At 75.0% G+C, this 57,671-nt stretch carries 49 protein-coding genes (2 of these 49 running past the window's edge); 26 read left to right on the forward strand and 23 right to left on the reverse strand.

Translation table 11 applies throughout. The annotated features are described in order from the left end of the window. The 18 genes from ACPXCS_RS18055 to ACPXCS_RS18140 all read left to right on the forward strand — a co-directional run. A protein-coding gene (locus ACPXCS_RS18055) for an ATP-grasp domain-containing protein (protein ID WP_425945078.1) crosses the window boundary here: on the forward strand, positions 1 to 182 show its final stretch. 1,108 nt of this gene lie to the left of the window's left edge; 182 of the gene's 1,290 nt are visible here — the last part of the coding sequence; its start codon lies beyond the left edge, outside the window; the stop codon is at positions 180 to 182. After that, positions 182 to 739 (forward strand): pyridoxamine 5'-phosphate oxidase family protein, encoded by a 558-nt coding sequence (locus tag ACPXCS_RS18060; protein ID WP_425945079.1) that lies wholly within the window; start codon positions 182 to 184, stop codon positions 737 to 739. Before ACPXCS_RS18055 ends, ACPXCS_RS18060 begins: the two co-directional genes overlap by 1 nt. Before the next feature lie 235 nt (positions 740 to 974). Continuing rightward, complete coding sequence (locus ACPXCS_RS18065) at positions 975 to 1,658, forward strand: sensor histidine kinase (protein ID WP_425945080.1); 684 nt, start codon at positions 975 to 977, stop codon at positions 1,656 to 1,658. A 55-nt stretch (positions 1,659 to 1,713) separates the two neighbouring features. After that, a complete protein-coding gene (locus tag ACPXCS_RS18070) occupies positions 1,714 to 2,388 on the forward strand; it encodes a response regulator (protein WP_425945081.1) in 675 nt (224 codons plus the stop codon). After that, a complete protein-coding gene (locus ACPXCS_RS18075; RefSeq protein ID WP_425945082.1) occupies positions 2,388 to 3,353 on the forward strand; it encodes a hypothetical protein in 966 nt (321 codons plus the stop codon). The genes ACPXCS_RS18070 and ACPXCS_RS18075 overlap by 1 nt, the downstream gene beginning before the upstream one ends. A gap of 49 nt (positions 3,354 to 3,402) precedes the next feature. Then, positions 3,403 to 4,629 (forward strand): MFS transporter, encoded by a 1,227-nt coding sequence (locus tag ACPXCS_RS18080; protein ID WP_425945083.1) that lies wholly within the window; start codon positions 3,403 to 3,405, stop codon positions 4,627 to 4,629. 65 nt (positions 4,630 to 4,694) lie between these two features. After that, positions 4,695 to 7,340, forward strand: coding sequence for a YCF48-related protein (locus ACPXCS_RS18085; protein WP_425945084.1), 2,646 nt, complete (start codon positions 4,695 to 4,697; stop codon positions 7,338 to 7,340). Positions 7,341 to 7,384: 44 nt separating this feature from the next. After that, on the forward strand, positions 7,385 to 7,999 hold the full coding sequence (locus ACPXCS_RS18090; protein ID WP_425945085.1) for an RraA family protein: 615 nt from the start codon (positions 7,385 to 7,387) through the stop codon (positions 7,997 to 7,999). Positions 8,000 to 8,226: 227 nt separating this feature from the next. Next, on the forward strand, positions 8,227 to 9,813 hold the full coding sequence (locus tag ACPXCS_RS18095; protein WP_425945086.1) for an amino acid adenylation domain-containing protein: 1,587 nt from the start codon (positions 8,227 to 8,229) through the stop codon (positions 9,811 to 9,813). Continuing rightward, on the forward strand, positions 9,810 to 11,219 hold the full coding sequence (locus tag ACPXCS_RS18100) for a citrate/2-methylcitrate synthase (RefSeq protein ID WP_425945087.1): 1,410 nt from the start codon (positions 9,810 to 9,812) through the stop codon (positions 11,217 to 11,219). Before ACPXCS_RS18095 ends, ACPXCS_RS18100 begins: the two co-directional genes overlap by 4 nt. Next, entirely contained in the window at positions 11,216 to 13,774 is a 2,559-nt protein-coding gene (gene acnA, locus ACPXCS_RS18105; RefSeq protein ID WP_425945088.1) for an aconitate hydratase AcnA, read from the forward strand. The genes ACPXCS_RS18100 and acnA overlap by 4 nt, the downstream gene beginning before the upstream one ends. Further along, on the forward strand, positions 13,771 to 15,153 hold the full coding sequence (locus ACPXCS_RS18110; RefSeq protein WP_425945089.1) for a DUF6025 family protein: 1,383 nt from the start codon (positions 13,771 to 13,773) through the stop codon (positions 15,151 to 15,153). The genes acnA and ACPXCS_RS18110 overlap by 4 nt, the downstream gene beginning before the upstream one ends. After that, complete coding sequence (locus tag ACPXCS_RS18115; protein WP_425945090.1) at positions 15,150 to 16,166, forward strand: mandelate racemase/muconate lactonizing enzyme family protein; 1,017 nt, start codon at positions 15,150 to 15,152, stop codon at positions 16,164 to 16,166. The genes ACPXCS_RS18110 and ACPXCS_RS18115 overlap by 4 nt, the downstream gene beginning before the upstream one ends. 1 nt (position 16,167) lies before the next feature. After that, positions 16,168 to 17,127, forward strand: a complete 960-nt coding sequence (locus ACPXCS_RS18120; RefSeq protein WP_425945091.1) for a D-2-hydroxyacid dehydrogenase family protein — start codon at positions 16,168 to 16,170, stop codon at positions 17,125 to 17,127. 54 nt (positions 17,128 to 17,181) lie between these two features. After that, positions 17,182 to 18,537 (forward strand): LLM class flavin-dependent oxidoreductase, encoded by a 1,356-nt coding sequence (locus tag ACPXCS_RS18125; RefSeq protein ID WP_425945092.1) that lies wholly within the window; start codon positions 17,182 to 17,184, stop codon positions 18,535 to 18,537. Beyond that, complete coding sequence (locus ACPXCS_RS18130) at positions 18,534 to 19,046, forward strand: flavin reductase family protein (RefSeq protein ID WP_425945093.1); 513 nt, start codon at positions 18,534 to 18,536, stop codon at positions 19,044 to 19,046. Before ACPXCS_RS18125 ends, ACPXCS_RS18130 begins: the two co-directional genes overlap by 4 nt. 3 nt (positions 19,047 to 19,049) lie before the next feature. Beyond that, on the forward strand, positions 19,050 to 20,282 hold the full coding sequence (locus ACPXCS_RS18135; RefSeq protein ID WP_425945094.1) for an ATP-grasp domain-containing protein: 1,233 nt from the start codon (positions 19,050 to 19,052) through the stop codon (positions 20,280 to 20,282). Positions 20,283 to 20,310: 28 nt separating this feature from the next. Beyond that, positions 20,311 to 21,567 carry an ATP-grasp domain-containing protein gene (locus ACPXCS_RS18140; RefSeq protein WP_425945095.1) on the forward strand — a complete coding sequence of 419 codons (1,257 nt, stop codon included), beginning with the start codon at positions 20,311 to 20,313 and terminating at the stop codon, positions 21,565 to 21,567. A 24-nt stretch (positions 21,568 to 21,591) separates the two neighbouring features. On the opposite strand, the gene uppS is transcribed toward ACPXCS_RS18140, so the two are convergent. The 5 genes from uppS to ACPXCS_RS18165 form a co-directional block, all read right to left on the reverse strand. Then, positions 21,592 to 23,343 carry a polyprenyl diphosphate synthase gene (gene uppS / locus ACPXCS_RS18145; RefSeq protein ID WP_425945096.1) on the reverse strand — a complete coding sequence of 584 codons (1,752 nt, stop codon included), beginning with the start codon at positions 23,341 to 23,343 and terminating at the stop codon, positions 21,592 to 21,594. 125 nt (positions 23,344 to 23,468) lie between these two features. Next, positions 23,469 to 23,612 (reverse strand): hypothetical protein, encoded by a 144-nt coding sequence (locus ACPXCS_RS18150; RefSeq protein WP_425945097.1) that lies wholly within the window; start codon positions 23,610 to 23,612, stop codon positions 23,469 to 23,471. An 11-nt stretch (positions 23,613 to 23,623) separates the two neighbouring features. After that, complete coding sequence (locus ACPXCS_RS18155) at positions 23,624 to 24,388, reverse strand: cytochrome c oxidase assembly protein (RefSeq protein WP_425945098.1); 765 nt, start codon at positions 24,386 to 24,388, stop codon at positions 23,624 to 23,626. After that, positions 24,385 to 24,882: a DUF2243 domain-containing protein gene (locus ACPXCS_RS18160; RefSeq protein WP_425945099.1), complete on the reverse strand. Its 498-nt coding sequence runs from the start codon at positions 24,880 to 24,882 to the stop codon at positions 24,385 to 24,387. Before ACPXCS_RS18160 ends, ACPXCS_RS18155 begins: the two co-directional genes overlap by 4 nt. A gap of 204 nt (positions 24,883 to 25,086) precedes the next feature. Then, on the reverse strand, positions 25,087 to 25,800 hold the full coding sequence (locus ACPXCS_RS18165) for an ANTAR domain-containing protein (RefSeq protein ID WP_425945100.1): 714 nt from the start codon (positions 25,798 to 25,800) through the stop codon (positions 25,087 to 25,089). A 185-nt stretch (positions 25,801 to 25,985) separates the two neighbouring features. On the opposite strand from ACPXCS_RS18165, the gene ACPXCS_RS18170 reads away from it, so the two are divergent. Both ACPXCS_RS18170 and ACPXCS_RS18175 read left to right on the forward strand, forming a co-directional pair. Then, positions 25,986 to 26,342, forward strand: coding sequence for an STAS domain-containing protein (locus tag ACPXCS_RS18170; protein WP_425945101.1), 357 nt, complete (start codon positions 25,986 to 25,988; stop codon positions 26,340 to 26,342). Then, positions 26,339 to 27,292, forward strand: coding sequence for an anti-sigma factor RsbA family regulatory protein (locus tag ACPXCS_RS18175; RefSeq protein ID WP_425945102.1), 954 nt, complete (start codon positions 26,339 to 26,341; stop codon positions 27,290 to 27,292). The genes ACPXCS_RS18170 and ACPXCS_RS18175 overlap by 4 nt, the downstream gene beginning before the upstream one ends. 18 nt (positions 27,293 to 27,310) lie before the next feature. Here the strand turns inward: ACPXCS_RS18175 and ACPXCS_RS18180 are convergent, their stop codons facing one another. The 8 genes from ACPXCS_RS18180 to ACPXCS_RS18215 form a co-directional block, all read right to left on the reverse strand. Further along, positions 27,311 to 28,348: a rod shape-determining protein gene (locus ACPXCS_RS18180; protein ID WP_425945103.1), complete on the reverse strand. Its 1,038-nt coding sequence runs from the start codon at positions 28,346 to 28,348 to the stop codon at positions 27,311 to 27,313. Positions 28,349 to 28,516: 168 nt separating this feature from the next. Then, positions 28,517 to 32,938, reverse strand: coding sequence for an SAV_2336 N-terminal domain-related protein (locus ACPXCS_RS18185; protein WP_425945104.1), 4,422 nt, complete (start codon positions 32,936 to 32,938; stop codon positions 28,517 to 28,519). Continuing rightward, positions 32,928 to 33,935 carry an AAA family ATPase gene (locus ACPXCS_RS18190; RefSeq protein WP_425945105.1) on the reverse strand — a complete coding sequence of 336 codons (1,008 nt, stop codon included), beginning with the start codon at positions 33,933 to 33,935 and terminating at the stop codon, positions 32,928 to 32,930. Before ACPXCS_RS18190 ends, ACPXCS_RS18185 begins: the two co-directional genes overlap by 11 nt. 77 nt (positions 33,936 to 34,012) lie before the next feature. Continuing rightward, on the reverse strand, positions 34,013 to 35,701 hold the full coding sequence (locus tag ACPXCS_RS18195; protein WP_425945106.1) for a trypsin-like peptidase domain-containing protein: 1,689 nt from the start codon (positions 35,699 to 35,701) through the stop codon (positions 34,013 to 34,015). After that, positions 35,698 to 36,036, reverse strand: coding sequence for a CU044_2847 family protein (locus ACPXCS_RS18200; protein ID WP_425945107.1), 339 nt, complete (start codon positions 36,034 to 36,036; stop codon positions 35,698 to 35,700). Before ACPXCS_RS18200 ends, ACPXCS_RS18195 begins: the two co-directional genes overlap by 4 nt. An 80-nt stretch (positions 36,037 to 36,116) precedes the next feature. Beyond that, a complete protein-coding gene (locus ACPXCS_RS18205; RefSeq protein ID WP_425945108.1) occupies positions 36,117 to 37,457 on the reverse strand; it encodes a carboxyl transferase domain-containing protein in 1,341 nt (446 codons plus the stop codon). Beyond that, complete coding sequence (locus ACPXCS_RS18210) at positions 37,450 to 38,898, reverse strand: acyl-CoA synthetase (protein ID WP_425945109.1); 1,449 nt, start codon at positions 38,896 to 38,898, stop codon at positions 37,450 to 37,452. Before ACPXCS_RS18210 ends, ACPXCS_RS18205 begins: the two co-directional genes overlap by 8 nt. A gap of 72 nt (positions 38,899 to 38,970) precedes the next feature. After that, entirely contained in the window at positions 38,971 to 40,266 is a 1,296-nt protein-coding gene (locus tag ACPXCS_RS18215) for an SLC13 family permease (RefSeq protein WP_425945110.1), read from the reverse strand. A 195-nt stretch (positions 40,267 to 40,461) separates the two neighbouring features. Here ACPXCS_RS18215 and ACPXCS_RS18220 point away from each other — a divergent pair, with 195 nt between their 5' ends. The 3 genes from ACPXCS_RS18220 (at position 40,462) to ACPXCS_RS18230 (ending at position 43,955) form a co-directional block, all read left to right on the forward strand. After that, a complete protein-coding gene (locus tag ACPXCS_RS18220) occupies positions 40,462 to 41,166 on the forward strand; it encodes a FadR/GntR family transcriptional regulator (protein ID WP_425945111.1) in 705 nt (234 codons plus the stop codon). A gap of 621 nt (positions 41,167 to 41,787) precedes the next feature. Then, the gene (locus ACPXCS_RS18225) at positions 41,788 to 42,966 is read left to right on the forward strand and encodes a serine hydrolase domain-containing protein (protein ID WP_425945112.1); all 1,179 of its coding nucleotides are present in this window, start codon (positions 41,788 to 41,790) and stop codon (positions 42,964 to 42,966) included. Between the two features lie 110 nt (positions 42,967 to 43,076). Further along, positions 43,077 to 43,955 carry an ATP-grasp domain-containing protein gene (locus ACPXCS_RS18230; RefSeq protein WP_425945113.1) on the forward strand — a complete coding sequence of 293 codons (879 nt, stop codon included), beginning with the start codon at positions 43,077 to 43,079 and terminating at the stop codon, positions 43,953 to 43,955. 36 nt (positions 43,956 to 43,991) lie between these two features. Here the strand turns inward: ACPXCS_RS18230 and ACPXCS_RS18235 are convergent, their stop codons facing one another. From ACPXCS_RS18235 to ACPXCS_RS18280, 10 genes are all read right to left on the reverse strand, one after another. Next, complete coding sequence (locus tag ACPXCS_RS18235; protein WP_425945114.1) at positions 43,992 to 44,600, reverse strand: hypothetical protein; 609 nt, start codon at positions 44,598 to 44,600, stop codon at positions 43,992 to 43,994. After that, positions 44,566 to 45,393 carry an FkbM family methyltransferase gene (locus ACPXCS_RS18240; RefSeq protein ID WP_425945115.1) on the reverse strand — a complete coding sequence of 276 codons (828 nt, stop codon included), beginning with the start codon at positions 45,391 to 45,393 and terminating at the stop codon, positions 44,566 to 44,568. Before ACPXCS_RS18240 ends, ACPXCS_RS18235 begins: the two co-directional genes overlap by 35 nt. Beyond that, the gene (locus ACPXCS_RS18245) at positions 45,390 to 45,611 is read right to left on the reverse strand and encodes a Trm112 family protein (protein WP_425945116.1); all 222 of its coding nucleotides are present in this window, start codon (positions 45,609 to 45,611) and stop codon (positions 45,390 to 45,392) included. The genes ACPXCS_RS18240 and ACPXCS_RS18245 overlap by 4 nt, the downstream gene beginning before the upstream one ends. Further along, positions 45,608 to 46,525: a hypothetical protein gene (locus ACPXCS_RS18250; RefSeq protein WP_425945117.1), complete on the reverse strand. Its 918-nt coding sequence runs from the start codon at positions 46,523 to 46,525 to the stop codon at positions 45,608 to 45,610. Before ACPXCS_RS18250 ends, ACPXCS_RS18245 begins: the two co-directional genes overlap by 4 nt. A 3-nt stretch (positions 46,526 to 46,528) precedes the next feature. After that, positions 46,529 to 47,272 (reverse strand): class I SAM-dependent methyltransferase, encoded by a 744-nt coding sequence (locus tag ACPXCS_RS18255; protein WP_425945118.1) that lies wholly within the window; start codon positions 47,270 to 47,272, stop codon positions 46,529 to 46,531. Further along, positions 47,269 to 48,516 (reverse strand): condensation protein, encoded by a 1,248-nt coding sequence (locus tag ACPXCS_RS18260; RefSeq protein ID WP_425945119.1) that lies wholly within the window; start codon positions 48,514 to 48,516, stop codon positions 47,269 to 47,271. Before ACPXCS_RS18260 ends, ACPXCS_RS18255 begins: the two co-directional genes overlap by 4 nt. Continuing rightward, a complete protein-coding gene (locus ACPXCS_RS18265) occupies positions 48,513 to 52,685 on the reverse strand; it encodes an alpha-(1->3)-arabinofuranosyltransferase domain-containing protein (RefSeq protein ID WP_425945387.1) in 4,173 nt (1,390 codons plus the stop codon). Before ACPXCS_RS18265 ends, ACPXCS_RS18260 begins: the two co-directional genes overlap by 4 nt. Further along, positions 52,682 to 53,461 carry a class I SAM-dependent methyltransferase gene (locus tag ACPXCS_RS18270; protein ID WP_425945120.1) on the reverse strand — a complete coding sequence of 260 codons (780 nt, stop codon included), beginning with the start codon at positions 53,459 to 53,461 and terminating at the stop codon, positions 52,682 to 52,684. The genes ACPXCS_RS18265 and ACPXCS_RS18270 overlap by 4 nt, the downstream gene beginning before the upstream one ends. Positions 53,462 to 53,499: 38 nt before the next feature. Next, entirely contained in the window at positions 53,500 to 54,651 is a 1,152-nt protein-coding gene (locus tag ACPXCS_RS18275; RefSeq protein ID WP_425945121.1) for a glycosyltransferase family 4 protein, read from the reverse strand. Positions 54,652 to 54,867: 216 nt separating this feature from the next. Beyond that, a complete protein-coding gene (locus ACPXCS_RS18280; RefSeq protein ID WP_425945122.1) occupies positions 54,868 to 55,863 on the reverse strand; it encodes a DUF3068 domain-containing protein in 996 nt (331 codons plus the stop codon). Positions 55,864 to 56,077: 214 nt separating this feature from the next. On the opposite strand from ACPXCS_RS18280, the gene ACPXCS_RS18285 reads away from it, so the two are divergent. The 3 genes from ACPXCS_RS18285 to ACPXCS_RS18295 form a co-directional block, all read left to right on the forward strand. Continuing rightward, a complete protein-coding gene (locus ACPXCS_RS18285; RefSeq protein WP_010042314.1) occupies positions 56,078 to 56,230 on the forward strand; it encodes a hypothetical protein in 153 nt (50 codons plus the stop codon). A gap of 3 nt (positions 56,231 to 56,233) precedes the next feature. Further along, positions 56,234 to 57,478 carry a helix-turn-helix domain-containing protein gene (locus ACPXCS_RS18290; protein WP_425945123.1) on the forward strand — a complete coding sequence of 415 codons (1,245 nt, stop codon included), beginning with the start codon at positions 56,234 to 56,236 and terminating at the stop codon, positions 57,476 to 57,478. Positions 57,479 to 57,604: 126 nt separating this feature from the next. Further along, on the forward strand, positions 57,605 to 57,671 hold the 5' end (the start) of the coding sequence (locus tag ACPXCS_RS18295; protein ID WP_425945125.1) for an IclR family transcriptional regulator. The gene runs 707 nt beyond the window's last position; only the first 67 of its 774 coding nucleotides appear in the window; the start codon lies at positions 57,605 to 57,607; its stop codon lies off the right edge, out of view.

The raw sequence follows: 57,671 nt of genomic DNA on the forward strand, positions 1-57,671 counted from the left end.
TCATCGTGCGCGGCGAGTCGGCCGGTGAGGCGCGCGCCCGGGCCCGTGAACTGGCCGCCCGGATCACCATCAGGACCCGGCCCGACGCGGCGGCGGCCGCACCCCGCGCCATCGCGGCCGTGGCCCCCCGGCCCGAGCGGCTGCTCGGCGCCGTACCGCCGGGCGCGGAGCGGAGGAGCTGATGGGCAAGCTCTACGAGCAACTGACCCCCGCGCTGCGCGACTTCATCGCCCGGTCCCCGATGTACGTCGTGGCCACCGCGCCGCTGTCGCCCGACGGGCACGTCAACGTCTCCCCCAAGGGAGGCATGGACACGTTCACCGTGCTGGACGACACGACGGTGGCCTACCTGGACCTCATCGGCTCCGGGGCCGAGACCATCGCGCACGTCCGGGAGAGCGGCCGCATCACCCTGATGTTCTGCTCGTTCACCCGCCGTCCCAAGACCCTGCGGCTGTACGGCACCGCCCGCTGCGTCTTCCCCGGCGCCCCCGAGTGGGACGCGCTGATCGGCCGTTTCGGCACGCATCCGATCCCGCGCTCGGTCATCGTCGCCTCGCTGACCCGCATCACCGACTCGTGCGGTTTCACCGTGCCGGAGATGGAGCTGGTCCGCGAACGCGACCTCCAGGACCAGTGGGGCCTGCGCAAGTCGGAGGGCGAACTCGAGGACTACATGCGGCTGAAGAACAGCACCAGCATCGACGGCCTGCCGGCCCGCCCGCACCGGGAGCCGTAGACCGGCGGCCAGGGGTCCACGCCCCGTGCCGTCCGGCCGGGCGCGCACGGCGCGGGGACCCCTTCGCGGCCGGGCGGTCACCGGCGCCCCCGGCGCCCCGCGGACGACCGCCACTGGAGAGGGGATGGAGACCCGGTCGAGCACTGCGGTCCGGGAAGCGACATTCGGCTCGTACCGGGCGGGCGTGGCGCGCAGCCGGTGGCGCCGCGTGCTGCCCGTTGCTTGTATGCCCGGCGTGACTTCTGCCGATTTTGCCAACGCCCGCACGACACGAGACCGAGCCGTACTGCCCCTCGCGCTGACGGAGTTCGCCGACGCGGAGGTCCGGCGGCACGAGCGGCGCAACGCCCTGCACACCGCGCGGGGCCTGCTGGAGATCGCCCGCCACGCCAGGCAGGGGCCGGACCCGTTCGCCGCCCCGCCGGACGTTCCGCTCGCCCGGGCCGGCGAGGTGGTGCGGCAGGTGGGCAACCCCGTGGTCCGCGCCCAGCTGCTCGGGAAACTGCTCGCCGCCTCGGAACGCGGGATACGGCTGCGGATCAGCCCGGACTCCTTCCTGCCCCGGGAGATCGACGCGGCGGCCGAGGTGGTCGCCGTCGTCGGCAACCTCATCGACAACGCCTTCGACGCGGTCACGGAGTCGGGCCGCGCCACACCCACGGTGGAGGTGACGCTCCGTCACAACAAGGGTGTCATCGAACTGAGCGTGAGCGACAACGGGACGGGCGTCGACCCGCGGCTGCGCCGGCGGATCTTCGACCGCGGCGTGTCCAGCAAGCGGTCGTCGCCCGCGCGGCCGCGCGGGATCGGTCTCTCGCTCGTGCGGGCCATCACCGAGGAACGGCGCGGTTCGATCACCGTCGGCGACCGGGAAGGGGGTGGCGCCGTCTTCACCGTACGCGTGGGCCGCCGCGTGTAGGACGCGAAAGCGTGCCGGCGTGTGAGCGCCGGGCGTATCAGTGACCGGGGGAAAAATGTTCAACGTACTTGTCGTGGACGACGATTTCTACGTGGCGAGGATCAACGCCCATTACGTGTCCGAGGTACCCGGATTCCGGGTGGCCGGCATCGTGCACAGCGCCGCTCCGGCCTTCGCGGCCATCGAGCGCGGCGGTATCGACCTGATCCTCCTCGACCAGTTCCTGCCGAACGAGAGCGGACTGTCCCTGACCCGTCGGCTCCGGCAGCAGGGCCACGGCGTCGACATCATCATGGTCACGGCCGACCGCCGCCCCGCGTCGGTCCACGAGGCCCTGCGCTCCGGCGCCCTCTACTACCTCGCCAAGCCGTTCACCAGCGACGGTCTGCGCAGCAAGCTGGAGGCGTACGCCCAGCTGCGCGGCACCATCGCCGACGGCAAGGAGATGGACCAGGCCCGCATCGACCGGACGTTCGGCGCCCTGCGCACCCACGAGGCCGAACACCCCATGCCCAAGGGCTACTCGGAACGCACCGCCGAGCTGGTCTCGCGCATCGTCGCCGACCACGAGGACGAGCAGATCTCCGCACAGGAGGTGTCCGAACTGGCCCGGATCAGCCGCTCGACCGCCCAGCGCTACCTCAAGTACCTCGCCGCCCAGGGCAAGCTGCAGCTCACGCTCCGGTACGGCGACAGCGGACGGCCCCAGCACCTGTACTCCGGGCTCTGATGGCGGCGGCCGGGGGTCTCGGGCCCTGGTTCCAGCAGTGCGTCGTGGTTCCGGGGCGGCTCCCGCTCCTCTGCTTCCTCGTCGGGCTGCTCACCGCCTTCGTGGGGATCCGGTTCAGCGTCCGGCTGGTCCGGGCCCGGGTGCGCTGGTGGCCGGGGAACATCCGGCTCGGCGGCATCCACGTCCACCACGCCGTCTTCGGTGTGGTCCTCATGGCGGGTGCGGGCGTGACCGCACTGGCCGTCCCGGACGGCCGGCCTCTGTGGCGCACGGCCGCCGCGCTCGCGTTCGGCGTCGGAACGGGCCTGGTCCTGGACGAGTTCGCGCTGATCCTGCACCTGGAGGACGTCTACTGGACCGAACGGGGCCGCACCTCGGTGGACGCCGTCTTCGCCGCCGTCGTCCTCAGCGGCATGATGCTCATCGGCCTGCGCCCGCCCGGCTTCCACCGCTGGGGCGTCCCCGGCCCCGGCCGGGACGCCCCGGTGTTCGCCGCCGAGGTGGCGCTCGCGCTCCTGCTCGCCGTGGTCACGCTGCTCAAGGGCAAGACCTGGACCGGTCTCGTGGGGCTGTTCTGCCCGCCGCTGCTCGTCGTCGGCGCGCTGCGGCTCGGCCGGCCCCGGGCGCCCTGGGCCCGCTGGCGGTACGGGCCGCGGAACCCGGGCCGGCAGCGCCGCGCCGAGGCGCGCGAGCGCCGGCTGCGGGTGCCCCTGATGGCCGCCAAGGTCCGGCTCCAGGAACTGCTCGCCGGGCGGCACGACCTGCCGGACCGCCACCGCCGTGCGCCGGCGCCCCGCTCCCGCGCCCCGCGCTGCACGGACCGGGCCGTGCGGCCCTGCCCGGGGGTGCGCGACGGGGACGGGAACCGGCCGGGCGAGGGCCGTCGGATTTATGAGAAGAACAGGCTTTCCGCGGTCAAGTCGGTTTGCGCCCACAACGGTGGTGCGTCCACCCCCATGACCTAGCCTCCCCAACGAGTCCTCACTGGAGGCCGACGTGACAGGAAGACGATCCGTGCTGACCCGTATCCTCCCCCCGCCCGGTCCGGCCCGGATGCTCACCTTCATCACCATGCTGATGAGCCTGGGGCAGGGGCTGTGGATGGCCATCAACGCGATCTACGCGGTGACCGTGATCCGGCTGACGCCCAGTGAGCTCGGCGTCAGCGTGGGCATCGCGGCCGGCCTGGTGCTGGTCTCCAGCATCCCGCTCGGCCACCTCGCCGACCGCGCCGGGCCGCGCGCGGTCCAGCTGTGGTCGTTCCTCGCGCTTTCGCCGCTGACCGCCGCTCTGGTGCTGGTCCAGGGGTTCTGGTCGTACCTGCTCGTCACCTGCGTCCAGGGCCTCTTCTACCGGGCCGGCAACAACGCCCGGAAGGCGATGATCGCCGCCAACGTCCCGCAGGGCGAGCGGGCCCGCGTCATGGCCTACATCCGGGCCGCGCTCAACGTGACCATGTCGATCGGCGCGTGCATCTCCGGCCTCGTCCTGGCCTGGGGGGAACGCGCCGGCTACCAGGGCGCCGTCCTCTTCACCGCCGTCTGCTTCCTCGCCACCGGTCTGCTCACCCTCAAGGAGGCGCCGGTGCCGCCGGTGCCCGCCTCGGCCGGCGCCGCCTTCGCCGTCCTGCGCGACAGGCCCTTCCTGGCCTTCACCGCCCTGGACGGGCTGCTCGTCACGCACGCCCTGCTGCTCGACATCGTGCTGCCGCTGTGGGTCATCAGCCACACGGACGCCCCGCGCTGGATGAGCGCGGTCATCCTGCTCGTCAACACCACCTTCGTGGTGGCCTTCCAGACCAGGGCCGCCCGCGGCACCGACGACCCCAGGTCCGCGTCCCGGGCGAGTCTGCAGGGCGCGGGCTGCGTGGCGGCCGCCTGCCTGGTGTTCGCGACGACCGGTTCGAGCGGGGCGCTGACCGCCTGCGTCCTGCTGATCGCCGGTGCCCTGCTGCACGCGCTGGGAGAGATCCGGCAGGCGGCGGGCAGCTGGACCATCGCGTTCGACCTCGCCCCCGACCACGCCCAGGGCCAGTACCAGGGCACGTACAAGATGGGCGGCGACATCGGCAAGATGTTCGCCCCCGCCGCCTTCACCTGGCTGATCATCGGCCACGGCGCCGTCGGCTGGATCGTCCTGGCCGTGTCGTACACCGTGCTGGGCGCCGCCATGCCCGCGGTCGTCGCCCGCGGGGTGCGCAGCCGGGCCGCCACCGCGCAGAAGGCCGCCGCCACAGCCTGAACCCGTGGCCTGCCGGCCGCCCCGGCAGGCCCCTCCCACGCTTCCCACCCCGCGAGGTGTCACCCATGACCTGCACCATTGCTCCCCGGAGCGTCAACCTCCAGGGCGTCTGCCTGGTGGACGAGACCCACGGCTGGGCCGTCGGCGACGGCGGCATGATCCTCGCCACCACGGACGGCGGCCGGCGCTGGCACGCCCAGGGCGGCACCGACAAGGACCTGCGCGCGGTCTGCTTCGCCGACCCCCGGCGCGGCTGGACAGCGGGCCGCGACGGCGTCCTTCTGCACACCACGGACGGCGGCCGGACCTGGGAGCGCAGGGACACCGGCACGGACCGGAACCTGTACGGCATCTCCTTCGACCCCGCCGGGCGCACCGGCTGGGCCGTCGGCGACAGCGGCACCATCCTCACCAGCTCCGACGGCGGGGTGAGCTGGCAGCGCCAGTTCTCCGACGGCACCCACTTCACCCGGTGCTTCACACTCGACGAGAAGACCGCCTGGATCATCGGCAAGCGGGGCGCCATCCACGCCACCACCGACGCCGGAGCCACCTGGGTCGTCCAGCGCAGCCACGCCGACGTCGACCTGCGGGGCATCTACGCGGTGTCGCCCGAACGGTGCTGGGCCGTCGGCCGCACGGGCACCGTGCTGCGCTCCGAGGACGGCGGCACCACCTGGGTGCGGGCTGACAGCGGCACCGGCCTCGACCTGTACGGGCTCTGGGCGGCGCCGGACGGCCGCGAGGTCAGGACCTCCGGCGACGACGGCGTCGTCCTCGCCTCCCACGACGGCGGCCGCACCTGGTCCCCGCAGTCCAGCGGCACGGCCAAGGACGTGGTGTCCCTCGCCTTCATGCCGGACACCCGGCACGGCTGGATGGTCGGCGACTGCGGCCTCGTCCTCGCCACCGAAGACGGCGGCGAGACCTGGACCCCGCAGCTCAGCGGCATCCACAAGGACCTCGTCGCGGTGCACGGCGCGGGCGCCGCCCGCTGGGCCGTCGGCCGGGACGGTCTCCTCGCGGTCACCACGGACGGCGGCGCCACCTGGCAGGTGGGCGACACCGGCACCGGCGCGCAGCTGTGGGACGTCTCCTTCCGCCCCGACGCGCGGCGCGGCCGGGCCGTCGGGGACGCCGGCCTCCTGCTGGCCACCGAGGACGGCGGTGCGACCTGGCGGCGGCAGGACTCGGGCGTCGACGTGCCGCTGCTGAGCGTGCAGGTGGCGGGGGAGCGGGGCTGGGCGGTCGGCGCGCAGGGCACGATCCTGGCCACCGAGGACGGCGGCGCGACCTGGCGGCGGCAGGACTCGGGCGTCGACGTGCCGCTGCTGAGCGTGCAGGTCGAGGGGGAACGGGGCTGGGCGGTCGGCGGAGAGGGCACCATCCTCGCCACCGACGACGGCGGCGCCACCTGGCGGGGCCAGGACTCCGGGACCCGTACCACCCTCACCCGCGTCCACGCCGGCCCGCAGGGCTCGGCCCGGGCCGTCGGCCGCTCCGGCACCGTCCTCGCCACCGAGGACGGCGGCGCCACCTGGCACCCCCGGGACAGCGGCACCCGAGTGAGCCTGTGGGGTGTCGCGTTCACGGCGTCGGGGGAGCGCGGCTGGGCGGTCGGCGACGCCGGCACCGTGCTCGCGACGCAGGACGGCGGCCTCACCTGGCAGGCGCGGGACAGCGGCATCGCCGACAACCTGAAGGCCGTGTGGGCGCAGCCCGACGGCGGGCAGGTGTGTGCCGCGGGCGACGGCGGCTCCCTCATCGCCAGCACCGACCGGGGCGACACCTGGTCCTCCTCCGTCGCCAGCACGGGACGCAACCTGTACGGCGCGCACCTCCTCCCCGGCGGCCGTGACGGCTGGGTGGTCGGCGACGGCGGCACCGTCCTGGCGATGCGGGCCGGACAGCGCTGGGCCCAGCAGCACAGCGGCACGGCCGCGAACCTGTACTCCGTCTCCCCGGCCGGCCACACCACCGCCTGGGCCGCCGGCCGGGCCGGCACCATCCTGGTCACCCGTGACGCCGGCCGGTCCTGGCAGCGGCAGTCCAGCGGCAGCACCAAGGACCTCCTGGAGGTCCACATCCGCCCCGACGCGCTCACCGGCTGGGCCGTCGGCGACGGCGCCACCGTCCTCGGCACCCGGGACGGCGGCGTCACCTGGACCCACCAGCCGCTCCCGGTCACCGACTGCGCCCTGTGGGCGGTGGACTTCGCCGACGACCGCACCGGCTGGGCCGTGGGCACCCGGGGCAGCGTCTTCGCCACCCGGGACGGCGGCGCGACCTGGCAGGCGCAGGACAGCGGCGGCCCCGACGACCTGATCGACGTGCACGCCGTGGACCCCGCCACGGCCTGGGCCGTCGGGCACCGGGGCACCGTCCTGCACACCCGCGACGGGGGCCGCACCTGGGAGCGCCGGGAGAGCCCCACCCGGCAGAACTTCACCGCCGTGCACTTCACACCCGACGGCAGGACCGGTCGCGTGGTCGGCCGGAGCGACACCGTCATGACCTCGTACGACGGCGGCACGACCTGGCGGACCGGCACCACGGGCACCGGTATGTCCCTGTGGAACGTGCGGGCCCTCACCGAACGGGACGCATGGATCGCCGGCGACGAAGGGACCGTACTGTCGACCTCCGACGGAGGCGCCACCTGGGACCAGCACTTCTACAGCCCGGAGAAGGACGTGACGCCGGGCCGCTGACCGATCGGCGACCGGGACACCTCGACACCGAGACAGAGGAAGCAATGGACAACGCATTCAAGGACGTTCCCCCCACCACCCTCGCCGACCTGCTCGGCCGCGCCCAGGTCATGGACACCGGTATCCGGCCGCTGTGGAACTCGCCGCGCGTCGCAGGCCCCGCCTACACCGTGCGGTGCGAGCCCGGCGACAACCTGATGCTGCACGCCGCGATCTACCGGGCCGAACCGGGCTCGGTCGTCGTCGTGGAGTCGGGCGACGTGGACTACGCGCTCGCCGGTGGCAACGTGTGCGCCGTCGCCCAGCGGCGGGGTGTCGCGGCCTTCGTCGTCGACGGTGTCATCCGCGACCTCGGCGAGGTGCGCGAGGCCGGCTTCCCCGTCTTCTCCCGCGGTGTCATCCCGATCCCCGGCACCAAGAAGAAGATCGGCGCGCTCGGTGAGCCGGCCCGCGTCGGCGGTGTGCTCGTCCACCCGGGCGACATCGTGGTCGCCGACGAGGAGGGCGTCGTCGTCACCCCCGCCGCCCGCCAGGAGGAGATCCTTAACGCGGCCCGCGCGAAGCTGGCCAAGGAGGCCGGGGAATCCCTCGACGCGTGGGAGGCCAACCACCGCGCCCGGATCGACAAGGCGCTGAGCGAGGGCGGCTTCACCGGCTGACCGGCCCGTTCTTCGGCATCGCGGCAGCGGTGCGCTCCGGAGCGACCCTCCGGAGCGCACCGCTGTTCCGTGTGCCCGGACACGGCGGCACCCCCTTGCGCCGCAAATGAGCAGAACGCATTTTTCTCCGGCCACGGGTGTTTAGGGATTCAGCGCGCACAAACGAGCCACGGGGAAGCGGCGTGGCTAGCGTCGGTCGGGTCCAGTCACCGATGAGTTGGATCGACATGACCACAGCACTGCATGCGCGCCTGGGTGCCGGCCTCCTCCACCACGCGCGCATCCTGCCCGAAGGCATCGCTCTGACCATCGGCAGCCGCGACTACAGCTACGAGGAGGCGGCGACCACCGCCCGACGGTGGGCCGCCCGGCTGGTCGAGGCGGCCGGCGGCCGGCCCGGCCGCGTGGGCGTCTTCGCCCAGCGCAGCGAGGCCTCCTACCTGGGCGTCGCCGCCGCGCTGTGCGCCGGCGCCGCCTTCGTGCCGCTGAACCCCAGGTTCCCGGCCGAGCGCACCCGGGCCATGCTGGAGCGGGCCGACGTCGACGCGCTGATCGTCGACTCCACCGCGCTGCCCGCCCTGCCCGGGCTGCTGCGCGGCCTGCCCCGCAGCCCCGTCGTCCTGCTGCCCGACGTCGTGCGCAGCCAGGCCGGCGACCTCGGGGACGTACGGGTCCTGGACGCCATGGACCTGGCCGTGGCCGCGCCGCTGGAGACACCGCCGGAGGTGGCGCCCGACGACATCGCCTATCTGCTGTTCACCTCGGGCAGCACCGGTGCCCCGAAGGGCGTGCCGGTCACCCACGCCAACGTCCGCGCGTTCCTCGCCGCCAACCAGGAGCGCTACCGGCTCACGCCCGACGACCGGCTCACGCAGACCTTCGACCAGACCTTCGACCTGTCGGTCTTCGACCTGTTCATGGCCTGGGAGCACGGCGCGCGCGTCTGCGCGATGGAACCCATCGAGATCCTGGCGCCCTTCAGGTACCTGGAGCGCAACGGCATCACGGTGTGGTTCTCCGTGCCGTCGGTCGCCGCCATGCTGCGCAAACGCGGGGCGCTGCGGCCCGGCACCATGCCCACGCTGCGCTGGAGCCTGTTCTGCGGTGAGGCGCTGCCCCGCGCCACCGCCGAGGCCTGGCAGGCGGCGGCCCCGGGCTCGGCCGTGGAGAACCTCTACGGCCCCACCGAACTCACCATCGCCTGCACCGCGCACCGCTGGGACCCGGCCACCAGCCCCGCGGCCTGCGTGCACGACAACGTCCCGATCGGCCGCCCCTACCCGGGCCTGCACACCCTGGTCGTGGACGAGGAGCTGACCCCGGTGCCGGACGGGGAGACGGGCGAACTGTGCGTGGCCGGACCGCAGACCACCCCCGGCTACTGGCAGGCCCCCTCGATCACCGCGCAGCGCTGGTTCGCCCACCGGGGCCGCACCTACTACCGCACCGGGGACCTGGTGCGGCTCCGCAACGGCGAGTACGTCTGCCTCGGCCGCAACGACCAGCAGGTCAAGGTCGGCGGCCACCGCGTCGAACTGGGCGAGATCGAGGCCGTGCTGCGCCGCGCCGGTGCCGTCGAGGCCGTCGCGGTGCTGTGGCCCGACACGGACACCGTCGGCGCCGTGGTCACGGGTGCCGTGGACCCCGCCGCGCTGACCGCGGCCTGCGACGCCGCGCTGCCCGCCTACATGGTGCCGCGCTCGGTCCACGTCGTCGGCGAGCTGCCGGTCAACGGCAACGGCAAGATCGACCGCCGGGCGGTGCTCCGACGACTCGACGAACGCCTGACCTCCATCGAAGAAGGGGAATCGTGAGCAGCGTCGACCAGCTCATAGCCCGCGCCCTCGGCATCACCGAGGACCGCGTCACGGACGGGCTCGCCTACCAGTCGATCAGGGAGTGGGACTCGCTCGGCCATGTCTCGCTGCTGGTCGCCGTCGAGCAGGAGTACGGCGTCGAGATCGACGACGAGCTGACGCTCGGACTCCGGTCCGTGGCGGCCGTCCGCGCCTTCGCCGCCACCCGCTCCCCCGGGGCGGTCCGCGAGGACGCGGGGGTCCCCGCGGCGGCCCCCGGGCGGCCCGAGGGCCCCACCGTGCACCGCGGCCTGGAGAACGTCGTGTTCGACCGGACCGCCGTCACCCACATCGACGGCGCCGAGGGCGTCCTCGAATACCGCGGCTACAGCATCCACGACCTGGCCGAGCAGTCCTCGTTCGAGGAGGTCGCCCATCTGCTGGTGCACGGTGAACTCCCGGACGCCGCCGCCCTGGAGAGCTTCGGCAAGCAACTGCGCGCCGCCCGCACCCTGCCCGCCCCCGTCCTCGGCCTGATCCGCTCCCTGGCGCACGCCCACCCGATGGAGGCCCTGCGCACCTGCGTCTCCGCGCTGGGCGCCTTCGGGCCGCAGCGGGCCCCGGGCACCGACGAGAGCTACGCCGAGGCCCTGGAGACCGGCATCTCGCTGATCGCCAGGATCCCGATGATCGTCGCCGCCCACCACGCCTTCCGCTCCGGCCGCGAACCGCTGCAGCCGCCGCAGGACGCCTCCCACGCCGAGGCGTTCCTCACCGTGCTGCTCGGCGAGCGGCCCTCACCGGCCGCGGTGCGCTTCATCGACAAGGGCTTCATCGTCCACGCCGACCACAGCTCCAACGCCTCGGCGTTCACCGCCCGCGTCGCCATCGGCTGCCGCGCCGGCATGACCTCCGCGATCACCGCCGCCGTCGCCGCCTTCGCGGGCTCGGTCCACGGGGGTGCCGCCGAGCGCGTCGTCGGCCTCATCGACCAGGTCGGCTCCGCGGCGAACGCGCGGGCGCACGTCGAGGCGCTGCAGAGCCGCGGTGAGCCCGTGATGGGCTTCGGGCACCGCGTCTACCGCACCGAGGACCCGCGGGTGCGCCATCTGCGGTCGACGGTCGTCGAGTTGAGCGAGGAACGGGGCGACACCACCGGACTCGACATCCTCGACGCCGTGGCCACCGCGATGGGCCCGTACGGCCGGCACGGCGTCGCCCCCAACGTCGACCTCTACGCGGGGCTCGCCTACCGGCTGCTCGGCCTGCCGGACGACCTGGCCGTGCCGCTGTTCGTCGTCGGCCGCACCCCCGGCTGGGTCGCCCAGGCACTGGAGCAGCAGTCCAACAACGTGCTGATCCGGCCGCTGCTGACCTACGTGGGGCCGCACGGGCGCACCTACCGGAAGGCCTGCGACCGATGACCCCCACCCCCTCGGCCGCACCGGCCGCCGGGTCGTCCGCCGAGCCCTCGCTGCCCGCGTTCGCCGCGGAGCGCGGGTTCGACCTCGGCGCCGTCCCGTTCACGGGCCGCGTCCTGATCGAATCCCTGCTGCGCGGTGGCGACCCGGCGCAGGCCGAGGTGCTCGGCAAGCGCCTGGCGCTCGGCGAGCAGCCCGGCCTGGAGATGCCGTTCCGGCCCGCCCGCATCCTCGTGCAGGACTACACGGGCATCCCGCTGCTGGTCGACCTGGCCGCACTGCGCGACCGGGTCGACGAGCCCGGCCGGGTCAATCCCGCGCTGCCCATCGACGTGGTCGTGGACCACTCCGTGCAGACCGACTGGGCCGGGCGTGCGGACGCGCGCGGCCTCAACGAGGCGCTGGAGATGTCCCGCAACCAGGAGCGCTACTCGTTCCTCAAGTGGGCCGAGGGCGCGTTCGACGGGCTGCGGGTCATCCCGCCCGGCCAGGGCATCGTCCACCAGGTCAACCTGGAGCGGCTCGCCACCGTCGTCACCACGGGCCCGGACGGCACCGCGTACCCCGACACCGTCCTCGGCACCGACAGCCACACCACGATGGTGGGCGGCCTCGGCGTGCTCGGCTGGGGCGTGGGGGGCCTGGAGGCGGAGGCGCAGATGCTGGGCCTCGCCCAGTCGCTCACGCTCCCCCCGATCGTCGGCGTCCGCCTCACCGGCGCGGTCAGCCCCGGCACCTCGCCCGTCGACGTGGTGCTCGCCCTGACCCGCCGGCTGCGCGCCGAGAACGTGCGCGCCATGATGCTGGAGTTCACCGGCCCCGGCGTCGCCGGGCTCACGGCGCCCGACCGGTGCACCATCGCCAACATGGCGCCCGAGTACGGCGCCATGACCGCGTTCTTCCCCGTCGACGACGAGACCCTGGACTACCTGCGGCGCACCGGCCGCACCGACGCCGACGTGGCCCGGGTGCGGGAGTACTGCCTGCGCCAGCGGCTGCTGCGCGGTGACGACACCCCCGTCTTCGGGCGGACCGTCGACTTCGACCTGGGCGAGGTCGGCCCGGGGCTCGCCGGCCCCAGCAGGCCCGACCAGCGGATCGGCCTCGGCGAACTGCCCGACTCCTTCGCGGAACTGCACGGGGGCGAGCCGCGCACCGGCGACACCGTCTCCGACGGGGACCTGGTCATCGCGGCCATCACGTCCTGCACCAGCACCTCCAACCCGAAGGCGATGCTGGCCGCCGGGCTGCTCGCCCGCCGGGCCGTGGAGCGCGGGCTGACCGTGCCCGCACACGTCAAGACGAGCCTCGCCCCGGGCTCCCGCGCGGTCACCCGCTATCTGGCCGAGTCCGGCCTGCTCGGCGACCTGGAGCAACTGGGCTTCCACGTCGTCGGATACGGCTGCATGACCTGCAACGGCGGCAGCGGCCCGCTCAACCCCGGCGTCGGCGAGGACGTCGACCGCCTGGGTCTGACCGTGGCCGCCGTGCTCAGCGGCAACCGCAACTTCGAGGCCCGCGTCCACGCCCAGGTCCGCGCGGGCTATCTCGCCTCCCCGGCCCTCGTGGTCGCGCTGGCCCTGGTCGGCACCGTCCGCGCCGACCTGGAGAACGAGCCGCTCGGCACGGACACCGAGGGCAACCCCGTACACCTGCGCGACCTGTGGCCGCACCAGGGCGAACTGCGGGAACTGGAGGAGCGGTTCATCAGGCCCGGGATGTTCACGCACGAGCAGGCGCCGGCCCCGGCCTGGGACGCGATCGGCGCCCCGGACGGCGAGGTCTTCGCCTGGGACCCGCAGTCCACGTACATCCGGCCCCCCGCCTACGCCGACCCGGCGCCCGGGCTGCGCTCCCTGTCCGGGGCCCGCGCCCTGGTCGCCCTCGGCCACGACATCAGCACCGACCACATCTCCCCGGTCGGCGCCATCCCCGCGGACTCGCCCGCGGGGCGCCACCTCCTCGAACGCGGCGTGCGCGACTTCAACTCCTACGGTGCGCGGCGCGGCAACCACGAGGTGATGGCCCGCGGCACCTTCAGCAACCCCCGGCTGCACAACCTCCTGCTGGGCGACGACGGCGACAGCGGCGGGCTGACCCTGCACCTGCCGAGCGGTGAACGGCTGCCCGTCTTCGACGCCGCCCGGCGCTACGCCGAGTCCGGCACCCCGCTGATCGTGCTGGCCGGCCGCAGCTACGGCATGGGCTCCTCCCGGGACTGGGCCGCCAAGGGACCCTGGCTGCTGGGCGTGCGGGCGGTCCTCGCGGAGAGCTACGAGCGCATCCACCGCACCAACCTGTGCGCCATGGGCATCCTGCCGCTGCTGCTGCCCGCCGGGCAGGGCTGGGCCGGCCTCGGCCTGACCGGTCACGAGGAGTTCGCCCTGGACCTGGACCGGGCCCGGCAGACGGGGGAGGTCCCGGTCACCGCCGGCGAGCGGGCGTTCACGGCACGCGCCGACGTGCAGTCGGAGGGCGAGTGGGACGTCCTGCTGGCCGGCGGCACGCTGCCGTACCTGCTGGGACGGCTGCGCGCTCAGGAGGCCGCGTCCGGATGAGCACCCACATCCTCGACCGGCTCGGACTGCGCCGGGCCGCCGAGTCCGACGCCCTCGGCGCGGGGGCGAAGACCTTCGTCCCGGTGCACCTGGGCACCACCGACGTGACCGTGGGCGCGCTGCTGGACGCCCTGCGCGCCGACCCCGCCCTGGTGCCGCCGCGCACCGGCCACCTGGGCAACTGGGAGGACATCGCGGCCGGCCGCTCCGGACCGATGGACTTCAACACCGCGATCTGCGGCGGCGGTCACGGCTACCCGCTCATCTACGGCTTCACCCGCACCGAGGCCGCCACCGAGGGCGGCGACGAGGCGTACCAGCCCGGTTCGCTCATCGAGCGGGGCAAGCGGCACGTCCTGCCCCTGCACACCTGGGACGGCACCCGCTTCGTGCGCCGGGACCGCGACCGACCCCTGTTCTGCCCCCTGGTGCAGGCCGAGGTGGACGGGCAGCTGATCCCGCTCGTCGAGCTGCACTGGCGGCGGATGCTCGCCCTGCCCGGCTACCGCTTCCGGCAGTGGGCCGCCGTCCTCACCGACCGGGCCCCGCTGGTCACCGACATGCTCACCCTGCTGCTGGAGCAGGCCGCCGCACAGGGCCGCAACCAGGCGTTCGCCGAACTGATCAGCCAGGCCGTACGGCTGGACGGCGAGGTCCGCCGCTGCGACCTGCGGCCGGACGGCGGCGGCTACGTCCTCGACGGCCACCGCTACCCGTCGGCCCGGGCGCTCGCCGAGGCGGTCATGCTCACGGTGCGGGCGCTGGTGGAACCGGCGGACTTCTTCGCCCGCATGCGCGATCTGCCCCCGGTCCTGCCGGTGATGTCGCTCCAGCTCACCAACGTGCTGTTCGCCCTGCTGGACGCGCACCACCCGGACGCCCCGGCCGGCCCGCCCGAGCGGCCCTTCGTCACCCACCTGCACTGGGGCGCCCGGGCCATGGCCGGCTGCCCGCCCCGGCGCGGCGGCTACCTCTCCCGGCGCTCCACCGTGCGCTCCCTGCGGGCCATCACCGACCCGCTGACCCGGCACTTCGAGGAGGCCGCCCCGGTGGCCTTCGTGCTGCTGCCCGCGCAGGCCTTCATGCTCTGCCCGCCGAGCACGGCACCGGCCGACGCGGAGGCGCTCACGGAACTGTTCGGCGCGGTACGGGCGGCGGGTGGGGGAGCCGTCGCCCACGACACCGCGCTGAGCTGGCTGGACTCCCACCGCGACCGGCTGTCGCCGTACCTGCGGGGCCGCTTCCGCAGCGGTGGCGGCGTGCCGGCCGACGGCACCCCGCGTGACGCCGCCGAACCCGTGGAACCGGCGGGTTTCCGGGACCTGACCTTCCGTGAGGCCTGTGCGACGGTCGCGGCGTTCGAGGAGGTGCTGGGGTGAGACTCGCCCACCGCGAGGTCGTCATCGCGCTCCGGGAGCCGTTCGTCAGCAACACCGGCGTCACCACCGAGGTGCGTCAGAGCGTCGTCGAGCTGACCTGGGAAGGACTGCGCGGGCACGGCACCGCGCGCGGTGCCGCACCGGACGAACTCGCCGCCTGCGCACCGCTGCTCACCGACGCCACCCCCCTCGGGCTGCGCGGTGTGCTGGACCGGCTCGGGCCGGTGAGCCCGGCCACCCGGTCCGCCGTCGACATGGCCCTGCACGACCTGCTCGGCAAGGCCACCGGCCAGCCCCTGCACCGGCTCCTCGGCCTCGGTGGGATGCCCCTGCAGCCCACGGCGCTCTCCCTCGGCGCCTGCCCCGACGACGAACTCGTCCGGCGGGCCCGCGCCCTGGCCGACTGGCCGGTGCTCAAGCTCAAGCTCACCCCCGAGGACGACGGCACACGCGCCGGGGTGCTCCGCTCGGTCTACGGCGGACGCATCCGCGTCGACGGCAACGGCTCCTGGAGCCGCGAGCAAGCCCTGCGCGTCGCCGAGGAACTGCACCGGCACGACGTCGAACTCCTGGAGCAGCCGGTGCCCCCCGGCGCCCTCGACGACCTGCGCCATGTGCACGAACGCTCCCCCGTGCCCGTCTTCGCCGACGAGGACTGCGGCGGGCCCGCGGACGTGCTGCGGCTGCGCGGCGCGGTCAGCGGCGTCAACATCAAGCTCGCCACGTGCGGTGGCCTGGCCGCCGCGCACGAGATGCTCGTCCTCGCCCGCGCCTGCGGTCTGCGGACCATGCTCGGCTGCAAGGTGGAGAGCGCCCTCGGCACCACCGCCATGGCACAGCTCGCCCCGCTCGCCGACCACCTCGACCTGGACGGGCCGGTCGCCCTGCTGGACGACCCGTTCACCGGTGTGCGCATCGACCGCGGTGTCCTCACCCTGCCCACGGCGCCCGGCATCGGCGCCACCCCTGCCCACGCCACCCCCTTCACTCACGCCGTCCACGGAGAGGACTGACATGCGGCTGCGCTGCGCCGTGCTCGACGACTTCCAGAACGTCGCCACCACCGTGGCCGACTGGAGCCCCGTCCAGGACCGGGTGGAGGTCGTCCCCTTCACCGAGCACTTCGCCTCCGAGGACGAACTGGCCTCCGCCCTCGCGGACTTCGACATCGCGGTGACCCTGCGGGAGCGCGTGCCCTTCCCCGCCTCCCTCCTGGACCGCCTGCCCCGCCTGAGATTGCTCGTGGCCTCCGGTATGCGCAACTCGGTCATCGACCACGCCGCCGCCGAACGCAACGGCGTCACCGTCTGCGGCACCCGCAGCTCCTCCACCCCGCCGGTCGAGCTGACCTGGGCGCTGCTGCTCGGCCTCGCCCGCGGCATCGTCACCGAGAACAACGCCCTGCGCGACGGCGGTCCCTGGCAGTCGACCGTCGGCGCGGACCTGCACGGCCGGCGTCTCGGACTGCTCGGCCTGGGCAAGATCGGCAGCCGGGTCGCCCAGGTCGGTCTGGCCTTCGGCATGGAGGTGACGGCCTGGAGCGAGAACCTCACCGAGGAGCGCGCCGAGGAGGCCGGCGTCCACCTCGCCTCCTCCAAGGAGGAGCTGCTGCGCCGGAGCGACTTCGTCTCCGTGCACCTCGTGCTCGGCGACCGCACCCGCGGTCTGCTCGGCGCCGCGGAACTGGCCCTGCTCAAACCCACGGCCTACCTGGTCAACACCTCCCGCGCCGCCATCGTCGACCAGGACGCCCTGCTCGCCGCCCTGCACGAGGGACGCATCGCCGGAGCCGGCCTGGACGTCTTCGACGTCGAGCCGCTGCCCGCCGGCCACCCCCTGCGCAGCGCGCCCCGGCTCCTGGCGACCCCCCACCTCGGCTACGTCACCCGGAGCAACTACCGCACGTACTACGGCCAGGCCGTCGAGGACATCGAGGCCTACCTGGCCGGCGACCCGGTGCGCCGCCTCGGCTGACGCTCGCGGGCCCCGCGTCCGAACCCGCCCGCCCCACAGCAAGGGAGAACACCGGTGACCAGCCACCAGCGCCGCATGATGAGACTCGGCGCCTTCCTGCCGGCGCCCGGCCACCACATAGCCGCCTGGCGCCACCCCGAGGCCCGCCCGGACGGCGGCCTCGACTTCGACTACTACCGCTCGCTCGTGCAGACCGCCGAGCGCGGCAAGTTCGACATGGTCTTCCTCTCCGACGGCGCCGGCGTGCGCACCAAGTACAAGGACGCCGACGAGCTCAGCCGGCAGGGCCGCATGGTCCACTTCGAGCCGCTCACCCTGCTGTCGGCGCTCGCCGTCCACACCACCCACATCGGCCTCACGGCCACCTCGTCGACCACGTACAACGAACCCTTCACCGTGGCACGGCAGTTCGCCTCGCTCGACCACCTGAGCGCGGGCCGCTCCGGCTGGAACGTCGTCACCTCGGCGACCGACGCCGAGGCGCGCAACTACAACCTGGACCAGCAGCCCGAGCACGCGGCCCGCTACCACCGCGCCCGCGAGTTCATGGAGGTCGTCACCGGCCTGTGGGACAGCTGGGAGGACGACGCCTTCCTCTACGACAAGGAGTCCGGGCGCTACTTCGACCCGGAGAAGCTGCACATCCTCGGCCACCGGGGCGAGCACTTCTCGGTGCGGGGCCCCCTCAACGTGGCCCGCCCGCCGCAGGGCCGGCCGGTCATCGTGCAGGCCGGCTCCTCACCGGACGGCCAGGACTTCGCCGCCCGCTGGGCCGAGGTCGTCTTCACCGTGCAGCAGACCCTCGACCAGGCGCGGGTCCACTACCGCGGCCTGAAGAAGCAGGCCGCCGACCACGGCCGCGACCCGGACCACGTCAAGATCCTGCCCGGCGCCTTCATCGTCGTCGGCCGGACCCTGGCCGAGGCGGAGGACCGGTACGCGACCCTGCAGTCGCTGGTCGACCCCGTCGTGGGCCTCGGCATGCTGTCGTACCAGCTCGGCATGGTCGACATCTCCGGGTACCCGCTGGACGGGCCGCTGCCGGAGCTGCCCGCCACGCAGGGCAGTACCGGCAAGCAGCAGATGATCTACGAGCAGGCCAGGCGGCAGGGCCTCACCATCCGCGAGCTGTACCTCTCGGTCGCCGCGGGCCGCGGCCACCGGTTCCTGCTGGGCACCCCCGAGACCGTCGCGGACCAGCTGGAGGAGTGGTTCGTCGGCGAGGCCGCCGACGGCTTCAACATCATGCCGGACTACCACCCCGGCGGCCTCGACGCGATCGTCGACCTGCTGGTGCCCGAGCTGCAGCGCCGCGGACTCCTGCGCACCGAGTACGAGGGCACCACGCTCCGCGAGAACCTGGGCCTGCCACGGCCGGGGTTCCGGACCCTCGCCGGGGCCGGACGGTGAGCGGCACCGACCCCGTCACCGTCGACGGGGCGGAGCTGCGCTCGGTGCTGCGCGCGCACGCCGCCGGGGTCGCCGTGCTGACCGCGGCCGACGCCGACGGGCCGCTGGGCGTGACCGTGACCTCCTTCACCTCGGTCAGTGCCGCACCGGCCCTGGTCTCCGTCACGCTCGCCGAGACCTCCGGCACCTGGAGCCGGATCAAGCACTGCGACCGGTTCGGCATCCAGCTGCTCGGCGGCCACCAGGCGGACCTGGCCCTGCGGTTCGCCCGGCCCGGCGACCGGTTCGCACCACCGCTGGCGTGGCGGCCCGCCCCGTGCGGGGTCCCGCTGCTCGACGACTGCCTGAGCTGGCTGATCTGCACGCGGTACCGGCAGCTCCGGCTGGGCGACCACCACCTGCTGGTGGGCGCCGTCGAACGCGTACGGCACGGGGCGCCCGAGGACAGCCTGGTGCATCTGCACGGAGACCTGCGGCCCGTGACCGCCCCCATCCGAGCGAGGACGTGAACCATGCCCAGAACCCTGCTGCTCTCCCGGCAGCCCCTGGCCACCCGCCCGCTGCACGAGTGGCTGGACGGCACGGCGGACGAGGTCGTCCTGCTGACCACGCCCCGGGCGGTGGCGGGCGCCGAGGACGTGCTCGCCGAGCACTTCCCGATGCACCGTCTGGTGGACGGCTACCACAGCTGGTCCGCCGAGCGGGCGGCCGAGGAGGCCGCCCGGACGTACGGGGTCGACCTCGTCGCCAGCACCAGCGAGAGCGACGTGCTCAGGGCGGCCAGGCTACGGGCCCGCCTGGGCCTGCCGGGCCAGGACGTCGCCTCGGCCACCGCGTACCGGGACAAGCTCGTCATGAAGCAGCTCGCCGGGGCGGCCGGCATCGGCGTGCCCGCCTTCGCCGCCGTGGACAGCCCCGCGGACCTGCTGGACTTCATCGAGGACCAGGGCTTCCCGGTCGTGGTGAAGCCGCGTCTGGGCGCGGGCGCCGAGGGCGTGTCGATCCTGCGCGAACCGGCGGACGTCACGGCGTTCCTGGACCGCGAGGGCACCTCGCAGGTGCCCTACCTGCCGGCCCAGTGGATGGTCGAGAGCTTCGTCACGGGGGAGTTCTTCCACGTCGACGGCATCATGTGCGACGGCCGGATCGTGCACGCCTGGCCCGGCCGGTACACCGGCGGCCTCGCCGAGCGCATCCACGACGAACTGCCCATCGGCAGCGTGCTGCTGGCACCCGACGACCCCCGCACGGCCGTGCTGCGGAGCATGGCGCAGGACGTCGCCGCCGCCCTGCCGCCCGCTCCGCATCCCCTCGCCTTCCACCTGGAGGCGTGGACAGGGCCGGACGGCGTGCCCGTGCTGTGCGAGATCGCCAGCCGCGCCGGCGGATCCCTGGTCGGAGAGCAGTACGCGCGTGCCTTCGGCGTCCACCTGGCGCGCGAAGGGCTCCGGGCGCAGTGCGGCCTGCCGCTGACCCTGACGACCCAGCCCGCGGCCCCCTCGGTCGCCGTCGGTTTCGTCCTCGTACCGCCCGGCCACGGCACCTTCGTGCCGCCGGGCGAGCCGTGCCCCGTGCCGGGGACGGAGATGACGCTGCTGCGCGCACCCGGGGCGCGGTGCGACGGCGTCGAGCACGTCGGGGACGGGGCGGCCGCCTTCGTCGTCGAGGCCGGGACCGCCGACGCGGTCCGCAAGCTGCTGGCCGAGGCCATGCGCTGGTGGCACGAGAACACGGCCTGGCAGTAGTCATCCACGAGAAGAGAGCGAGACGACCTTGTCCGAGCACGTCCTGATCGTCGGCCCCGGCCGCGACTTCCCCGCTCGCATCCGCGCCCTCAGGCCCGGCACCCCCACGACGGTGATCTGTCAGCTGGACTACATCGGCAAGGTCCGTGCCCCCGGCGAGAACGCCCGGGTCGTCGGCGTGCGCGGTGACGCCCCCGACCAGGAGTGGATCGACCTGGCCGCCGCCGTCCACGCACGCCACCCCTTCACCCGCATCGGCACCTTCGGCGAACGCGACCAGGACCACTACGCGGTCATCGCAGAGGCCCTCGGCCTGTCCGCCCACAGCCCGGCCACGGTCTCCCTCGTCCACGACAAGGAGGCCATGCGCAGCCGGCTGCGCGAGGCGGGCGTCGACACCACGGCCAGCACCCGCGCCGCCGACCTCGGCGAACTGCGCGCCTTCGTCGCCGAGCACGGCCTGCCCTGCGTGGTGAAGCCGGTCTCCAGCTCGGGCAGCGCCGGGGTCACGAAGGTGACGCACGACAGCGAACTCGCCGAGGCGTTCGACCGGGCCGGCGGCAGCTACCTCGGACTGCGGAACACGGGCGTCCTGGTGGAGGAGTTCCTCGACGGCCCGCAGTACAGCGTGGAGGCCTTCTCCGAACTGGGCGAGCACGAGATGGTGACCATCACCCGCAAGTACTCCGACCCGGACACCTTCGTGGAACTCGGCCACGTGTCACCCGCGCCGCTCGCCCCCGAGGTGCGCGAGCAGGTCCACACGTACGTGGCCGGCGTCCTCGACGCCCTGGGCATCGAGTTCGGCCCCACGCACACGGAGGTCGTGCTCGGCGCGCGGGGCCCGCGTCTGATCGAGACCCATGTCCGGATGGGCGGCGACCAGATCCCGGCGCTGACGCTCGACGTGACCGGCGTCGACGTGGACGACTGCACCGCCCGTCAGACCCTGGGCGAGAAGGTCCTGCCGGACATCCGCGCCACCCTCGCCGAGGACCGGCCGGCACGCTGCTCGGCGATCTGGTTCGCCGCCCTCGACGCCCGCGGTGTCGTCGACGGCGTCAGCGGCCTGGACGAGGCACGGGCCGTGCCCGGCGTCACCGAGGTGACCGTCGGGGCGCGCCCGGGCGCGCAGGTCGACGGGCTGCGGACGTCGGAGTCCCGGGTGGCCTGCGCGCGTGCCCTCGCGGACACCGCCGAGGAGGCGGTCACCGCCGCGCGGGAGGCCGTGGAGCGCCTGTCGTTCCGGCTGCAGGTGCCCGTCCGGCGGGGCGGGACGGTGTGACGGAGGGCGGGTCGGCGCAGGCGGCTACAGGGACAAGGGGCTCTGGTTCGTCGCGCCGAGGCGGCGCTGGCGGTGGGTGTAGGCCGTGACGGCCGCCCAGAGGTCGCGGCGGTCGGTGTCGGGCCACAGGCCGGGCGTGAAGTGCAGTTCCGCGTAGGCCGCGTGCCAGGGCAGGAAGTTGGAGGTGCGCTGCTCGTTGCCGGTGCGCCACAGCAGGTCCACGTCCGGCATGTCCGGGTGGGGCAGGTGGCGGGCGAAGTCCGCGTCGGTGATCCGGTCCGGATCGAGATGACCGGCCCGCACCCGGCGGGCCAGGGCGGCGGCGGTGCGGGTGATCTCGTCCCGGCCGCCGTAGTCGATGCACATCGTCAGCGTCAGGCCCGTGCGGTCGCGCGTGGTGCGCTCCCGCAGCTGGAGCAGGTCGGCCAGGTCGGCGGGCAGCCGGCCGGCACGGCCGTGCCAGCGCATGTGGACGTCGAGGTCCTGGAAGGGGTTCTCGGCCACCTCGTCGCGCAGCAGCCCGAGGATCGCGTCGACCTCCTCGGTGTCCCGGCTCCAGTTCTCGGTGGAGAAGGTGTAGAGCGTCAGATGCCGCAGGCCGATCTCCAGGGCGCCGTGGACCACTTCGCGTACGGCGTCGGCGCCGGCCCGGTGGCCCTCGTGCCGGGGCAGCCCGCGCTGCTGCGCCCAGCGGCCGTTGCCGTCCATGATCACCGCGACGTGGGTGGGCAGCTGGGCCGCCGGGACGGCGGGAGGCCGGTCACCGCTGGGGTGGGGCGGCGGGCGGCGGAAGGCCGGGGCGGTGGCCGGCCGGGCCGGGGCCGGGGGCTGCCGCGGCACGTCGAGCGGCTGGGGCGGCGGCAGCGTGAGCGGGGTCAGCGACCAGGCCAGGGCCGCACGGGTGCGGGCCGGGACGAGGATGCGGGCCCGGGTGCGCAGCGCCGGGCGGGGCCGGCCGCGCAGCACGGCCGGGCCCGCCGCGTCGACGGCGTCGAGCTGGGCGTGCAGCAGGGCGGCCATGGTGTGCAGGACGGTCGCGGGGCCGGGGTGCATGCCGCGGGTGAGGGTCTCCTGGCCGACCCACCGGCGGGCCAGGCCCGTCAGTTCGGCCACCAGGGCCGCCACGGCGGGGCTCCAGCGGCAGTGGGTCAGGTCGTCCGAGGCACCCGGGTGCCGGTCGAGGGCCTCCTGGGGCAGCAGCAGGTCGCCCTGGGCCAGGTCGGCGGACAGGTCGCTGAGGATGTCCGTGAGCCGGACGCCGTCGAGGAACTCCTCGTAGGCCTCGCGGGTGTCCAGGCGCAGGGCCACGGGGACGCCGGCGCCGTCGAGGATCGCGCGGACCTGGGCGAACCAGGGCAGCAGGTTCTCCCGGCCCCAGGCCCGCCACGCCGCCCAGTCGGGGAAGCGCCGGCCCTCGGTGTCGTCCCGCACCTGGATCATGGCCTCGTCCAGCTCCGACAGGTCCAGGCGCCAGCGGGCCGCGGTGTCCACCAGGGCGTGGCGGATCGGGTCCGGGCTGGTCCCGGTGGGCAGTTCACGGTGCAGGGCGGTGATCCACGCCTCCACGCGCGCGGCCCGTTCGGCGGCCGGGGCGGTGCGGTCGTCGCCGAGGTCGTCCAGGGCGTTGGCCGCCGCCCACAGGGCGTACAGCGCCGGGCGCAGGGGGGCGGGGACCAGCTGGATGAGGGCGTACTCCGCGGGGTCCTCGGTCCTCGTCCGGCGTCGGCACAGTCGGTAGGCCGCCCGCAGGGCCGGGTCGTCAGGCGCATCACTCACACCGAGGACATTACGTCCCGGCCCTACGGCGGTCCGAGCACCCCGGGCGGGGCCGCGCCGCGCGGTGTCCGTCGGCGGGGCGGCGGACCGCCCGCCCGGCGGGTGCTCGTCGTCCTGCCCGGGTGTCATCCGCCGGCCGTGTCGTCGTCCTCCGGTTCCGTGTCGTCGCGGTCGCCCTCCGCCTGGGACGGGGTCGGGGTGGGCGTCGGGGGCGTGGTCTGCTCGTCCTCGCGGTCGCCCTCGGCCTGGGACGGTGTCTGGTCGCTCATCGTGTCTCTCCTCACGCCGGTGCCGGTCGCCGGGTACCCCGCTGCGGCCGGAGTGACCGGCCCTGTGCGCGGTACCACTGGGACGCCAGCAGCAGGGCCAGGGCGATCTCCACCGCGTCACCGCCGTAGTACATGAGCTGCGAAGCGAGGTGCAGGTCGGCGGGGGCGTGGGCGGTGCCGGGCGGGCCCGTCGCCCACAGGCTCTTCGCCAGCACGGCGTGGGCCGCTGCGGCCGCCAGCAGGGTGCCGCCGCGCACCGCGGGACCCGGCCGGTGGCGGACCGGGTCCACGGCGAGCAGGGCGAAGGTGAAGAGCAGACCGGCGAGGAACAGGTGCAGCAGGAGCAGGGGGCTGTGGTGCCAGGACGGTGGCAGCGGGCCCCGGTAGAGGAGCCACAGGCCGCCGATGTCCACGGCCGCGGCCACCGGCGGGAAGACCAGGGCCGCGACCGGGCGGGAGCGGGTCAGACGGACCAGGGCGCGGCGGGCGGGCAGGGGCAGCGTGCGCAGGGCCAGGGTCACCGGCCGGGCCAGGACGAGCGGGAGCGGGGCCGCCATGCCGGCCGTGACATGGGCGGCGGTGTGCGCGGTGAACGGGGGCAGCCACGCCTCCCACGGCACCGCGAACGCGGCCACCAGCAGCGCCCCGCCCAGCCAGCACCCCGCGTCCCGGCTCACCGGCCAGCGGTCCCCGCGCCGCCGCAGCCGGGCGGCCGAGGCCGTGTACAGCAGGCAGCACACGAGGACGGCCACCGGCAGGACAGCGGGCGCCGTCACCCTGCGGCCCCGCGCACGACGCGCCGGGCCCGGCGCCACAGCAGCAGACCGGCCAGCAGGACCAGGGCGGCGACGACGTTCCAGGTCCAGTCGTACGGCCGCGGATCGACCTCGTAGCGGATCTGGTGCAGGCGCAGCAGCTTGTGCTGGACCGTGCCGTCGTAGAGCTGGAAGCCGCCCAGGCCCAGGCAGACGCCGGACCACCAGGCGGGGCGCAGCGGGCCGCCCCTGCGGCGCAGGTCGGCGTAGAGGAACAGGCCCGCCACCATGGCCAGCCACCCCCCGGCGTGGAACAGGCCGTCGGAGACCAGTCCCATGTCGGGGGTGGACCTGTCGTAGAAGTGGTGCCAGTGCAGCAGCTGGTGGAAGACGACCTCGTCGACGAACGCGGCGACGCCGACTCCCGACAGCGCCCCACCGGCCAGCGAACGGCGGTACGTCACCCGTCCTCGTCCGAGGGAACTGCCTCGGTGCCTGAGGGGTTCGCGACCCATGGGGTTCTCCTCGCCGGAGGGCGGAGCGGGCTGCTGCTGGGTACCCGAGCGCCTCTCGCGGGAAACCGGACGGGCGGCTGCCGGCACTCACGGAGCACGGAACCGGCCACGCCCGCCCGGAAGGCCTGAGCCTTGGCGTCGCCCCGGAGGCCTCAGCCCTGGCACCGCCGAACTGTCCTGGCACCGCCCGCCCGGAGGGAGGCCTCAGCTCCGGCCGTGCCTGGCGAGAGCCCGTTGCAGTGCCGTCCGTACCTCGGCGGCCAGTGCCGGGCCGTCCGCCCCGGCACTGGCCGTCACCGCCGCCGCCACGTCCCGCAGCTTCGTGTTCGACAGCTGGGACGTCTCCCGCAGGATGTGCCAGGCCTGGTCGGACGTGCAGCCGTGCGTGGCCATCAGGATGCCGCGGGCCTGGTCGATGACCGGCCGGGACGCGATGGCCTGGCGCAGCTGCTCCACCTCCTCCTGCAGCACGTGCAGGCGCTCCGCGCGCTCCAGGGCGACCACGGAGGCCGCCGGAGCCGCGTCGGTGGTGTCGGGGGCGGCCGACGGGTGGGGCGCCTGGAGGGCGTCCGGGGCGGTCAGCGGATCGGCGGTGTCGAGGCCCGCCAGCTCCAGGATGCGGCGCGGCTGGCCGTTCCAGTTCGTCACCGTCACGGTCGCCGACCGGCTGCGGCGGAATTCCCCCAGCACGTCCAGGAACTGCAGCCCGGCCGTGTCCATGAAGTGCACGTCGGCCATGTCCAGATCGACCCGGGTGATGCCGGCCGGCAGCTCGGCCAGCGTCCGGGCCAGGGTGTCCCCGCAGCCGTGGACGAGCTCGCCGCGTGGGGCGAGCTCGGCACGGTCCGCGTCGACGCGGCCACGGATGACCAGGGTGTTCAGCCCTCCTGTGAGATGTGGTGATGCCGCAGAGGTCATGTCACCGCCTTGTCGGTCCTCGTCGGTCGGGTCCGTCTCGCCGGACTGCACCACGCCACTCGCCCCCGTCGACGCCGGTGTGAGGTGCGCTTGCCCGCCGTACGGCTTACTACACGCGGTTCGGGGGAATGAGCCCGGCTCGTACGGGTACGAGCGCTGAGGTGCAGGAGCGTGGGGAGAGGGCCGTGAACACTCGGTATCAGGGGCCGGCCGCCGGGGCCCGCGGTCCGTCGCCGGGCCTGGCGGTGTACCCGCTGGCCGGCGGGCGGGGAGTCCGTGCGGCGGGGGAGGTCGGTCTGACCACGCGGGCGATCTGGGAAGGTGTACTCGAGCAGGCCGTTCGTGAGGGCGAGGACGTGTACCACCTGGAGCTGTCCGACGTGACGTTCGTCGACGTGGCGGGCGCCGGTGCGCTCGCGGCCGCCGCCGACCGGATGCGGGACGGGCGGCGGTTCGTGGTGCGCCGGCCCCCGGCGGCGCTGCGGCGCACGCTGGACCTGCTGTGGCCCGACCAGGAGGGGATCGAGGTGACCGTGTCATGACCACTGAGGTGGCGGACGCCTTCGGGCCCCTCGACCCCTTCGTGCATCCCGCGTTCTTCTACCGGGACGAGCAGGAGTACCTCGACGTCACGGTGCCCTTCGTCCGGGACGGCCTGGCGGCCGGCGAGCCGGTCGCGGTCGCGGTGCCCGGCAAGAACCTCGCCCTCGTGCGCGACGCCCTCGGCGACGACGCCGCCGCGGTGCGGCTGCTCGACATGGAGGAGGCCGGGCGCAACCCGGGGCGGATCATCCCCGGCGTCCTGCGCGCCTTCGCCGACACCCAGCCGGCCGGCCGCCGGGTGCGGATCATCGGCGAGCCGATCTGGGCCGGGCGCTCCGAGACGGAGTACCCCGCCTGCGCCCAGCACGAGGCGCTCATCAACGCCGCCTTCCGCGGCAGCACGGCCACCATCCTGTGCCCGTACGACACCGGCGGGCTCCCCGAGCACATGCTCGCCGACGCCCACGCGACCCACCCCGTCGTCATCCCCGCGGGCGCGCGGACGGCGCGGGACAGCGCCGCCTACGCGCCCGGGGACGTCGTCGACCGCTACAACCAGCCCTTCGACCCCGTCGCCCACGCGCTGACCTTCGCCTTCGACGCCGAGTCGCTGCCCGAGGCCCGGCACCTCGCCGTCGGGGAGGCCTCCCGGTTCGGCCTCACCGGCGTCAAGCGCGACGACCTCGCCCTCGCCATGGCCGAGCTGACCACCAACAGCGTGGTGCACGGCGGCGGCACCGGCGTGCTGCGGGTGTGGAGCGAGGACGGGTACGTGGTGTGCGAGGTGCGGGACGAGGGACGGCTCACCGACATCCTGGCCGGGCGCCGGCCCGTACCGCGCGACCAGCGCGGCGGCCGCGGGATGCTGCTGGTCAACCTGATCGCCGACCTGGTGCGGGTGCACCGGGGCGACCGCGGCACGACCGTCCGCTGCTGGTTCGCCCTCTAGACCGGCCGGCCCCGGCGCTCAGCTGCCCAGCGGGTCGAGCGCCAGCGGCTCGATCCGGCCCTCCAGCATGGCGCCCAGGCCCTGCACGGCGCACACGTCCGGGCGCTCCGCGATGTGCACGGGCATCTGGGTGGCCTGCCGCAGCATCTGGTCCAGCCCCGGCAGCAGGGCGCTGCCGCCGACCATCATGATCCCCCGGTCGGCCAGGTCGGCGACCAGGTCCGGCGGGCAGGCCCGCAGCACCTTGCCGATGCCGTCCAGGATGGCGGTGAGCGGCGTCTGGATGGCGTCCCGCACCGCAGCCGTGTCGACCTGCACGGAGCGGGCCAGGCCCGTGGCGACGTCCCGCCCGTGGATCTCCGTGGAGGCCGGGCCGTGCGGGGTGAGGCCGTTGCCCGACAGGGCGAGCTGCAGCGGCCGTACCGACTGGCTCGGCAGCATCAGCTCGTGCTCGTGGCGCAGGTGCTGCACGATCGCCTGGTCGACGGCCTCGCCGCCCACCGGGATGCGCTCGGCGGTGACGATCGCCCCGAGGGAGAGCACCGCCACCTGGGTGGCCGCCGCCCCGCACACCATGATCATGGTCGCCTCGGGCTGTTCCACGGGCAGTCCGCAGCCGACCGCCGCCGCGATCAGCGTGTCCACCAGTTCCACGCGCCGGGCCCCGAGGCCGACGAGCGTCTCGATCGCGGCGCGCTGGGCGAGCGGGTCGGCGTCGTGCGGGGTGCAGGCCGCGGCCCGCAGGATCGGCTTGCGGCGCAGGCTGCGGCGCATCTTGTCGCCGAGCAGGTGGCGCAGCATGCGCTGGGCCATCTCGATGTCGACGACGGTGCCGCCGGAGACCGGCCGGACGACCCGGATGTAATCCGGGGTGCGGCCCGTCATCTGCTCCGCGAGCTCACCGACCGCGATCAGCGCCCCGGTGCGGGTGTTCACGGCCGCGGCGGACGGCTGGTCGACGACGAGCCCGGCGCCCTTGACGTAGACCCGGGTGCGGGCCGCCCCCAGGTCGACGGCGAAATGGCAGCGGCGCAACTGCTCCAGACTGGCGGTCATGGCAGGTCCTCCCGAGAGCACAGACCGTGGGGGGCCGCCAGGTGGCGGGCCTCGCAGACGTGGGGCCGCCGGGCGGCGGGCCTCCCTCGCATCGTGCGCGCGGGCGCCCCGGGCCGCCTTCCGGAGGGGGCCGGGCGGGGCACGCCCGAACGGGGGTTCCCGGCGGCACTACAGGGAGCGGGCGGCCTGAAGGAGCGGCGCCAGGGAGGTCACGGTCGTCTCGCAGCCCGCCTCTTCGAGCAGCCGTCCGGCGGTGGTGTTGCGGGCGAGCCCGACGAAGCGCAGGCCCGCCTGCTGGGCGGCGGTCAGCTCGGCGACCGTGGAGCCGATGAGCACGCCGGTCCCCGCGCCGCCGGAGGACGCGTGCACCGCGCGCAGCAGGCAGTCGGGGTGCGGGGTCAGCAGGGCGAGGTCGGCGCGGCGGGCGTGGATGCCGGACAGGGGCAGGCCGTACGGGTCGAGGTAGCGGTGGACGGCCGGGGCGCCGGCGTCCGAGACCACGCTGACGCGGCGGCCGGAGTCGTGCAGGGCGCGCACCAGCGGCACCGAGTGGTGCGTGGTGGGCGCGTCCGGGACCGCGCGCAGTTCGAGCGCGTCGAGACGGTCGCGCAGCAGCGGGCCCAGCGGGTCCCGCGCGAAGGCCCGCAGCACGTCCAGCGGATGCGTGAACGTGTCCCGCACCGCGGCCGGCGGGGCGTCCCGGGGGTCGCGGTACTCGGCGACCAGGGCGAGCAGGTCGAGTACGGCCGCGCCCGCCGCCTGCGCCGAGAACAGCCGGGCCACGGGGCCGTCGAAGCCGAGCAGCACGGACTCGGCCTCGCCGAGCAGGGCGGACAGCGGGCGCCCGGCGGGGGCCGGGCCCTGCGGTCCGGGCAGGGCCGTGCCCTCCGGGGCCAGCTGCACCGACGCCGCCACCGACAGGCCCGGTACCGGCCAGTGGCGCAGCCGGGCGTTGACCGCCCGCTGGGCCGCGCCCGCCCGGCGCAGCGGGTGGCGGCGGGTGATCCGGGCCGCCTCCTCCAGCAGATGGCCGAGCAGCGGCTCGGAGACCCGGGTGACCTCGGCGCGGACGAAGGCGACCGGGTCCTCCACGTGCCAGGACAGCTCGACCGCGGCCGCGAAGGCACCCTTGCCTGAGCTCGGCAGGGAGACCCGGTGGTGGGACTGGTGGGTGGTCAGGTCCACCTTGTAGTACGTCACGGACCGCGTGGGCCGGTCGCCGTGCGGCTGCGCCGGGTCGAGGAGGGTGAGCGGCCCGTCGGGCCGGGTGTGGACGACGGCCGTGCGGCCGGGGGCCGGTATCCCCAGCCGGCGCAGGTCGTGCGTGATGAAGGGCCCCTCCACCAGGTCGCGGCGCTCGGGCTCGGGCGCCACGGGCGGGGTGAGCGGGCAGTACCAGGCGACGGGCGGGGTGCCGGTGGCGCCGTCCCGGTACAGGGGCTGCAGGCGCTGGGGGCCCAGGGCGGCGGAGCTGGCGGCGAACTGCGCGTACACGGCCGGGGAGACGACCAGCTGGATGCCGGCCGGCACGGGCGGCGCCGCCGGTGGCGGGGCCGGCCCGTCCCAGAAGGTGACGGTCAGCGGCGGCGGGTCGACCAGCCCGGTGAGGACCTCGGCCAGGCCGCGCAGGACGGCGACCAGCACGGGCAGGACGTAGGTGCCGGGCTCGGTGTGGACGACGTAGCCGTCGGGGCGGACCCGTACGTCGAACTGGTGGGGGGCCAGGGCGCCGCGGGAGAGCATCTCGTGCACCGCGTACTCGAGGGTGATGCGGGCCTCGGGGTGTCCGGTGAGGTCGTCGGCCGCGAAGACGATGGTGGGCGCGGCGGCCCGTTCGGCGCGCTCCCGGGCCGCCCGGAGCTCCTGCCGCAGGGCGTGCAGCCGCTCCCGTACGGCCGCCGCGGCGGGGCCGGGGACGCCGTCCAGGGGCTCGCCGTACCAGAGGTCGAGGGCGCGCCCGGGGTCGCTGCCCGAGATCTCCTCGCAGTGCGTGACGTCGACGTACAGGTCCGGCGCGTGCAGGGCGTAGGAGCGCCCGAAGGAGACGAGACGGTCGGGGGGCAGCACCCGCCGGACCTCCGCCGCAAGCTCCTGGAGCCGGGCGGCGGCCTCGTGCTCCGGCGGCGGCTCCTCCCACAGGCCCCCGGCCAGCCTGGTGTGGGACAGGCGCCGCCCGGGGCGCAGCAGCAGCATGCACAGCAGCGCCAGCGCCGTCGGGGAGGGAGGCGCGATCTCCTCGGCGCCGTCGCCGACGCGCGGCGGGCCGAGCAGCGTGAAGGACCGCGCCGCGGGCCAGGGGCCCGTCGCCGCCAGCCGGTCCGCGTACGCGGCGGCCTCGGGCATCCGGCGCTGCTCGACGAGGCCGACCAGGTCCCGGTGCTCGGGCGGTACCCGCAGGCCCGCCGCCAGTTGCTTCAGCAACCAGCGGAACTCCGCCAGGTCCGACGCGGCGTCCTTGCCCCGGGACTCCTCGCCCAGGGCGAAACGGCTGAGCAGCACGGTGCCGTCGGGCCGCAGCAGCAGGCCCCCCGGTCCCCGCTCGCCCCGTACCAGGCCGTGGGCGTGCAGGGCGGCCAGGCCGGCCATGCCCTGGCCGGCCAGGCGGGTGAAGGTGCGGAAGTCGATGCCCGGCAGCACCTCCGACACCGTCAGCCCCTCCACGTACTCCGTCACCAGGTACGGGGTGTCGCCCTCCACCCCGAAGTCGAGCACCCGCACCACGTGCGGATCGTCCAGCCCGGCCAGCGCCTCCGCCTCGCGCAGGAACCGCTCGTGCGGGGCGCTCTGCGCGCGGTGACGGCGCACGATCACCTGCCGGTCCGTGCGGACGTCCACGGCACGCGAGATCCGCCCGTTCCCGCCGCGCCGGCCGGTCAGGCGGTACCGCCCGGCGAACAGCGCCTCGCCGCCCAGCCGGCGCACCGTGTCCGCGCTGACGGTCGCGAACGCCGGGCCCGCGCCGTCCTGCCCGCCGTCCGTCCGCACCCGGAACTCCCCGGCCGCGAGCCCCGCCCGTTCGTCGATCAGGCCGCCGATCTCCGCGAGGAACTCCCGGGTCCGGCCGCGGGCGGTGCGGGGCAGGGAGCGCAGCAGCAACTCCCGTACGCCCGGGCGGAAGGCGTAGGAACCGGGCGGGCCGGGGACGGCGGTGAGCATGCCGCTGAGGATCACCTCGGCGAGGTGCTGGGGGCGCGGGGCGCGGTCCACGGCGCGCTGGACGAGGCGCATCACCGGCACCGAGGGGACCGCGAGCGCGAGGTGCCCGGCGAGCCGGAAGGCCTCCGGGGACGCGGTCGCGCGAAAGCGCAGCACCAGGTCCTCGGGGGAGGAGCCGGCGAGGTCCGGGGCCGGTTCCGCGGGCGGCGCGGGAGCGGGCGGCAGCCAGGCCGCCGCGCCCGGGGCGCGGGCGCCGCCGGGACCGGCGACCAGGGCCGCCCAGTGGGCGAGCCAGCGGGCGCCCGGCTCCAGCACCGGCACGGGCAGGGCCCGCCGCGGGGCCGGGGCGGCGGCCTCGTACGGGGTGAAGGACAGGACCGCCGAGGGCGCCGCGGCGGCCGGGGACGTCAGCAGGCCCGGCTCGGCGGGCAGCGCGGTCGAGGCCCACAGATGCTCCGGCAGGGGCTGCACCACGGCCAGGGGCAGGCGGTGCGCCCAGCGGCGCAGGGTGCGGTACCAGCGCTCGCCGGCCTCGCCCGGGCGCCACTGCGGGCCCATGCAGTCGCTCACCACGAGGGTGACGGTCCGGCCGTCGTCCGCGTCGGGGACCTGGCGGGCCCGGCCGTCGGGCGTGGCCGGGTGCAGGGTGACCGTGCGGAAGATGCCCGACTGGGCGAGGGCCGTGTGCAGTTCGCTCACCAGGGGGCGCCAGACCGGCATGGTGGGGCCCGTGTCGTGCACCAGGTTCAGGCGCAGCCAGCGGTCGGGGGCCGGGCGCAGCACCGGGAACCACACGTCGGGGTGGGCGCCGAGCCGGGCGATCCGGTCGGCCGTGGCCCGTTCGTCCAGCACCCGCGCGTACGGGGAGGGCACCGTGCGCTTCAGCGGGCGCAGGGCGCGTTGCAGCGCGAGGGGGTGGGGGAGCATCGGGGGCGCGGGGGCCAGCAGGGGGGTTCCGCCGCCGCCCCGGGGGCCGTCCGGGGAGCGCGGGGCGGGCAGCGTCAGCGGCACGCGCTCGGCCACCCGGCCGGCCGGCCGCTGCCGTGGCGGGAGGAGCGGCGCGCCCTCGGGCGGGGTGTCGTCAGCGGGCGCGGGCGCGGGCGGGGCGGGCGCGGGTGCGGTCACCCCGCCGGCCGTGGCCGCGGGGGCCTCGGACCGCGCCGTCCCCTCCGGCGCCGCGTCCTGCCGCCCGGCGCCCAACCGGTCGGCCAGCCACACCAGTTCGGCGATCTCCCGCGGCGTCGGCTCACCACCCGCCGCACCCAGAACGGCCGCGAGCCGGGCGACGGGAGAGGGCCCGCCCCCACCGAGCCGCCGTGACATGGACGCGCCACCGGGCGCCGGGGCGGGGGTGGCGTCGGGGCTCGGGGGCGGTGTCGATCCGGCGTGCCGTGCTGCCGTCTGCTCACGCGGCGGGTCGGCGTCAGAAGCCATCGCCGTCCGCCGCCGCGCTGAGGTAGGGCATCAGCTGCTCGGCCAGGTCGTCACGGGAGTCGGCCTCCAGGCCGGCGACCCCGGTGAGGTAGAGGGCGTTCAGCAGCTGGTCGGTGGCGAGTTCGCCCCCGGAGGCCCGCTCCAGGAAGCGGGTGATCAGCCGGTCCGCTTCGCCGTCGGGGGTGTCGAGGTGGGCGCGGACGATCTCGGTGAGCTGGTCGCGGCCGGGTCGGCGCAGCCTCAGCCGGACGCAGCGCCGCAGGAAGGCCGGCGGGAACTCCCGCTCGCCGTTGCTGGTCAGGACGACGAACGGGAACGCGCGGCAGCGGACCCGGCCGCGCCGGACGGTGACGGCCGCGTCCGTGCCGTCGGCGAGGACCTCGGCGGCCCCGCCGCCCGAGTGCCGTGCGGCGCGCACCAGTTCGGGGATCTCGTACTGGCCCTCCTCCAGGACGTTCAGCAGGTCGTTCGGCAGGTCGAGGTCGCTCTTGTCGATCTCGTCGACGAGCAGCGCGCGCGGCCGGTCGTAGGGCAGCAGGGCCGTGCCGAGCGGGCCGAGCCGCAGGTGGTCCTCGACGCCGCCGGGCCCCTCCCGGCCCTCCCGGGCCGCGTACAGCCGGGACAGCGGGTCGTACTGGTAGAGGCCGTCGGCGAGGGTGCTGCGGCTGGTGATGTTCCAGCGCAGCACCGGGCCCAGCCGCAGCTCGCGGGCGACCGCGTACGCCAGCGAGGACTTGCCGGTGCCGGGCGGTCCGGTGACCAGCAACGGCCGGCGCAGCACCAGCGCGGCGTTGACGAGCCGGACGGTCTCCGGGGTGGCGACGTACGACTTCGCCCGGTGCACCCGGTCGGGGGAGACGGCCGAGGCGTCGTCGCCGTCGTGCGGCGGCGGCAGCGCGGGGCCGCCGTCGAAGGCGCGCCAGGGCGGCGGGGCCGGCAGGTCGTCGATGCCGTCGTGCGGCTCGTGGGCGCCGGTGTAGACGGACCAGTGCGGCATGGGGGGTGTTCTCCGCTTTCCGATTCGTGCAGCTGTTCCTCGAAGGTGTCGGGCCGCCGTCCGGCGACCCGGGCGGGTCAGGCCACCGGCGACTCCGCGTGCGCGGCGGCGACGGCGTGCGGGTCGGTGAAGACCCGCGGGTCGTCCCACAGCAACTGGATGCCGTGCGCCCAGTGGTCCTCCTCCGCGTGCGCCTCCTCGCGCAACGCCAGGATGTGCCGCGGCAGTTCGGCGGGCGGCACGGCCGCCACGCACGCGTCGAGCGCGTCCAGGAACGCCTTGCCCGTGCAGCCGTCCGTCCCGGCGCACTCCTCCTGCCCGGAGCCGCAGCCGCCCCGCGACCAGACGATCACCGGGGCCGGCGCGGTGAGCGAGACGTCGAACTGCGACCGGGTCCGGCCGGCCGCCGGGGCGGTGCCGAACCCGGCGAGACAGGCGTCGGGCCGCCGCAGCCGCATCCGCAACCGCCCGGGCTCCTCCGGGCCGCCGCACTCCACGCGGTGCAGCCGGGCGCCCGGGAAGGCGTCGAGCCGCTTCCAGGCGCGGGTCAGCACGTGCCGGGTGCTGGCCTTGCGCCGGGCGTGGTCGGTGACGACCAGCGGGTAGAGGCAGCCCAGCGGGGTGGTGTCGTCCGGGGCGCTCTCCCAGCGGTCGACGGGCCAGTCCAGCCAGTCCCGGGGCAGCGCGAACGCCACCAGTTCGTCGGCGCCGGGCGTCAGGTACCGGAACGCCGCCTCGATGCGGTCCTGGACGTACGCGGGCAGCCGGTGCTGCTCGACCGTGCCGGAGTCGACCGGGTGGCGCCGCCCCTCGCTGTACGCGGACACCTCGACCCGGACCAGGCCGTCCCCCGCCCCGCTGTGGGCCAGTTCGACCAGGATCGGGGACCAGTCGGGCGCGGCGGGGGCCACGGCCGGGGTGTGCAGCAGCGCTTCGAGCCGGTCGGCGAACCGGGCGACGGTCCGTGCGGCGCCCGGGCCGTCGAGCTCGCACAGCACGAACAGGGCGGCCGACCACAGGGAGTCGAACCCCTCCTCGGGCGGCGGCGGGTCGAACGGGCCGGCCGCCGCGCTGTACAGCCGCACCGGGTCGCAGTCGGCACCGGCCCGGGCCGCCTTCTCCACCAGGGCGCGCAGCCGGGCCCGTTCGGCGGAGGTGTGGTCGGAGGTCGGGACCAGGCCCCGCAGGTCCGGCCAGTAGCGGGCCATGACCTGGGTGGGCATCATCCGGCCGGTGCGCACCTGACGGGCGTCGGCCGCGGCCGTGACCATGCCGATGACCTCGCCGGTGTCGGCCAGGGTGACCGCGGCCCCGCTGAAGCCGGGGGCCAGGGGCTGGCCGCCGGCGTGCCAGGCCTCCAGCTGGAGCCACTCCCGTCTGATCAACTGCGGCGCGGTGACCCGGTATTCGGCGAGCGTGCCCTCGTCGAAGCCGGCCGGGTAGCCGTAGACGACGAGTTTGCGCGGGGCCGTGCCGTGGGCGGCGTCGACCGGGGCCAGGGCGGCCGGGGCGACCGGCATCTCCCGGTCCAGCTCCAGCACGGCGAGGTCACCGGGGTCGGCGGCGCCGCCGTTCCAGCCGCCGTGGGCGACGACGCGGGCGGCCACGGGCGGTGTGCCGGGCAGCTCGGTGAAGCTCACCGCCAGGTCCTCGCCGTCGCCCACCACGTGGGCGCAGGTCAGCACCGTACGGGGCGTGACGAGGAAGCCCGCTCCCGTCACGCGGCCCCGTAACTCGATCCGGGCGTGCCACTCGGCGCTGTTCATGGGGCGGGCTCGGCCTCCGGGGCGGCCGGTGACCAGGTGAGTCTGACCACCAGGTGGCCCTCGGCGGTGCCCTTGGCGATGAACGCGCCCGTCTCGGCGGCCAGTTTGACCCCGAACTCGATCTCCACGCCGTCCGGCTTCAGCGTGCCGTCGCGGAACACCCGCAGCGCGGACTCGGCGGCCGCCCGCACCCCGTCCAGGGCGCCCTCGAACGTGCGCGTCGCCTGGACCGTGCCGTCGCCCCGTGCGACCAGGCGGGAGCCGGAGCGCTCCTCGGCCGCCTCGACCGTGACCACCGCACCGTCACCGGTTCTGAACTCGACCAACCCGTCCACGGCACCCCCGTCGTCCTCGCGCTCGGCATTCCCGTTGTGACGGACGGTACTTGATGGCGTGCCGGGCAGCCACCGGTGCCTCAGGGACCGACCGTCCCGCGGATCACCCCCAGCTCCACCAGGTCCTGCGGCCGGATGCGGAGCCGGTCCGCTGTCGCCTCCACCTCGCGCGGCGGCCGCTTGAGGATGGCCGCCGCGAGCTCCGGGGCGATCACCGAGAAGTAACTGTCCGGGGTGGCCCAGGTGTTGCCGGGCGCGGCCAGGGCCAGCGCGCCGCCCGAGCCGCCCTCGCCGATCACCAGCGTCGTCAGCGGCGTGCGGGCGCCGGCCACCGCGCCGAACAGGTCGGCGATCGCGGCGCCCGCGCCCTGCCGCTCCGCCTCGGCGTCGTTGGCGGCGCCCGGGGTGTCCACCAGGGTCAGCACCGGGATGCCCAGCCGGTCCGCGAGGCGGATCAGCCGGGCGGCGGTGCGGTAGCCGGCCGGGCGGGTCGCGGTGCCGGTCTGCGCGGCGTAGGCGACGGTCCGGCCCTCGTGCGTGCCGAAGCCGCACAGCATGCCGTCGGGGTCGGCGCCGCCGCAGCGGTCGCCGCTGATCGCGACCCGGTCGGTGAAGTAGGCGTCCAGGTAGGCCTCGGCGCGCGGGCGCAGCGGTGAACGGGCGCGCCGGACGGCGTCCCAGCCGGTGGCGGGCAGGACCGCGGTCTCGCCGAGCGGCTCGGGCGGCGGCGCGGGCGTGGTGGACGGGCAGGTCAGCAGCCGCAGCCAGTGCGCCAGCGTGGCGCGCAGCCGGGCCGGCGGGACGACCGCGTCCGCCGCGCCCGCCGCGACCTGCGCCTCGGCCGTGTACGCCGCCGGGTCCGCGTCGGCCGGCCGCACCCGGGAGCCGGCGAAGCCGATCTGCGCCCCGGGCAGCGCGAGGACGACGTCGGCGCCCGCGCCCAGCGTCGCCCACCCGCCCCCGGTGGTGGGGTCGCGCACCACGGCCAGCTGGGCGAGCCCCGCCTCCCGGGTGAGCACCGACTGCCGTGCCACCCGCTGGAGTTGGGTCAGCGCCCGCATGCCCTCCTGCATCCGGCTGCCCCCGGTGGCGACCAGCGGCACCACCGGGAGGCGGCGCTCACGGGCGTGGGTGTAGGCCGCCTCCAGCCGGTCGCCGGTGCGTTCGCCCAGGGAGCCGCCGAGGAAGCCGAACTCGAACGCGATCAGCACGGCCCGGGTGCCGCCGACGCGGGCGGTGCCGCACACCACGGACTCCTCCTCGCCGGTGCGCTCGGCCGCGCGAGCCCGGGCGGCGTCGTAGCCGGGCCAGGCCAGCGGGCCGTCGGGCGGCGCGACGCGGGCGGGAGCGGGCAGTTCGTCGAAGGTCGCCTCGTCGGCGAGGGCGGTGACGACCTCGCGGGCGGAGAGGCGCTCAGCCACGGGTCAGCGCCCGCTTCATGATCTTCCCCATGTCGTTGCGGGGCAGGGCGCCGAGGTGGTGGACGACCCGGGGCCGCTTGTGCGGGGCGAGACGCTCGGCCACGTGGTCGGCCAGCTCCTCCAGCGCGGGCGGCGCCTGGGGGTCGTCCGGCACGATCCACGCCACGATCCGCTCGCCCAGGTCGGGGTCCGGCTCCCCGGTGACGGCGGCCTCCCGCACCCCGGGGTGCTCCAGCAGCGCGTTCTCGATCTCACCGGCCCCGATCTTGAAACCGCCGCTCTTGATCAGGTCGGTGGCCTTGCGGCCGACGATCCTGACGTAGCCGTCCGGGTCGCGCACCGCCATGTCGCCGGTGCGGAACCAGCCGTCGGCGGTGAAGGCGGCGGCGGTGGCGTCGGGCCGGTTGAGGTACTCGGTGAACAGGTTCGGGCCGCGCACCTGGATCTCGCCCACCGTCTCGGCGTCCCAGGCGGTGATCTCCGTGCCGTCGTCCTCGACCAGCCGCAGCTCCACGCCCGGCAGCGGCACGCCGACCGTGCCCGGGCGGGCCTCGCCGTCGGCCCGGACGCTGGTGTTCATCAGCGTCTCCGTCATGCCGTACCGCTCGATCACCCGCCGCCCGGTGGCCGTCGCGATCCGGCCGTGGTCGTGCACGGGCAGCGCGGCGGAGCCGGAGACCAGCAGCCGTGCCCCCGTCAGGGCCTTCACCAGTTCCGGGTCGCCCGTCACGGCCTCCGCGATCCGGTGGTACATCGTCGGCACCCCGAACAGCATGGTCGCCCCGGCGTTCAGCTCGCGGGCGACGCCCTGTGTGCTGAACCGTCCCAGGTGCCGCACCGAGCCGCCGCGGCGCAGCGGGCCGAGGGTGCCCAGGACCAGGCCGTGGACGTGGAACAGCGGCAGGGCGTGGACCAGCACGTCGTCGGCGGTCCACTGCCAGGCGTCGGCCAGGGCGTCCAGGGTCGAGGCGATCGCCCGGCGCGGGACGACGGCGCCCTTGGGCGGGCCGGTGGTGCCGGAGGTGTAGACGATCAGGGCCGGGTCCTCGTCCCCGCCGCGGTCCTCGGGGGCGGGGCCGGTGGCGTGCACGTCGACGTCGGCGCGGGCGAGGCCGGCGAGGGGCGCGGGCAGGCGGTCGTCCGGGCCCGCGAGGACCAGGCCGGGCGCGCTGTCGGACAGGATGTGCCCGAGCTCCTGCTCGCCCGACTTCGGGTTGAGCGGCACGGCGGGCACGCCGGCCAGCAGCGCGGCGACCACGGCGACGGCCGTCTCCATGGTGGACGTCGCCCAGACGGCGACCCGCGCGGCACCGCCGACGCGGCCCGTGAGCGCTCCGGCGGCCGCGGCGAGTTGCCCGTAGGTCAGGGAGCGCTCGCCGAACCGGAGGGCGGGCCGGTCGGCGGCCGGGTGCTCGGTCAGGGCCGGGAAGAGAGGGGTCACGCGTCACATCTCCTTGACTGCTGCGTCCGGTTGCGGGCGGGCGGTTGCCGGGGGCGGCCGGGGGCCGTGGGATCACCCCCAGCCGGGTACGACCATCACCAGCCAGGCGGCCGCCGGTACTACGGCCACCACGATCCCTCCGTACACCATCAGCTGCCGGAAGAAACGCTCGCGGTCGACGTCGGGGGCGGCGGCCAGGACCAGCGCGCCGTTGGTCGAGAACGGACTGACGTCCACCACGGTCGCGGACACGGCCAGCGCGGCGACCATGCCGACGGCGCCGATCTCGCCGCGCTCCAGGAACGGTACGGCCAGCGGGATCAGGGCGCCCATGATCCCGACGGAGGAGGCGAACGCCGAGACCAGGGCGCCGATGTAGCAGAGCAGGACCGCGGCGAGGAGGGGGACGCCGATGCCGCCGACGCCCTCGCCGGCCCAGGTGATGGTGCCCATCTCGTCGAGGACGCCGACGTAGGTGAGGACGCCGCAGATGAGCAGGACGGTGGGCCAGGCGATCTGGCCGGTCGCCGTACGGCTGTCCTCGGGCCAGAGGGTGCTCAGGACGACGGCGAGGGTGATGGCGGTGAGGCCCGCGTCGAGGTCGAGGACGAGGACGGCGGTGACCAGGGCCAGCAGGGAGGTGAGGGTGGCGACGCGGGCCGGGGTGAGGCGCGTGGCCGCTCCGGCCGGGTCGCCGTCCGTCCCGGCCGGGTCGCCGTCCGCCCGGGCCGCGTCGCCCTCCGCCCCGGCCACCGCCGCGCGCGTCGTGAGCCGCAGGCCGCCGCAGACCACGTACACCACCGCCGCGATCACCAGGTTCGCCGCCAGGGACGCCAGGAACAGCACCACCTCGTTGCCGGGGAGATTCTCGCGTTCCACGATGCCGTTGACGATCGAGCCGTAGATGCTGATCGGGGAGAAGCCGCCCGCCTGGGCGCCGTGGACGACCATCGCACCCATCAGCAGCGGGCTGATGGCGTACCGGGCGGCGAAGCTCAGGGCGACGGGGGCGACGATCGCGACCGCGGCGGGACTGACCGCGCCGATCGCCGTGAGCGCCCCGGTCAGGGCGAACATCACCCACGGGATGAGCGCCACCCGCCCGCGCACCAGCCGGACGGCGGCGTGCACCAGCCAGTCGGTGGTGCCGTTGGCGCGGGCGATCGCGAACAGGTAGGTGACGCCGACCAGGACGACGAACAGGTCGCCGGGGAAACCGGCGAAGATGCCGTCCGCGTCGAGGCCGGCGACCAGCCCGCCCACGCCGAAGGCGGCGGCGAAGGCGAGGGCGCCCATGTTGACGGAACGGGTGGTGGCGATCACGAACACCACGACGAGCACGAGGATGGAGAGGAGTTCGGGGGACATACGGGCTCCCGTCTCTGGGCCCCGGAGCGGCTGGGAACACACCCGGACAGTGGACGAGTGGCTGAGCCACTTGGTGCGTTGATCGAACAGCGTGGGTGCGGCCCGGGCGCCCGTCAAGGGGTCGCGCAGGAATTGGCTCAGCCACTCCGCCACTGCGCAGGCCCGGTGTTACGCTCCCGGCGAGAGGGGGATCCCGTGACCGACGCCCTGCGCCCCATGGCCAAACAGCGCCTGTACGAGCAGGTGCTGGAGCGGCTGCGCCAGTACGTCGCCGAGGGCGGACTGCGCGCCGGCGACCGGCTGCCCCCCGAGCGGGACCTCGCCCAGCGGCTCGGGGTGAGCCGGGCCTCGGTGAAGCAGGCCATCGTGGTGCTGGAGGTCCAGGGCCTGGTGGAGGCGCGGCACGGCGGAGGCACGTACCTCGTGCGGGACAGCCTCGACACCGAGCCCGTGGAACGGATGGTGGAACGCCGCCGGCGGCTGCCCGACGTGCTGGAGGCGCGGGAGGCGCTGGAGACGAAACTCGCCGAACTCGCGGCCGAGCGGCGGACCGAGGACGACCTGGCGGCGATGCGGTCCGCGCTCGACCGGATGACGGAGGAGATCGCGCACGGCGGTCACGGCGTCGAGGGCGACCGGCTGTTCCACGCGGCCGTGACGGCGGCGGCCCACAGCAGCCTGCTCGCCGAGTTCATGCGCTCCATCGCCGAGCAGATCGCCGAGAGCCGCACCGAGTCCCTCCGCCAGCCCGGCCGCCCCTCCCGCTCCCTGTCCCAGCACCGCGCCATCCTCGACGCGATCGCCGCGGGCCACCCCCGCCAGGCCGCCACGGCCATGCGCCGCCACGTCCGCACGGTGGCGAAGGTACGGCTCCTGGACTGGGAACCGGACGACTCCTAGGGCGCGGCCCGCGATACCCCCGGACCGGTGCGGGACCGCACCGGGCGGGGGCCGCGCCGGCGTGTCCGGGCGACGGGACACCGGGCAGCGGGGGCTCGGCGTTGCCGCGTCACCGCAGGGGCCCGGCCGCCGGCGCTTCGAGGGGGCGGACAGGCCGGCCGGTGAACAGCCGCCGCGACCGGTCCACGGGCCGCCTGAGCGCCTGTACTTCGCCCCGGGCCCTGTGCCAGCATTCCGCACGGACGGCCCGGGCCGCCCGTGCGGACGAAGCGGCTGCCGAGGGCCGCGCGGCCGCGGGTCGGCCCGTGCACGCGGTACGCCCCGGCCCGAGCGGCGGTGCGCGGCTCCCGACCGGGGAGGTGCGCCCGCGGCCCTCGCGGTGAGTCGCCCGCGCGGCGCACCGGACGGCCGGGGCGGGGATGCCGCGCCGGTACGAGGAGAACGCCCGCCCGCACCGCCGGGCCGGTCCACGTCCGCAGGAACAGAGCCGCCCGGCCATCGCTTCGCCGCGCGCGTTCCCGGGCCACCGCTGTGGTGGAGCCCGGCGCGCGGCCGCCTGCGGACCGGACCGGTGTGTCGTCGGCCGACGACGCACCACGCACACGACGGGGAGTGGGGAACATGACGACACGGACGAGGCCGAGAGCCCGCCTGGCCGGTCTGGCGGCCGTCCTCATCACGGCCACGGCCTTGACGGGCACCGCCCGGGCGGCCCAGGACACGAGAGCCCCGGCCGCCGGACACGAGGGCACCCGGCAGGCCGTCGAGGCGGCCGTCGCGGCCGGGGTCCCCGGTGTCACGGTCGAGGCACGGGACGCCGACGGGCTCTGGCGGACGGCGGCGGGCGTGGGCGACCTGCGCACGGGCGCGGCGCGCGGCACCCACGACCGGTTCCGCGTCGGCGGCATCACCAGCACCTTCGTGGCGACGGTCCTGCTGCAGATGACGGCGGAGAGGAAGCTGTCGCTGGACGACACCGTCGAGCACCACCTGCCCGGCCTGGTCACGGGCAACGGCAACGACGGGCGCGGCATCACCGTGCGCCGGCTCCTGAACCACACCAGCGGTCTGTTCGACTACCTCGCCGAGCCGGCCTACTACCAGAAGTACATCCTGGGCGAGGGTTTCCTGAAGCACCGCTACGACCCCCTGACGGCCGGGCAGCGCCTGCGGGTGGCGCTGGCCCACCCCCCGCAGTTCGCGCCCGGAGCCCGGCACGCCTTCTCCCACACCAACGACCTCCTGGCCGCGCTGATCGTCGAGAAGGTCGCCGGCACCTCCTACGAGAACGAGGTGCGCCGGCGCATCGTGGAGCCGCTGGGCCTGAAGGCGACCTCCCACCCCGGCGCGAGCACCGGCCTGCCCCGGCCGAGCGGGCGCGGCTACTCCAGGCTGTTCTTCGACACACAGCCCGACCGGATCGACGACGTCACCGAGTTCCACGGCTCACAGGTGTGGGGCGACGGGGACGTCATCTCCAGCGCCGCCGACCTGAACCGCTTCTTCCGTGCGCTGATGCGGGGCAAGGTGCTCCCGCCGCGGCAGCTCGCCGAGCTCAAGACGACCGTCGTCAACCCCGATCTGCCGATCTCGTCCCACGGGCTCGGCATCGAGCGGCTCGAGATGAGCTGCGGCGAGACCCTCTGGTACCGCGACGGCGGCACGGTCGGCTCCCTCACGTTCGTCGCCACCACCGAGGACGGGCGCCATCAGCTGACGTTCAACTACAACGCCGACTGGGAGATCTCCCAGATCCTGCCCACCCTGAACGCGGAGTTCTGCGGCACCACGTCCGGCTGACGCCGTGACGCATCGCGTTCCCGGGGGACCGGCCGGAAAGACGACGCCCACGCGGTTGTTAGCCTGCGGCGGAAGTCGCAGTCGTTCGTCTGGCCGAGGAAGGAGCCGCCGTGGCCGGCACCCCGCGTATCGCGCTCGTCACCTACGACCCCGGTGCCGAGCCGCACAAGGACCGGGACCTGCCGGTGCTGGTCGGGGCGCTGCGTGCGGCCGGGGCCGACGCCGCCGCCGTCGCCTGGGACGACCCGTCCGCCGACTGGGCGGCCTTCGACCTCGCCGTCATCCGCTCCACCTGGGACTACAGCTGGCGCGCCGCCGAGTTCACGGCCTGGGCCGGGCGCTGCGCGCGGGCGACCCGGCTGGCCAACCCGGTCGACGTGGTGCGCTGGAACGCCGACAAGCGCTACCTCGGGCAGCTCGCGCGGGCCGGGGTGCCCGTCGTACCCACCCGCTACCTCGCGCCCGGCGACCCCGTCGAGCTGCCCGCCGACCACGAGTTCGTCGTGAAACCGGCCTCCGGCGCCGGGGCCCGCTACGCCGCCCGTCACCCGGCCGGGGAGCGGGACGCCGCCGTGCGGCAGGTGGAGCGGATGCACGCCGAAGGGCTCACGGCGATGGTGCAGCCGTACCTGAGCGCCATCGACACGCACGGCGAACGGGCCCTGCAGTACTTCGGCGGCCGGCTGCTGCACGCCGGCGTCAAAGGTGCCGTCCTCGCCCCCGGCACGCCCTACGACGCGGACAAGGTCGCCCACCCCGACCCGCGGCGCTGGGAGCCGACCGCCGCGGAACTGGACGTCGCCGAGCGGGCCCTGGCGGCCGTGCCCGGGCGGCCGGAGCTGCTGTACGCGCGCGTGGACCTGGTCACCGGGCCGGACGGGGAGCCGGTGGTGATGGAACTGGAGCTGATCGAGCCGAACCTGTTCCTCGACCTGCACCCGGACTCCGTGCCCCGGGTGGTGCGGGCGGTGCTGGCCGCGGCCGGCTGACCGCCGAGCGGGAGGCACAGCCCGGCTCGGCGCCGATCAGCCAGGAGTATCGGTGACGGCGATCCGCTGCAGCAGCCCCCAGGTGAACTCCGCGACGACGTCCCGCCGCACGCCCCGTGCGTCCGGCGCGGTGAACGCCAGGGCCCATCTGGTCGGTGCCGAGCCCTGCAGGGGGCGGGCCGGGGCGAAGGCGCGGGCCGCCTCGTCGACCGTGCAGGACCAGGGGGTGAGGTCGTCCAGGGCGCGCAGCAGCGGGCCGGGCGCGCCCGGGGCGCGGACCAGCCACTCGTTCCACACCGCGCCGTTCGGGGCGGTCAGCACCTCGAAGCGCAGATCGGGCCAGAGCGGCACCGGCCAGAGCCAGGCCTCGCAGTCCAGGTCGCCGATGCGGCGCGCGGCGCGGGACTCCGGCTCGCCCAGCACGGAGCGGTAGCAGGCCAGGGGCGTGCGCGAGCGCGGCGAGCGGACCATCGCCTGCCAGCGCCTGTTGGCCTCCCGCATGCCGGCGATCGACACGCCCAGCTCGTGCCGGGCGTCCTCCACCGGGCCGGGGTTGTGGTCGGCCATGCGGCGCAGCAGCACCAGCTGGAAGTCGAGCGGGGTGAAGGGGCTAGCGGGGCGCTTCGCGGAGGGCATGGGACCCATCGTCGCCCACCGGGGCGGTGCCGGGACGCCGCCCGTCGGGCAGGAACAGCACCGAGTTGACGTAGCGCGGGCCCCTGAGCAGCGGGGAGGGCAGGACGCGGCGGAGCAGGCCGTGGGAGACGACGTAGGAGGCACGGGCCTGGTGGTCCTCCAGCGGGAACCTCGCCAGCGGCACCCAGCTGTCGCCGGGCAGCACCCAGCCCTCGTAGCCCAGCAGGGTCAGATAGGTCACCACGGGCGCGATCGGCTGGATGCGGGACTCCAGTTCGATGAAGAGGGCGGGCCGGTCGCGGGCCAGCAGCCCGGTCGCACCGCGCAGCACCGCCGGCTCGTTGCCGTCCACGTCGATCTTGATGAAGCCGACGTCGCGCAGCCCCAGCTCGTCCAGCGTCACGCTGGGCACGTCCAGGGCCCGGCCGTGGATGTCGCGCCGCACCAGCGAGGAGACGCCCCGGTCGCCCGCGTCGCCCGGCGGCAGCCACAGACGGGCGATGCCCGGCCGGTCCGAGGCCGCCGCGCGCACCACCCGGACGTTCGGCGGGGCGGCGGCCGCCAGCAGCCGGGCCAGGTGGGGGACCGGCTCGATCGCCACGACGTGCTCGGCGCGGCCCGACAGCCGGTGTGTCCACGGGCCGTACCAGCCGCCGACGTCCACCGCCGTGCCGCAGTCCGGCGGGCACAGTTCGGCGAGCCGGGCCAGCTCCGGCTCGAAGCGGGGGTACAGCGCCCGGGCCGTCGCGGCCACCAGCCGGGTGGGCAGGAAGGGCGCGAGACGCGCCGCCAGACTGGTCACGGTGCCATCCTCTTGAGGAGTTCCTCGTGCACGTCGTCCGGGACCTGCTCGCCCGAGGACGGCAGCAGCTGCGGAATGCCGTCGACGATCGGGTAACGGCGGTGCAGGCGCGGGTTGTACAGCGCCTCCCCGTGCCCGGCCTGCTCGGGCAGCAGGTGCAGCGGGCCCTTGTCGAGCGGGCACGCCAGGATCTTCAGCAGCGGGTCGTCGGACTTCATGGGGATGCCAACTCCTCGGCGGATGCGTTCGGTTGGGGAGCGGAGTCGTGCTTCGGCATGGTCAGCAGCACGGCCACCGCGAGGGCCGTGCCCGCCACGCGCAGCGCCAGCCGCAGCGGCTCGTCCGGCAGGGCCTCGCCGAACGCCGGCGTGCCGAGCACCGCGGTGAACAGGCTGGTCACGGTCGTGCACACCGGCACGATCAGCGAGGCGCGGCAGCGCTGCAGCGCCGCCTGTGACATCACCAGGCCGAACACACCGGTGAACAGCAGCAGATACGGATACGGCGAGCTCAGCAGATCCAGGGCCGCGGCCCCGACCCCGCCGGTCGTCAGTCGGCCCGAGACGCCCTTGATGGCCAGCGAGCTGACGCCGTACAGCAGGCCCACCGCCACGCCGTACTCGACGCCGGTCGTCGGGCGCCGGTGCCGGTTGCGGGCGCGTCGCTCGGCGGAGCCGTACAGCCACACCCCGGCCGCCAGCGACGGCACGCACACCAGCAGGATCAGCGGGTAGGGCGCGTCCTGGCCGACCCGGTCCGTGCCCTCGCGCAGCGACAGCACCACCATCAGCAGCGCCAGCAGGATCGCGCCCAGCGCGTACCGCTCCCGGCCGGTGGTCTCCTCGCCGAGCAGCCGGGCCGACAGCAGCACGAGCAGCACCAGGCCGGAGACGAAGATGCCCTGCGCGGCGGCGATCGGCAGGGTGCGGTAGACGACGAGCTGGGCGCCGAAACCGGCCGCGAGGGCGAGGGAGCCGCCGATCCACAGGGGGCTGCCGAGGACCAGCCGCAGCAGCCGGCCCGGCCGGCGGATGCTCACCTCGGGGAGCGAGGTGAGCGCCCGCTTCTCCAGCACGAACCCCAGGCTGTACAGGGTGTTCGCCAGCAGGGCCGCGGCCACTCCCCACCACATGGGCTACGTCCTCCGGGCGTGCAGCAGCAGGATCGACGCGAGCTGCGGCCGGGCGCAGGCCAGCCGGTCCAGGGGCCGCAGCGGGCGCGGCACCCCGTGGAAGGGAGCGCCTTCGAGCCGCACCACCGAGAAGCCCGACGCGGCGACGAACTCCCGCAGGGCGCGCGGGGTGTACAGCCGCAGGTGCCCGACGACCTCCCGGCCCGGGCGGCCGTGGATGCCGCGCAGGCTGACCTCGGAGAAGACGGGCTGCACGCCCGCGAGCAGCAACGCCCGGTTGTACCAGGCGGCCAGGTTCGGCGTGGACAGCATCAGATGGCCCCCGGGGCGCAGGACCCGGCGGATCTCGTCCAGGGCCGCGTCCGGGTCGACGAGGTGCTCGATCACCTCGCTGAACAGCACGGCGTCGGCCGCCCCGGAGGCGAACGGCAGCCCGCCGCCGCTCAGTTCGCCGCGCACCGCGTACGGCAGGCGGCCGCGGGCGCGGCGCAGCGCGTCCTGGGACCAGTCGACGCCGACGAGGCGGTGGCCCGGCAGCAGGGGCGCGGCGGTGGCCGCCGCGGTGCCGTCGCCGCAGCCGATGTCCAGCACGGTCGCCGGGCGGCCGGCGGCCGGTCCGAGCGCCCGGGCCAGCATGCGGGCCTGGCGCAGGCTGCGCGGGGTGCCGGAGGCGACGGGCACGGCCGGGTTCTCGTAGAAGTCGCGCAGGTCCTTCGGGTGGGGCGCGGTGGCCGGTACGGCCGTCATGACGTGGCCTCCGTGGTGTGCAGGTAGTGCTCGAACAGGTCGCGCAGGTGGGCGCCGTCGCCGTGGCCGAGCAGGGCGCGGGACCAGCGCAGGGCGAGGTGGAGGCGGCCCGCCGTGGAGGCGGTCGTCACCGTCAGGCCGCGCGGCATCCGGGCCGGGGCGGAGAACCACACCGCGTGCGCGCGGCCCGCCTCCTCGCCGAAGTCCAGCGGGTAGGGGATGCGGCCGATGTTGCTGAGCAGGGTGGTCGACGTCCAGGGCGCGGCGGCCCGGCGCAGGGTGCGGGTGAGGGCGGCCCGGGCGGCGACCGGCGCCCACGGGGCGGTGAGCAGCGCGGCACCGTGGCCGAGCTGGGGGCGCGGCTGGGACTTCAGTGCGCGGGTGCGTTCCGCGGTGCGGCGCAGGAGGGTCGGCAGGTGGGGGTCGCGCAGTTCCCGCGGCGCGAAGGGGACCTCCACCAGGCGGGTGCCGTTGCCGATGGGCATCGAGGCGTCCCGGGGGCGGTCGTCCACGGGCATGGTGATGCGCAGCGGGCGGGGCCGGGCGCCGTGCTCCCGGTTCCAGTGGGCGAGGGCCAGCGCCGTGGCCACCATGAGCTGGTCGTTCACGGTGTACGGGGAGCCCTTGGGGCGGTGCGGCAGCGGCAGTTCGGTGACGAGCATGCCGTTGCCGGGCGAGGGGTCGGGGGTGCCCGGCGCGACCCGGGCGGGCGGTGCCCAGGTGGCCGGGGCGTCCGGGGTCTCCCGGCGCGGTTCTGCGGGGCGGACCGGGGGCGCGGCGGGGGAGTTGTCCCGCCCGCCGTACAGCTCGGCGGCCGTGGCCAGGACGCGCAGGCAGGCCGGGCCGTCGAGGGCGGTGTGGTTGACGGTGAGGACGAGGACGGAGTCCACCACGTCGAGACGTACCGGCGGGGACTGCGACAGCGGTGGGGCCTGCGCCAGGGCCCGGGTCCGGGCGTCGCGCAGGGCGCGCGGGCCCGGCGGGGCGAAGGTCACCACCTCCACGTCCGGCTCGCGCGTCAGCTCCCACTCGTAGCGCCGCCGGTACCAGGGCCCCCGCGCCTCCCGCATGAGGATGCGCGGGTGCCGGTGCAGCGCCTCCAGGAACGCCTTGCGCAGGCGCGCCCCGTCGAGCGGTCCCGGCAGGTGGACCTCGATGTGGACCGTCTCCGGCTCCTCCTCCTGGAGGCAGTGCCGGGAGACCTCGTCCACCACCGGGAACGGGATGCGGACCGGTGTCGTCATACGGTGGCGCCCTCCCCGGGGTCCGTCCTCGGCAGCGGCCGCGTCGGCGCCTGTGAGGGGGGCTGTTCGCGCAGGCCGACGAGTGCCGCGAACAGGCCGGTCAGGGCGAGCAGCTGGGCCGCGTGCCCGAACGCGCCCGTACCGGCGCCCACCGGCTCCCCGGCCCCGAAGGCCGCGGCGATCCCCGCCCCGGCCAGGGCGGTGAACGCGATCGGCACCAGCAGCGCGTGCCGTCGCGCGGCGAGCAGGGCCAGCGCCGGGACCAGCAGCGCCAGCCAGCCCGCGATCACCACGCCGACCAGCGTCAGCGCCACCGTGCCGAGCCACAGGCCGGGCAGCGGCGGGGCGGGCTGCGGCGCGTCGGGGCTGGGGGCGCGGCGGCGCCAGAGCGCCAGGCCCAGCAGGGCCGCGATGCCGACGCCGCTGCCGATCAGCCCGATGTCGTAGGTGGTGGCCGGCTCGTACGACAGCTTCACCGTGCCGCCCGCCCCGGCCGGGACGCGCCAGCCCTGCTGCCAGCCGTCCAGCCGGACCGGCGTCAGCTCCTTGCCGTCCAGCGTGGCCCGCCAGCCGTCGTTGGCGTTCTCGTACGTCGTCAGGTACGACGCCGCGCCCGAGCCGACCGTGACCTCGCGCCGGTCGCCCAGCCAGTCGCGGATCCGCAGCTCGCGCCCGGCCGCGGCGGCCTCGGGCACCGTGCCGCGCGTGAGGGTCACGTCCGTGAGCGCCAGCGGTCCGGCGTCACCGCCCTCCAGCCGGTGCTCGCCCGCGGGCAGCCGCACCTCGGCGTCGCCCCGGCCCTCCTGGCAGAGCGTCACCGCCACGCCCCGGCGCTCCACCAGGTCCCGCACGGTGCCCTTCACGCTCGACTGGTACAGCTCCCCGTCCAGCGCCACGTCCGGCCCCTTGCCGCACGGCAGGGAGAACGCCCGGGCGCCGTCCGGCCGCGGGGTGCGGTACTGGTCGAGGGACGGGATGTACGCCTCGGTCAGGCCCACCGGCAGGCGCAGGTCCTCGTCGGCGACCGGGTTGTGCAGGGTCAGCGGGGCCGTCTCGGTGATCGTGACGTCGAGGCGGTCGGTGGTGATGGCCGGGAAGCGGACCCAGCCGTTCTTGTCGACACCGGCGACGGCGGCGCCGTCCGGTGAGCTGATGTGCACCTCGGAGGCCCGGGCGGACAGGCCGCCCGCGGGGGCCAGCACCAGTTCGCCGACCGGCTGCCTGCCCTCCCAGCGCAGGTGGATCGTCGGCCGGTCGCCCGCGATCCACGCCGTCGTCAGGTCACCGTCGGTGAGGTTGCGCGCGGTCAGGCCCGCGCCGAGCCGTGCCGTGGAGTCGGCGGTGGCGACGATCCGGGCCTGCTGCTCGGGCGCCACCTCGTACAGCAGCTCGTCGAACTCGGCGCCCGGCACCGGCACCGCGCTCGCCTTCACCTCGTAGGTGCCGGCGACCGGTGTCGTGAAGCGGCGGTGCAGGCCCGCCTCGGTGCCGGTCGCGGACAGGCCGGTCGGGTCGGAGGCGCGGTGCAGGGAGACGACGGTGGCGGCCGCGGTGGCCTCGTCCGCGTCGGACGGCAGCCGCAGCAGCCGTGTCACCTGCACGTCCGGCAGGTCGATCTCGGAGAAGCCCGCGCCGGTCAGACCGGCCCGGCGCACCACCGAGTCCACGATCGTCAGCTTCATCCACCGCGTCGCGCCCTCGGGCGCCCTTACCCGCTGGGTCGTGCCGTTGGGCTGCAGGAAGCTGGTCCGGGTGCCCTTCTCGGTCTCCACCCGCACCTTCGTCGCGGCCGCGCGCACGCTCTCCTGCGGCAGCGGCGTGACCTTGAAGGAGGACGGCATGGTGTAGGGGCCGGTGAAGCCGATGCGCAGCCACTGCCCGTCCGGCGTGTCCGGCGCGCCCTCCGCCCAGGCGGTGCCCGGGTTGCCGTCGAAGGCGTTCACCGGGTCGTACTGCGGCAGGTGGAACAGCCAGTTGCCGTACGAGGACGCCGTCACCGAGCGCGCCCCGCGCAGCTCGGCCACCGTCTGGTGCTCGGCGCCCTCGGTCGGCAGGATCTGCCGCGGCTTCTCGCCGGGGTCCTGCTGAGCGCCGGACGCGTTGCGCTCGTCGCGCGTGTACGTGTACGACGTACCGGAGTTGACCAGCCCGAACCGGGTGTCGGCCCGCCGCAGCCCGTCGCCCACCACCTGCACGGCCGGCGTGCCCAGCCCCGGGTGGTCGTCGCCGGTCAGCACGGCCGCCCGCCCGCGCAGCTCCGCCGCCAGCGGCAGCAGCGCCTCGGGCCCGCCGGACACCACGGCCGTGTCGGCGACCGGGGCGAGCCCCGCCTGCCCGGGCCGGACGACGTCCGCACCCGCCGGACGGTAGATCTCCACGGCCCGCTGCCGCGGGTACAGGCCCTCGACCTGGAGCGGGGCGTCCTGGGCGATCCGGCCGCCGGTCGTCACCGGGCCGAGCCCCTTGACCCGCTCGTAGCCCGACTGCTCCAGGGTGCGCTTGACGGTCGCGGTCGGCACATGGCCGATCTGGTCGGGGTCGAGGTCGTTGCGTACGACGACGTAGTACAGCCCGGCCCGGCTCAGGTAGTCGGCCAGGCCCGGCACCTGGGCGCCGGACATCAGGGCCTGCTCGACCGCGTCCATCGCGCGCCGGTTGCCGGGCGTGCCGAACGGGACGTAGTCGCGTTGCGCCCAGCGGGACTCGGCGAGCACGTCGAGCGGCTGGTCGATGGGGGAGCCCCAGGTGTAGACGCCGTGCGCGGTGGCCGGGACGACCAGGGCGCGCGAGTCCGGTGAGTACTTCTCCAGCCAGTCGGCCGTGGCCTGCCAGTAGGCGGGCAGCTTCGGGAAGGAACCCGGGTTCAGGATCGAGCCGTTGAGGTACGGCCACAGCAGCCCGGGCAGGATCAGCACGGCCGCGACGAGCGGCGCGAAGCGCCGGCCGCGCACCGGCCGGGCCCCGCGCCGCTCGGCGGCCACCCCCACCAGATGGGCCAGGCCCAGCACGAGCGCCAGCGCCGTCCCCGTCTGGAACTTGTAGATGTTCCGGAACGGCGACAACCACCCGTCCAGCCAGCCCTGCACCACGCCGTGGTACGGCGCCCCGAACGCGCCGCCGTACCCGGCGAGCAGCACCAGCGCGGTCACCAGCACCGTCAGCACCAGCCACCGCCGCTCGGGCATGTCCCGCCGGGCCAGTCCGGCCAGCCCCAGCCCGGCCGTCAGCGCCGAGCACACGATCACCAGGACGGAGGAGGCCACGGTCCAGCCGGCCGGCAGCCAGGCCTCCCCGAAGTGCAGGTAGGCGACCCAGTTCCCGGCGCCGCGCAGCGCCTCGGCCGCCGACATGGTGTCCGTGGTGGTCTGCGCGGTCTCTATATAGGGGAGGAAGTTCTCGCCGTAGACGCCGAGCAGCAGCAGCGGCACCCACCACCAGGCGGTCACCACGATCACCGCCGGGGCCCACCAGGCGATCAGCCTGCGCTGCCGCGGCCCGCGCGGCCGCGACAGCAGGTACAGCCCGGCCGGCAGCAGCGACGCCAGCGTCGCCGAGGCGTTCACCCCGCCCATGAACGGCACGAGCAGCGCCGACCGCAGGGCCGCGACCCGGGCCGTGTACCGCTCGTCGGCCAGCGGCAGCAGCACCCACGGCAGGAACGCGCCCGGCAGCGCGGCGGCCGACGTGGAACCGACGACCGTCGTGAACAGCGGCCACAGCGCATACGCCACGGCCGCGAGCAACCGCGAGGTCCCGCTGCCCACCCGCAGCCGCTCCGCGAGGCGCAACGCCCCCCAGAAGGCGACGGACACGACGACCGACAGCCACAGCCGCTCCGCCAGCCACACCGGCAGCTGGACGAGGTCGCACAGCCAGTAGAACGGCAGCATCGGCCACAGGTAGCCGACGTACTGGTCCTGGATGCCGCCGAACCCGCCCCGGTCGTGCCACAACTGCCCCAGGTCCGCGAGGAACTGGCCCGGATCGGTGGTCACGCCCAGCTTGGTGTCGAAGGTCTGCCGTCCCGGCTGCACCGCCAGGAACAGCACGAACACCACCGCCCAGAACCCCAGCAGCCAGCGCCGCGACCGGGGACCGTCGGGCGGGCCCGACGCGGTCGCCGTGGTGGGAACGGCTGCCGGGGGAGGAGCCTGGACCGTGGTTGTCATGTAGGACACCGCCGCAGGATGAGGAGGAGGTTCCAGGTGGCGAACTCGCGGATCCCGGGCGCCTTGACGACGGCCTCCGCGAGGAAGGGCCAGTAGCGGGAGCGCGCCGAGACGACCGTGACGTCGTCCCGGGCCCGCACCTGCCGCAGGGTGGAGCCGATGTGCACCGCGAACAGGTTCTCGCCGAGCGTGTGCTTGGCGGGCCTGCCGGTGCGCCGTTCGTGGCGGGCCCGGGCCCGCTCGGCACCGAAGTAGTGCCACGGGGCCCACTCGTGCCCGCCCCACGGCGACAGCCAGTTGGTGAACGACACGTAGATCAGCCCGCCGGGCCGGGTCACCCGGGCCAGCTCGCTGAGGAACGTCTCCGGGTCGGACACGTGCTCCAGCACGTTGGAGGAGAAGGTGACGTCCGCGACGCCGTCCCGCAGGGGCAGCAGGTACCCGTCCGCGACGACCGCCGACTCGGGCGGGGCCGCGCCGAGTTCGCCGACGTCCGGCTCGAAGAGGTACGCGTCGGCCCCGCGCCGCCGGAACTCCTCGGTGAAGTACCCGCCGCCCCCGCCGACATCGAGGACGGTACGCCCGGCGACGGGCCCGTCGTAGGCCTCGACCTGGTCGACGGCGTCCCGGGCGAGCAGCGAGTAGCAGGCCCCGGGGTCGTCCTGCTCACGGAGGAAGGCGCGGAACAGGGCGACACTCCGTCGCAACGAGGGGTCTTTCCACGGGGCTCGCGAGGGGCGCGGGGAACTGCGCGACCAGCCACGCACGACCCGCACACGCGACACGGCAGCACCGACACGCCGCAGGGGCGACGTCACGGAGTCCAACTCCGCACCGCCTCGGCGGCCACCACCCGGAACTGCCGCACGGTCCGGTCCCAGCGGAACTGCGCGGCCCGCTCCCGGGCCGCCTTGCCCATCAGCTCCCGGCGCTCCCCGGACAGCGCCAGCGCGCACCAGGCCGCGGCGAACGAGGACTCACCGCGCGCCAGGATCCCGGTCTCCCCGTCGACCACGGAGTCCTTGAGCCCGGGCACGTCGAAGGCGACACTCGGCGTCTGCCGGGCCGCCGCCTCGGTCACGACCAGGCCCCACCCCTCCACGGCGGAGGGGTGCAGCAGCAGCCAGGCCGCGCACAGCAGCCGGTGCTTCTCGGCCTCGGAGACGTACCCGGTGAACTGCACTCCGGGCCCCGCCAGCCGTTCCAGCCGCTCGCGCTCCGGCCCGTCCCCGACGATCACCAACCGCCCGCCGGTCACCGGACGCACCCGCTCCCACAACCGCAGCAGCAGATCGATCCGCTTGTACTCGACGAGCCGCCCGACGGCGACGAACAGCGGCTCGGCCGAGCGCTCGGCCCTCGGGCCCGGCTCCTCGACGCCGTTGTGCACGACCCGGATCCGCTCCCGCTCGACGCCGATCGCGCGCAGGGCGTGGGCGGTCGAGGAGGAGACGGCGACCAGCAGGTTGCGCTGCTGCGCCCCGGTCAGCGCCCAGTGTTCGAGTCGTCGGCCGATCCGGGCCGCCGGCGCCAGCGGGCCGCCGAAACGCATGGGCCACAGATCCGTGTGGACGTGGTTGACCAGGCACAGCGTCGGGCCCCGGTGCCACAGCGGCGCCAGGTACGGCATGCCGTTGCACACCTCGACCAGCAGGTCGCAGTCACCGACCTGGCGGGCGAAGGCCGACCGGGCGCGCAGGTAGTGCCCGTAGGGGCCGCCCGCCGACACGACCCGGTAGTCACGGAAGGACGCGGGGCCGCCGCACAGCAGGGTGACCTGGTGACCCAGCCGGGTCAGTCCGTCGGCGAGTCGGTCGACCAGCAGCTCGGAGCCGCCGGCGGAGGGATTGTCCAGATCGCGGTGGGCGAGGAACACGATCCGGCGCGGTTGTGGGGGGAGCGCCGGAGGGTGCTGCGGCGCGCTGGGGGACGCGGCGCGCAGCGCGGACGGTACGTGCTGGGGCATGGGTGCTCCAACTCGTCTCGGGGTGCGGAAATCGGTGGGGAAAGCGTGGGGGTGGGGTCGAAGGGGAGGGGGCGGCCTGTGGGGAGCCTGAGCTCTTCCTGGGAGGGGAGTGTGGACGGGGTGTGCTCGGGTGGGGTTGGACAGTTTTCGCCCGGACCTTCTCCACGGCTACTCACCGACGTGACAATTTCCGGCTTTGTTAGAGCTGACGTCACATCACATCGTGAGGGTCGGCTGGGGCGTAACCGGCTTATCGGACGGAGCGGGCTGCTCCGGCTCCTTCCGCCCACGGGCCACCAGAACGCCCCCCACCGCGGCGAGCGCCAGTCCGGCGATCCCGGCGCCGATCGGCAGGGTCGTCCCGACGAGCCGCAGCCGGCCGCTGTCGTCCTTCGCCTGGCGCACCGCTTCCTTCTGCGTCGCCGTCGTGAAGGCGACCTTCTCGCTGTCCAGCAGCACCGCCGCGTCCTTCTTCGCGCCCGGTGCCCGCAGGGTGCGCTTCGGCCCGGTCTGCGCGTACAGCACCCGGCCCGTGGCCTGGTCGACGATCAGCACGAAACCGTGGTTGGCGTACCACTCCTCGGCCAGCACCTGCGGCCGGTTCGGCTGGTCGACGAGGGTGCCGGGCACCATCCGGGTGCCGGTCCGGGTCGGCGGCACCGAGCCGGTGAACTTGTAGCCGGTGTAGCCCTGCACCTTCTCGGTGCCCCGGTAGCGCAGCACCACCGTGTCGCCGAGGGTGTTGTCCCACCACTGGTAGGAGCGTTTCTGCACGTCGAAGGGGAACTTCAGGTACGCCTCGCCCTCGATGTGGGGCTTCTCCCCGCAGCAGTGCACCGGCCGGGTGGTCCGGCGGTCCATCACCCAGCGGTGCGGCGTGAAGTCCAGCGCGTCGTGCGGATCGGCGGCCGGCAGCGACTTGTCGGTGTCGACCGTGGTCGTCACGTCCCAGACGGCGTTGCCGCTGCGCTCGCTGTCCTCGACGTTGCCCCGCACCCGCTGGGTGACGGTGATCCTGCGGTCGGGCACCGTCTCGATCCGGTCAGTGTCGAAGACGCTGCCCCGGCCGGTGTAGACGGCGGTCGTGTCGATGTCGATCGGGTTCACCGCGGCCCGCGGCTGCACGTACCAGGCGAGCAGGGGCGCCAGCACCAGCAGGAACGTACCGAGACCCAGCAGGACCAGGGAGAAAGGAGAGGTTGTACGGCGCATCCGGGCACTCCAGTGGCTTGGGACGGCTCGACGTACGAGAGGACCGGCACGGCGGCGGAATGCGCGCGTGCGGCTGGGCCGGGAACCGTAGGCGGCTCTTGACGGGGTGTCAATGCTTGTCGAGACTGGGCGCGACAGGCAGGGACGGGGTGCCGGGGTGGGGCAACCTCCGGACCATCTCCGGACGAATCCGGACAGAGAGGCTGACCCTGCGATGTCCAGACTGCTCGCTGCCGCGCTGACCGTAGCGCTCGCCGCCGCCCTCGCCGTGGGGGCCGCGCTGGGCGTGGTCGCGCTGCTCGAAGCCACACCCGACCAGCCGAACACGCCCCTGATCACGTACGAGCAGGCCGGTCAGGGGAGCTGACGGATGACGGCCGCCCGCACCGGAACCGTCACCACCCGCTCGGCCTGGCACGACGTCCCGCGCTTCCAGGTGCGCCGGTTCGCCGCGATCGCCATGGCCGAGGCGCCCGAACTCGCCGAGGAGATCCTCCGGGAGATCCAGCGCGAGTACCCGCACCTGCCCGTCGTCCTCGACGACTCCGGCGAGCCGATGGCGATGGTCGGCATCCGCCGCGCCATCGAGGTCTTCGTGCAGCACCTGGAGCACTCGGAGGGCCGCCCGACCGTGCCGCCCGGCGTCTTCCAGGACTTCGGCCGCGGCGAGGGGCTCAACGGCCGCTCCCTCGACTCCCTCCAGGCCATCTACCGCATGGGAGTACGCCTGGCCTGGCGCCGCTTCGCCGACATCGGCCAGCGCGTGGAGATCCCGCCCCCGGCGATGTACGAACTCGTCGACGCGGGCTACGAGTACCTGGACGGCCTGGTCGACCAGTCCGTACGCGGTTACGCCGAGGCCGCGGCCCGCCAGGCCGGCGAACGCCTGCGCCTGCAACGCCGCCTCATGGAGCTCCTGCTGGCCGAGCACCACCGCGGCGACCCCTCCGAGGCCTTCACCGAACGCGCCGCCCGCATCGGCTGGCCGCTGCCGGAGAAGGTCGCGGTCGGTGTCCTGGTGCGCCCGGCCCGCGAGGCGGTGGCCCCCGCGGTGGGCCAGGGCGTCCTGCTCGACATGGAGTACGAACAGCCCCGCATGGTCGTGCCCGAGCCCGACGCGGCGGGCCGCCACGAACTCCTGCACCGCGCCCTCACCGGCTGGTCCGGCGCGATCGGCCCGCCCGTCCCGCTGGCCGACGCCGCGAAGTCGCTGCGCTGGGCGGAGGCGGCGGTCCGCCTCATGGAACGCGACCTGCTCCCCGCCGGCGAGGTCCTCCACTGCACCGAGCACACCGAGGCCCTGGTCCTCCTGCAGCCCGAGGAACTCATCGACGACCTGGCCCTGCGCTGCCTGGCCCCCCTGACCCACTGCGGCCCCACCCACGGCCGCCGCCTCGCCGAGACCCTCCTGGCCTGGCTGGAAACCCGCGGCGGCGCCCCCGAGGTCGCCACCCGCCTGGGCGTCCACCCCCAGACGGTCCGCTACCGCCTCCGCCAGATCCGCGAACTGTGGGGCGACGAGATAGACGACCCGGACCGCCGCTTCGAACTGGAACTGGTCCTGAGGGCGCAGCGGCTGCGGGGGGAACTGGGGGTGGTGCGGGGGAGGCGGTGAGCCGGGCCGACCCGGCGCTGCCCATTGCCCGGGCATACCTCTATGGCTAGCCTGTGTTCGTCATGCCGATCGCCTGTTGAAATCTCGAACGCGGGCGCTGAGAACACATTAGGGAGGGGGCCGGTCGTGGGACGACTCGTACCAGCCGTGACCCGGGCTCTCGACATTCTCGAGCTCTTTCTCGACGGGGACG

The sequence above is a fragment of the Streptomyces sp. DT190 genome (assembly GCF_049846985.1).
Taxonomy (GTDB): domain Bacteria; phylum Actinomycetota; class Actinomycetes; order Streptomycetales; family Streptomycetaceae; genus Streptomyces.

Coding starts and splice junctions, on each gene's coding strand:
- ACPXCS_RS18180 (WP_425945103.1), bottom strand. CDS start 28,348: ATGACCGCCAGTCTGGAGCAGTTGCGCCGCTGCCATTTCGCCGTCGAC.
- ACPXCS_RS18195 (WP_425945106.1), bottom strand. CDS start 35,701: ATGAACAGCGCCGAGTGGCACGCCCGGATCGAGTTACGGGGCCGCGTG.
- ACPXCS_RS18090 (WP_425945085.1), top strand. CDS start 7,385: ATGGACAACGCATTCAAGGACGTTCCCCCCACCACCCTCGCCGACCTG.
- ACPXCS_RS18070 (WP_425945081.1), top strand. CDS start 1,714: ATGTTCAACGTACTTGTCGTGGACGACGATTTCTACGTGGCGAGGATC.
- ACPXCS_RS18290 (WP_425945123.1), top strand. CDS start 56,234: ATGACGGCCGCCCGCACCGGAACCGTCACCACCCGCTCGGCCTGGCAC.
- ACPXCS_RS18245 (WP_425945116.1), bottom strand. CDS start 45,611: ATGAAGTCCGACGACCCGCTGCTGAAGATCCTGGCGTGCCCGCTCGAC.
- ACPXCS_RS18280 (WP_425945122.1), bottom strand. CDS start 55,863: ATGCGCCGTACAACCTCTCCTTTCTCCCTGGTCCTGCTGGGTCTCGGT.
- ACPXCS_RS18110 (WP_425945089.1), top strand. CDS start 13,771: ATGAGCACCCACATCCTCGACCGGCTCGGACTGCGCCGGGCCGCCGAG.
- ACPXCS_RS18190 (WP_425945105.1), bottom strand. CDS start 33,935: ATGCCGCACTGGTCCGTCTACACCGGCGCCCACGAGCCGCACGACGGC.
- ACPXCS_RS18275 (WP_425945121.1), bottom strand. CDS start 54,651: ATGCCCCAGCACGTACCGTCCGCGCTGCGCGCCGCGTCCCCCAGCGCG.
- acnA (WP_425945088.1), top strand. CDS start 11,216: ATGACCCCCACCCCCTCGGCCGCACCGGCCGCCGGGTCGTCCGCCGAG.
- ACPXCS_RS18215 (WP_425945110.1), bottom strand. CDS start 40,266: ATGTCCCCCGAACTCCTCTCCATCCTCGTGCTCGTCGTGGTGTTCGTG.
- ACPXCS_RS18165 (WP_425945100.1), bottom strand. CDS start 25,800: ATGACCTCTGCGGCATCACCACATCTCACAGGAGGGCTGAACACCCTG.
- ACPXCS_RS18095 (WP_425945086.1), top strand. CDS start 8,227: ATGACCACAGCACTGCATGCGCGCCTGGGTGCCGGCCTCCTCCACCAC.
- ACPXCS_RS18250 (WP_425945117.1), bottom strand. CDS start 46,525: ATGTGGTGGGGAGTGGCCGCGGCCCTGCTGGCGAACACCCTGTACAGC.
- ACPXCS_RS18150 (WP_425945097.1), bottom strand. CDS start 23,612: ATGAGCGACCAGACACCGTCCCAGGCCGAGGGCGACCGCGAGGACGAG.
- ACPXCS_RS18075 (WP_425945082.1), top strand. CDS start 2,388: ATGGCGGCGGCCGGGGGTCTCGGGCCCTGGTTCCAGCAGTGCGTCGTG.
- ACPXCS_RS18235 (WP_425945114.1), bottom strand. CDS start 44,600: ATGGGTCCCATGCCCTCCGCGAAGCGCCCCGCTAGCCCCTTCACCCCG.
- ACPXCS_RS18225 (WP_425945112.1), top strand. CDS start 41,788: ATGACGACACGGACGAGGCCGAGAGCCCGCCTGGCCGGTCTGGCGGCC.
- ACPXCS_RS18260 (WP_425945119.1), bottom strand. CDS start 48,516: ATGACGACACCGGTCCGCATCCCGTTCCCGGTGGTGGACGAGGTCTCC.
- ACPXCS_RS18265 (WP_425945387.1), bottom strand. CDS start 52,685: ATGACAACCACGGTCCAGGCTCCTCCCCCGGCAGCCGTTCCCACCACG.
- ACPXCS_RS18060 (WP_425945079.1), top strand. CDS start 182: ATGGGCAAGCTCTACGAGCAACTGACCCCCGCGCTGCGCGACTTCATC.
- ACPXCS_RS18160 (WP_425945099.1), bottom strand. CDS start 24,882: ATGGGTCGCGAACCCCTCAGGCACCGAGGCAGTTCCCTCGGACGAGGA.
- ACPXCS_RS18185 (WP_425945104.1), bottom strand. CDS start 32,938: ATGGCTTCTGACGCCGACCCGCCGCGTGAGCAGACGGCAGCACGGCAC.
- ACPXCS_RS18175 (WP_425945102.1), top strand. CDS start 26,339: ATGACCACTGAGGTGGCGGACGCCTTCGGGCCCCTCGACCCCTTCGTG.
- ACPXCS_RS18255 (WP_425945118.1), bottom strand. CDS start 47,272: ATGACGGCCGTACCGGCCACCGCGCCCCACCCGAAGGACCTGCGCGAC.
- ACPXCS_RS18135 (WP_425945094.1), top strand. CDS start 19,050: ATGCCCAGAACCCTGCTGCTCTCCCGGCAGCCCCTGGCCACCCGCCCG.
- ACPXCS_RS18120 (WP_425945091.1), top strand. CDS start 16,168: ATGCGGCTGCGCTGCGCCGTGCTCGACGACTTCCAGAACGTCGCCACC.
- ACPXCS_RS18285 (WP_010042314.1), top strand. CDS start 56,078: ATGTCCAGACTGCTCGCTGCCGCGCTGACCGTAGCGCTCGCCGCCGCC.
- ACPXCS_RS18085 (WP_425945084.1), top strand. CDS start 4,695: ATGACCTGCACCATTGCTCCCCGGAGCGTCAACCTCCAGGGCGTCTGC.